This is a genomic window from Microcoleus sp. C2D2 (assembly GCF_036702495.1).
Classification (GTDB): domain Bacteria; phylum Cyanobacteriota; class Cyanobacteriia; order Cyanobacteriales; family Microcoleaceae; genus Microcoleus.
In genome coordinates this window covers 1-42,582 of the sequence record NZ_JAUBTO010000064.1, presented here as the reverse complement: position 1 = coordinate 42,582, position 42,582 = coordinate 1, and the positions used below count along the sequence as shown (strand labels likewise).

The 42,582-nt window shown below is 47.1% G+C and carries 32 protein-coding genes, 1 pseudogene and 1 CRISPR repeat array; of the genes and pseudogenes, 15 read left to right on the top strand and 18 right to left on the bottom strand.

The window, feature by feature from the left end; all coding sequences use genetic code 11:
* Positions 1-434: 434 nt before the first annotated feature.
* The 5 genes from QUB61_RS20645 to QUB61_RS20625 form a co-directional block, all read right to left on the bottom strand.
* Entirely contained in the window at positions 435-1,322 is an 888-nt protein-coding gene (locus QUB61_RS20645; protein ID WP_333124711.1) for an ROK family protein, read from the bottom strand.
* Positions 1,323-1,591: 269 nt separating this feature from the next.
* Complete coding sequence (locus QUB61_RS20640; RefSeq protein WP_333124708.1) at positions 1,592-2,302, bottom strand: tetratricopeptide repeat protein; 711 nt, start codon at positions 2,300-2,302, stop codon at positions 1,592-1,594.
* Between the two features lie 162 nt (positions 2,303-2,464).
* On the bottom strand, positions 2,465-2,641 hold the full coding sequence (locus QUB61_RS20635) for a hypothetical protein (RefSeq protein ID WP_333124705.1): 177 nt from the start codon (positions 2,639-2,641) through the stop codon (positions 2,465-2,467).
* An 8-nt stretch (positions 2,642-2,649) separates the two neighbouring features.
* Positions 2,650-3,873: a murein transglycosylase A gene (locus QUB61_RS20630; RefSeq protein WP_333124702.1), complete on the bottom strand. Its 1,224-nt coding sequence runs from the start codon at positions 3,871-3,873 to the stop codon at positions 2,650-2,652.
* On the bottom strand, positions 3,866-4,123 hold the full coding sequence (locus QUB61_RS20625; protein ID WP_333124700.1) for a hypothetical protein: 258 nt from the start codon (positions 4,121-4,123) through the stop codon (positions 3,866-3,868). Before QUB61_RS20625 ends, QUB61_RS20630 begins: the two co-directional genes overlap by 8 nt.
* Positions 4,124-4,609: 486 nt before the next feature.
* Between QUB61_RS20625 and QUB61_RS20620 the strand changes: the two genes are divergently transcribed.
* Both QUB61_RS20620 and carB read left to right on the top strand, forming a co-directional pair.
* Positions 4,610-5,086: a hypothetical protein gene (locus tag QUB61_RS20620; protein WP_333124698.1), complete on the top strand. Its 477-nt coding sequence runs from the start codon at positions 4,610-4,612 to the stop codon at positions 5,084-5,086.
* Between the two features lie 855 nt (positions 5,087-5,941).
* Positions 5,942-9,253 (top strand): carbamoyl-phosphate synthase large subunit, encoded by a 3,312-nt coding sequence (carB, locus tag QUB61_RS20615; RefSeq protein WP_333124721.1) that lies wholly within the window; start codon positions 5,942-5,944, stop codon positions 9,251-9,253.
* Positions 9,254-9,354: 101 nt separating this feature from the next.
* Here carB and QUB61_RS20610 read toward each other — a convergent pair whose 3' ends face one another.
* A complete protein-coding gene (locus QUB61_RS20610; RefSeq protein ID WP_333124695.1) occupies positions 9,355-9,594 on the bottom strand; it encodes a DUF6737 family protein in 240 nt (79 codons plus the stop codon).
* 56 nt (positions 9,595-9,650) lie between these two features.
* Entirely contained in the window at positions 9,651-10,253 is a 603-nt protein-coding gene (locus tag QUB61_RS20605) for a Uma2 family endonuclease (protein ID WP_333124692.1), read from the bottom strand.
* Between the two features lie 618 nt (positions 10,254-10,871).
* Here QUB61_RS20605 and QUB61_RS20600 point away from each other — a divergent pair.
* The 8 genes from QUB61_RS20600 to QUB61_RS20565 all read left to right on the top strand — a co-directional run bounded on the left by QUB61_RS20600 (position 10,872) and on the right by QUB61_RS20565 (position 20,739).
* The gene (locus QUB61_RS20600; RefSeq protein ID WP_332953856.1) at positions 10,872-11,534 is read left to right on the top strand and encodes a VWA domain-containing protein; all 663 of its coding nucleotides are present in this window, start codon (positions 10,872-10,874) and stop codon (positions 11,532-11,534) included.
* Positions 11,535-11,789: 255 nt separating this feature from the next.
* Positions 11,790-12,563, top strand: coding sequence for a PP2C family serine/threonine-protein phosphatase (locus QUB61_RS20595; protein ID WP_333124689.1), 774 nt, complete (start codon positions 11,790-11,792; stop codon positions 12,561-12,563).
* Positions 12,564-12,601: 38 nt separating this feature from the next.
* A complete protein-coding gene (locus QUB61_RS20590) occupies positions 12,602-13,273 on the top strand; it encodes a hypothetical protein (protein WP_333124686.1) in 672 nt (223 codons plus the stop codon).
* Positions 13,274-13,424: 151 nt separating this feature from the next.
* The gene (locus tag QUB61_RS20585; protein WP_333124683.1) at positions 13,425-14,117 is read left to right on the top strand and encodes a hypothetical protein; all 693 of its coding nucleotides are present in this window, start codon (positions 13,425-13,427) and stop codon (positions 14,115-14,117) included.
* Positions 14,118-14,680: 563 nt separating this feature from the next.
* Positions 14,681-16,432: an NACHT C-terminal helical domain 2-containing protein gene (locus QUB61_RS20580; protein ID WP_333124680.1), complete on the top strand. Its 1,752-nt coding sequence runs from the start codon at positions 14,681-14,683 to the stop codon at positions 16,430-16,432.
* Between the two features lie 771 nt (positions 16,433-17,203).
* Positions 17,204-19,318: a DNA-binding protein gene (locus tag QUB61_RS20575; RefSeq protein ID WP_333124677.1), complete on the top strand. Its 2,115-nt coding sequence runs from the start codon at positions 17,204-17,206 to the stop codon at positions 19,316-19,318.
* A gap of 384 nt (positions 19,319-19,702) precedes the next feature.
* Entirely contained in the window at positions 19,703-20,242 is a 540-nt protein-coding gene (locus tag QUB61_RS20570; RefSeq protein ID WP_333124674.1) for an MgtC/SapB family protein, read from the top strand.
* A 179-nt stretch (positions 20,243-20,421) separates the two neighbouring features.
* Complete coding sequence (locus QUB61_RS20565; protein ID WP_333124671.1) at positions 20,422-20,739, top strand: hypothetical protein; 318 nt, start codon at positions 20,422-20,424, stop codon at positions 20,737-20,739.
* A 176-nt stretch (positions 20,740-20,915) separates the two neighbouring features.
* Positions 20,916-23,498: direct repeats of the CRISPR family, unit length 37 nt; unit sequence ATCGCAATTAACCTAACTCCCTATTAGGGATTGAAAC.
* A gap of 51 nt (positions 23,499-23,549) precedes the next feature.
* On the opposite strand, the gene QUB61_RS20560 is transcribed toward QUB61_RS20565, so the two are convergent.
* Positions 23,550-24,650 (bottom strand): precorrin-8X methylmutase, encoded by a 1,101-nt coding sequence (locus tag QUB61_RS20560; RefSeq protein WP_333124668.1) that lies wholly within the window; start codon positions 24,648-24,650, stop codon positions 23,550-23,552.
* 161 nt (positions 24,651-24,811) lie between these two features.
* On the opposite strand from QUB61_RS20560, the gene QUB61_RS20555 reads away from it, so the two are divergent.
* A complete protein-coding gene (locus tag QUB61_RS20555; protein ID WP_333124665.1) occupies positions 24,812-26,725 on the top strand; it encodes a heavy metal translocating P-type ATPase in 1,914 nt (637 codons plus the stop codon).
* A gap of 316 nt (positions 26,726-27,041) precedes the next feature.
* Positions 27,042-29,108: an elongation factor G gene (locus QUB61_RS20550; protein ID WP_333124717.1), complete on the top strand. Its 2,067-nt coding sequence runs from the start codon at positions 27,042-27,044 to the stop codon at positions 29,106-29,108.
* 236 nt (positions 29,109-29,344) lie between these two features.
* Here the strand turns inward: QUB61_RS20550 and QUB61_RS20545 are convergent, their stop codons facing one another.
* The 5 genes from QUB61_RS20545 to QUB61_RS20525 form a co-directional block, all read right to left on the bottom strand.
* Complete coding sequence (locus tag QUB61_RS20545) at positions 29,345-29,734, bottom strand: HEPN domain-containing protein (RefSeq protein ID WP_333124663.1); 390 nt, start codon at positions 29,732-29,734, stop codon at positions 29,345-29,347.
* Positions 29,731-30,396 carry a hypothetical protein gene (locus QUB61_RS20540; protein ID WP_333124660.1) on the bottom strand — a complete coding sequence of 222 codons (666 nt, stop codon included), beginning with the start codon at positions 30,394-30,396 and terminating at the stop codon, positions 29,731-29,733. Before QUB61_RS20540 ends, QUB61_RS20545 begins: the two co-directional genes overlap by 4 nt.
* Before the next feature lie 20 nt (positions 30,397-30,416).
* Positions 30,417-32,522, bottom strand: a complete 2,106-nt coding sequence (locus QUB61_RS20535; protein ID WP_333190093.1) for a CHAT domain-containing tetratricopeptide repeat protein — start codon at positions 32,520-32,522, stop codon at positions 30,417-30,419.
* Between the two features lie 11 nt (positions 32,523-32,533).
* Positions 32,534-32,965: a hypothetical protein gene (locus tag QUB61_RS20530; RefSeq protein ID WP_333124656.1), complete on the bottom strand. Its 432-nt coding sequence runs from the start codon at positions 32,963-32,965 to the stop codon at positions 32,534-32,536.
* Positions 32,966-33,305: 340 nt separating this feature from the next.
* A complete protein-coding gene (locus QUB61_RS20525) occupies positions 33,306-34,022 on the bottom strand; it encodes a Uma2 family endonuclease (RefSeq protein ID WP_333124653.1) in 717 nt (238 codons plus the stop codon).
* Positions 34,023-34,164: 142 nt separating this feature from the next.
* On the opposite strand from QUB61_RS20525, the gene QUB61_RS20520 reads away from it, so the two are divergent.
* Complete coding sequence (locus QUB61_RS20520; protein ID WP_333124652.1) at positions 34,165-34,341, top strand: hypothetical protein; 177 nt, start codon at positions 34,165-34,167, stop codon at positions 34,339-34,341.
* 18 nt (positions 34,342-34,359) lie between these two features.
* Here the strand turns inward: QUB61_RS20520 and QUB61_RS20515 are convergent, their stop codons facing one another.
* Together QUB61_RS20515 and petP are read right to left on the bottom strand one after the other, a co-directional pair.
* Complete coding sequence (locus tag QUB61_RS20515) at positions 34,360-35,454, bottom strand: Get3/ArsA fold putative tail anchor-mediating ATPase NosAFP (RefSeq protein WP_333124649.1); 1,095 nt, start codon at positions 35,452-35,454, stop codon at positions 34,360-34,362.
* A 241-nt stretch (positions 35,455-35,695) separates the two neighbouring features.
* On the bottom strand, positions 35,696-35,896 hold the full coding sequence (gene petP / locus QUB61_RS20510) for a cytochrome b6f subunit PetP (protein ID WP_333124647.1): 201 nt from the start codon (positions 35,894-35,896) through the stop codon (positions 35,696-35,698).
* Positions 35,897-36,566: 670 nt separating this feature from the next.
* On the opposite strand from petP, the gene QUB61_RS20505 reads away from it, so the two are divergent.
* Entirely contained in the window at positions 36,567-37,673 is a 1,107-nt protein-coding gene (locus QUB61_RS20505) for a FecR domain-containing protein (protein WP_333124644.1), read from the top strand.
* A gap of 235 nt (positions 37,674-37,908) precedes the next feature.
* Positions 37,909-39,723 (top strand): adenylate/guanylate cyclase domain-containing protein, encoded by a 1,815-nt coding sequence (locus QUB61_RS20500; protein ID WP_333124641.1) that lies wholly within the window; start codon positions 37,909-37,911, stop codon positions 39,721-39,723.
* A gap of 633 nt (positions 39,724-40,356) precedes the next feature.
* On the opposite strand, the gene glsA is transcribed toward QUB61_RS20500, so the two are convergent.
* From glsA to QUB61_RS20485, 3 genes and pseudogenes are all read right to left on the bottom strand, one after another.
* On the bottom strand, positions 40,357-41,283 hold the full coding sequence (gene glsA, locus QUB61_RS20495; protein ID WP_333124638.1) for a glutaminase A: 927 nt from the start codon (positions 41,281-41,283) through the stop codon (positions 40,357-40,359).
* A gap of 463 nt (positions 41,284-41,746) precedes the next feature.
* Entirely contained in the window at positions 41,747-42,346 is a 600-nt protein-coding gene (locus QUB61_RS20490; protein ID WP_333124714.1) for an RNA-guided endonuclease TnpB family protein, read from the bottom strand.
* A pseudogene (locus QUB61_RS20485) lies at positions 42,330-42,582 on the bottom strand (hypothetical protein); the annotation flags it as partial. The pseudogene QUB61_RS20485 and the gene QUB61_RS20490, both read right to left, overlap by 17 nt.

Here is a 42,582-nt window from a genome sequence, read left to right as displayed (position 1 = left end):
TCATTAGTCATTAGTCATTAGTCATTAGTCATTAGTCATTAGTCATTAGTCATTAGTCATTAGTCATTAGTCATTAGACCTCTTGCAAAAGTCCTTTTCATAAATTTATTGGACGGGCTCTTCGGCCCGTCCTAGTTATTTTTGCAAGAGGTCTATTAGTTTAGGACTTACGCGCCGAGGGTCAGAAACCGGGTTTTTTTACGAAAAAACTTGGTTCGTACTCGAAGATAAGGTAAAAAACCCGGTTTCTTTGGTATGTGTGCGTCCAGGACTGTAGTTAGAAAAATGAACAATGAAGGATGAAGGATGAAGGGAGGCTATTTTTACTAACTCCTAACATTCATTTTAATTTTTTTTTGTAAGGTGCTTAGGTGGTACCCTAAGTTTAGATAGGAAAAAAGCGCAGTCAAAGGCGCTGCATTTTTAAATTTTAACTATTGAGCAAGCTGCCAAGCTAATTTGGCCGCGCCTACCATGCCTGCTTGATTGCCCAATTCAGCAACCAATAACTGCAAATCTTCGCGAGAACTCGGCAGTACCCGCCGCTCAATTTCTTCTAGAACCTGCGGTAAGAAAAATTCTGCACCTGCACTAATTCCACCGCCGATAATAATAGCTTCCGGCGTCAAAATATAAATTATGCTTGCCAAACCGATACCGAGATAGCGCCCGTATTTTTGCCAGAATTCTAAAGCTTTGGCATCTCCAGACTTAGCTAGATTTGCTAATTCTAGCGGTTCCAAACCCGTTTCTCGGCGAATTGCTTGCACCGAAACATACTGTTCTAAAGAACCGCGATTGCCGCTGTTGCACTCCGGACCGTCTGGATTTATAGCAATCAATCCTAGTTCTCCGGCCGCCCCTCGATGACCTGTAAATAGTTTGCCGTCTAGGATAACTGCACCGCCGACTCCTGTACCTAAAGTTAGTAAGATTAGGTTTTTAAAGTGCCTTCCTGCGCCCAACCAAGCTTCTCCCAATCCGGCACAGTTGGCATCATTTGCTAATATGGTCGGCAGTCCGGTTTTAGCTTCCAACCAGTCAGCGAGGGGGACATTTTGCCAGTTTTTGAGGTTAATTGCTACTCTGGCTATGCGCCCGGCGGCGTCTGCGGGGCCTGGAGTGCCGATGCCGATCGCACTTACAGCATTTTCGACCGGATTCAGTTGTAAAATAGCATCGGTCATTGTCCCTAAAACGGCTTCTGGCGTTGCGGGTTGAGGGGTTGGGACAGTTAAGGATTGGTGACAAATGCCGTCTTCGCTATATCTGCCGAGTTTAATTGCGGTTCCGCCTAAGTCGATGCCGATTACTTGTGTCATGCAATGTGGGTTTTGGATACCAGGATTTGGGATTATATCAATTCCGGTGTTACCGGAATGATGGGGAGTCGTCCGTTGGGAGTCGTCCGTTGGGGAATGTGGAATTATTGACCTTGACTTTATCGTGCCCATACAACCGGAAACGATATGAAGTCCTAAAATTCTTCTTTTAACTGTATGATAATTAGCGAGGGAAACTGCGCTTAATTCTTAATATGATCGTAGCCATCGCCATACCGAGCCCAAAGGCTGGATACAAGCGAGTTCGCCTATTCAATTTGTCCTAACTTACGTTGCGCTGCGTCTCGGTTGTGCAAAGCATCGCGGTAGTCTGGTTTGAGAGCAATTGCCTGGTTATAAGATGCGATCGCCTCTGAAAATCTTCCTAAATTATACTGCTGATTCCCTCTCTCGCACCATGCTTTCGCCTCTACAGCATTAACTTCAGATTCTTCCTCCGAACCCTCAGCGCCGCTGCGGTTCTCTTCCCCAGAAAAACCCAAACCATCCCCAACAAACACCGCCTCAATTACCGTCCCTTTCCCACCATCATCCTCAACCTCCGGCAGCGGAAATCGTGTCAATATCTCCCGCCCAATTTCCCTGGCCACCTCGGACAATTCCCCGCTGCCAATTCTACCTAACAATACCAGCCGCTGCGCCAATTCCTGAAGCGATGCCACCGCATCCGCAGCAGCGACGTCATCATGTTCGCCCTCTAACAATCTTTTCCCAAACCGCCGCAACCAAGCCGCCAATTCACCATCTTTAAGGCGTTTTGCGATTAAGAATCCCGCTACATCCCCTCGACTCCAGCCGGCATTCACCCCTTCCAGGATTTCCATGAATTTCGACTCGTATTCCGCGTCAGTTAGGGTTGGGCGGATGGCGGTATTGGCCGGCGGTGGGGTGGGTGGGGTTGGGTATCCGAATATTCGCTGAAATAGTCGTTTGAAGAATTGCCAAATTTTGTTTAGCATTTGTGAGGTTAAAAGGGTAGGGTATTTTCTATTTTATAGCAATTATCAAAAGTAGGACTACATATAGCAATCCTCGCATCATTTGTGAATTTCTTACTCCCGAACCGCGAGTTCGGGGAGGGTTGGGGTGGGGTAAAAAATTTACGACTCCTGCAAGAATTGCTATATATAGCAACCGCGCCCGACGGTTAGGACATTCTTAATCGCTGAAACCATTGCTATTACTGCCTCTTCCTTCTTCCTTCTTCCGACTTCCATCGGACTTCTGCTATAGATTGTCGGCGATATCTGTAGGGACACGGCACTGCCGTGTCCGGGATTGCGACGCACAGCGAACAATCATTAATCTACTTTAAAAGCGGATAATACAGTTCTCCTGTTGAGTTGATATAACCGGCCCTATCGCCCGCTAAATTACCCGTTCCCATAAATACGTCAACTCTCCCCGCACCTTTGATTGCACCGCCAGTATCCTGATCCAAAACGTACCGATTCACGGCATTTTGTTCGAGTTGTCCCGCCGCATTCGGATAAGGGAGTTTTGTACTAATTAATGCTAGTGCGCCGGGGGGCATTAAGGCTTTGTCCGTGGCGATCGACCTTTCGGCAGTTACTGGCACTCCAATGCTGCCCGTGGGCAGTGCTCCGTTGGTTTCCCGGAAGAATACAAAGCTTTGATTTTTCGGCAAATACTTGTCCATATCTGCGGGAAAGTTGGTGAAATATTCCGTTAGTTTCGGCAAATTTAACTCTTCTAAAGTAAACTTTCCGTCTTTAACTAATTCTCGCCCGACTCCTGTATAACTGTGACTGGTTTTGCCGGCGAAACCGACTGTCATGACGCCGCCATCTGTTAGCTGCAATCTCGCAGAACCTTGGACGTGCACGAGAAATGCTTGGAATCGATCGCGCAACCAAACTAATTCTAATCCTCGCAGCAATCCTTTGCTTGCCTGCAAAGCATCTGCGCCTTCCAAATCTAATCTTGTCGGGTGAGGTTTCGGCCAAGATGCCATGTTTGGCGGCATCCGGTACAGGGGATAACGGTATTCGGAATTCGGCGTGCGAGATGCTGCGTAAGTCGGCTCGAAATAACCTGTAAATGCTACTGTTCCTTTGCCGTCTTTGCCCGTGGATTTGTAAAATACAAACTCGCGCTTGACAGATTCCTGAAGTTGTGCTGGGGTTGTGGAACTGACAACTAATTGGCGGAATCGATCGAGGGAACGCCGAACTCGATCGCGCGTAACTTCTGCTACTGGATAGCGGCTGTAAGCAGTGGCGGCGGCCGATGTATCGAGATAGCGGAGGCTGTTGTCGATCGACTTTAACAGCAATTGGCGATCGCCCGGTTTGCCATTTTCGCCCCAGATTTGAGCGTCAAAGGCGAGATTCTCCGACTCGCCAGCTTGCAATTGATTTAGACTAATTGGTTCCAGCGGCCGGGCTGCAACGGCGGGCACGGAAAAAGCGATCGCCAAAACGCAACAGGCGATGGCTAATAGCTGATAGCGAAAAATCTTGCTCAATTTCCAATCTTCCCTACTCAATTGATAATTTTCCTTATTCATCGAATCGTTCGACGCTAGAAGTAAATATTGGTTCTACGCGAATTGCGATAACGCTGGTAGGCCGAACTACCATGTATTCGCCTTGAATATTTTTGATCGGGACGTTAAGAAATTCTCTTGAATCTTGTTTGGGTACCAGCGTACTGCTGTACCACTTTTGAAAATCTGCCAGCGTTGCGAAACGTACTTCTTCGCGGTGGCCGCCTTCAAGCAGCAGGTGTACGGAATATTCGCTTGGTGTTCTAGGCATAGGAGATGGGGAGAGTTGTTGGAGGACAATTTAAAATCTCAAATCTAAAATTGATGTGGTTGCTCTCAAGCAGCAGGTGCACGGAATATTTGCACTTGAGTTCTAGGCATAAGCTGCTACGCATCTAAATTGAATGCAGAGACGGGCAGGATGCCCGTCCCACAAGAACTGTAGAAAAACTGACTGTCAAATTAGATGCACAACAGCTTATCTCTATTTTTGATTTTTGATTTTAAGCTTTTGGAACGATTCCATATTTTACATCTTCCTCGGCGCATTTCCTCATGTAGTAGGTTGGGTTGAGCCAGAGGGAGAGTGGGAGAGGGGGAGAGGGGGAGAGGGGGGGAGGGGGAGAGGGGGGAGGGGGAGAGGGGGGGAGGGGGAGGGTGGGAGAGACTGGAGATTTGTTGCAGGAAAAACTCAATCTAAAATCTAAAATCTAAAATCTAAAATCGATTGACGGCGGCCCCCATCTGCGGCTACGCTGTGAAAATAAGGCTGCTTTCCTCAAAGAGGAAGCAGCCCGCGTCGCTCAAAAACCTAGTTGCACTGCCCAAAGCTGATACCAACAGCAATGGACAGCTAACCGCCAAACTGAAAGTACCAGTATGGAGGCTAGTTGAGAATTTTAACATTCTCTGTAGCCGCCCTGCTCTGTGTTACCCTGCGGGGCGGCTGGGTTTTTGGGTTTTCCTAGAAAACCAAAAACCAGGAGACCATATTATGTCACAGGAATTCGTGCCTGACGATAACTTTTCCGCGCGTCCAAATGACGCCTCAGCAGTATCGGAACAGGAAGTCGTGCGGATAACGGTTGTCGGTTCCCGCGCCGCCGTCTTAGAAACCATCCACACCTTGTACCGACTGGGATTTGCCCAAGTCGGGGATTGGAGCCCGCCGCAGCGAGGTGCAAAGCCGGGACAAGTGATAAGCGTACTCATTCGCCGATCGCGCAAAGCCTAAAAATAGGATAAATACGGTAAGCTGTCGCGCATTTAAATTGTATATTCAGGGCGGGCGGGACGCCCACCCCACAAGAGTTTGATTGTTCTTTAACATACAATTTAAATGCCGCAACAGCTTAGGGACACGACACCGTGCCTTTGGTCGTGTCAACAAACACGTTAAACCCGGAGTCCGACATGGGTTTCAACTCCTGCCTCAAAACTCAAGTCCTCGCTATGAGGACTCAGAAGAACACTTTTAAACTCATTAGTCCTCTTGAGAGGACTTTAGCTATTAGACAGGGAATTCATTCCCTGGCGGACTGACGGGTGGGTGCGAAGACTGGCCGAGGATGGGCTTAAGTTGACACGATGGAGGACACCGGGCCCGGCCGTGTCCTCCATCGTCGCGTCTACATGGCTGGATCTGTGATTGTCACATCCTGGGAGGGCGATGGCGTCCCGCCCTCGCCCGTGCTACGGGAAAATTCATCATCCAACCCGGTTAATTTTACCCGTTCCCCACAGTCAGGACAAGCCTTTGCCTAAGTCTCTACAATGATTGATGGGGCGGAATACACGGATAGTGTATTTTAGAACACGATTTGACCGCAACACTTAAAATAGTCTGGATTTACCGATCGACTGCACCCTTTTCTCATCAATATTTTTGGTTAGCGGAGGGTGTCTGTGGGCCGGAGTTGGGAGGTTCTGCTTCCAAAATGCTGATAATGGTGCACAATTTCAAATTAACAACAAAACTGGCACTATTTTGAGTAAGCTCTGGGTGGAACAGCTCAGAAAGCCTGTTTCTAAGAGTGATGCAAAGTATCAAATTAATCCTCAACCTTGTCCAATTACCAATTACGAACCTATGCCCCGTCGCCAAGACTTAAAAAAGATTCTTCTCATTGGTTCCGGCCCAATTGTTATCGGTCAAGCGTGCGAATTTGACTATTCAGGGACACAAGCTTGCAAAGCTTTGCGAGAAGAAGGCTTTGAAGTAGTGTTGGTGAATTCCAACCCTGCAACAATTATGACCGATCCGGAAACTGCCGATCGCATTTACATCGAACCTCTAACGCCGGCCATCCTCGAACAAATCATCGCTAAAGAAAGACCTCAAGCAATTTTACCGACAATGGGCGGTCAAACGGCGCTAAATTTAGCAGTGGCAGTCGCTAAAAATGGCGTTTTAGAAAAGTACAACGTCGAGTTGATTGGCGCTAAGTTGCCAGCAATTGAAATGGCAGAAGACAGGCTATTATTTAAGGAAGCGATGGCGCGAATTGGCGTCGCCGTGTGCCCTTCGGGAATTGCCAACACTCTCGACGAAGCCAAAGCAATTGGCCACCAAATCGGCAGTTATCCGTTAATTATTCGTCCTGCTTTTACAATGGGTGGGACGGGAGGCGGCATTTCTTACAATCAAGAAGAGTTTGAAGAAATGGCACAAGGCGGGATAGACGCCAGTCCGGTATCGCAAATTTTGATCGAACAATCTTTGATTGGTTGGAAAGAGTACGAACTGGAAGTGATGCGGGATTTGGCAGATAATGTGGTGATTATTTGTTCGATCGAGAATCTCGACCCGATGGGCGTTCACACCGGCGATTCTATCACCGTCGCCCCGGCGCAAACTCTCACAGACAAAGAATATCAGCGCCTGCGGGATGCTTCGATTAAAATTATCCGCGAAATCGGAGTAGAAACCGGCGGTTCCAACATTCAATTTGCCGTCAATCCAGTCAACGGAGATTTCATCGTTATTGAAATGAACCCTCGGGTTTCCCGTTCCTCCGCCTTGGCCTCGAAAGCAACTGGTTTCCCCATTGCAAAAATGGCGGCCAAATTAGCGGTAGGTTACAGCCTAGACGAAATTTCCAACGATATCACCAAGAAAACTCCGGCGTCTTTTGAGCCGACAATTGACTACGTGGTGACGAAGATTCCCCGATTTGCCTTTGAAAAGTTCCCCGGTTCCGAACCGACTCTGACAACGCAAATGAAGTCAGTTGGGGAGGTAATGGCGATCGGGCGCAGCTTCAACGAATCTTTCCAAAAAGCGCTGCGGGGATTAGAAACCGGCCGCGCGGGTTTCGGGTGCGACAAACCGGAAAAGTTGCCGAGTTTGGAACAAATTCGCGCCGGATTGCGGACCCCAAATCCCGAGCGCATTTTTACAGTCCGCCACGCGATGATGATGGGAATGTCGGTGGAAGATATCTTTGAGTTTACAGCAATTGACCCTTGGTTTTTGGATAAAATGCAGGAATTGCTGGAAACTGAGAAGTTCTTGAAACGAACCAGGTTGCAAGACTTGACAAAAGAGACGATGTTTGAAGTTAAGCAGTTGGGATTTAGCGATCGCCAAATTGCTTACGCCACCAAAACATCGGAAGATCAAGTCCGCGCTTACCGCAAACAGTTAGGCGTAGTGCCGATTTACAAAACAGTCGATACCTGTGCCGCTGAATTTGAAGCGTTTACACCGTATTATTATTCCACCTACGAAGTGGGAGCGGCAATTTGGGACTTGGGCGATGAAGAAAAGAAGGTTTCGCCTGTGGGCCACAGTCTCGCGCCGGAGTCGGAAGTTTTGCCTTCTAGCAAGCGAAAAGTGATGATTTTAGGCGGCGGGCCGAACCGGATCGGACAGGGAATTGAGTTTGATTACTGCTGCTGTCACGCTTCCTATTCCCTAGGAGAAGACGGGTTTGAGACTATTATGGTCAACTCGAACCCCGAGACGGTTTCGACAGATTACGATACGAGCGATCGCCTGTATTTTGAACCGCTGACAAAAGAAGATGTTCTCAACATCATCGAAGCCGAAAATCCCGAGGGAATAATCATTCAGTTTGGCGGACAAACGCCGCTGAAATTGGCTGTTCCTTTACAACAAGCACTCTTAAATCACCCCGACGTACAAACAAAAATCTGGGGAACTTCGCCGGATTCCATTGATACTGCTGAAGACAGGGAGCGATTTGAAAAGATTCTGCGGGAGTTGGATATTCAGCAAGCTGTTAACGGGTTGGCGCGCAGTTTTGAGGATGCTTTAATAGTAGCTCAACGGATCGGTTATCCGGTAGTGGTGCGACCGAGTTACGTGTTGGGCGGGCGAGCAATGGAAATTGTTTATTCCGATACGGAATTGGAACGTTACATGACCTATGCGGTCCTGGTAGAACCGGAGCATCCGATTTTAATTGATAAGTTTTTGGAGAATGCGATCGAGGTGGATGTAGATGCGATCGCCGATGTTACTGGGAATGTGACGATCGGCGGTATTATGGAACACATTGAGGAAGCGGGAATCCACTCCGGCGACTCTGCTTGTTCTATCCCTTACCAAACGCTTTCGGCCTCCGCTTTAGAAACAATCCGCCGCTGGACTGTTGATTTAGCAAAATCTCTGAAAGTGATCGGGTTGATGAACATTCAATTTGCCGTTCAAGGGGAAGAAGTTTTCATTTTGGAAGCTAACCCGCGGGCTTCTCGGACAGTACCTTTCGTGTCCAAGGCGATCGGAGTTCCCTTAGCAAAAATGGCGTCGCGAGTCATGTCCGGCAAAACTCTCAAAGCTTTGGGTTTTACTGAAGAGATTATACCCTCTCATGTTTCGGTAAAAGAAGCAGTATTGCCCTTTGCTAAGTTCCCGGGCGCTGATACCTTGTTAGGGCCAGAAATGCGATCGACTGGCGAAGTAATGGGAATTGACACCGATTTTGGCAAAGCATTTGCCAAAGCTCAACTCGGCGCCGGACAACTGATGCCGCTGTCGGGAACCGTGCTAGTTTCGATGCGCGATCGGGACAAACTACCAGTTGTACCAGTTGTCAAGGAATTCTTAGAAATGGGTTTCAAAGTAGTCGCAACCCACGGGACGCGCAAAGTTTTGCGAGAGCAAGGTTTAGAGGTTGATTTGGAATTGAAACTGCACGAAGGGCGGCCGAATTTGTTGGATTCGATCAAGAATGAGAAAATTCAACTAATTATCACCACACCTTCGGGCGAAGAATCCCGAGCCGACGGCATCTTTATCCGCCGCACAGCTTTGACTTACAAAATCCCGATTATTACGACAATAGCCGGTGCCAAAGCGACAGCAGCGGGAATTCGATCGCTCAAATCCCACCCGATGGAGGTAAAAGCAATTCAAGACTATTACCCGCAAAGCTAGAGCGCGCACCACCCAAACCTAGGGCGTGCAGTGCGCACCTTACCCACAACGTAGGGTGCGCACCGCGCACCGCCCAAACGTAGGGTGCGCACCACAACAACCTAATCTGCATCGGCATCCAAAACCCCGCTCGACTGCATCAACTTCGGCCAAACTAATAAGAAAAATCCCATCCAAGCCAATAAAGGAATCGCCACTAAAACAGTTATCCAAATAGTTTTCAACAAAAACCAACTACCCGAAATCAGACTCGTGCCTGTCAAAAGAATAGACCAAGGCTGACACCACCACGGTTTGTAATTCCAAGGACTAATAGCTTTTTTTTCCGAAACAGATTTCATATTTATTTTCAGTGATTTTTTATAGATAATAGTCTGGCTAGCTGGATTAACCGAATTTAAACATTCATCACCTCTTCTGCTGTCAGCGTTAATTCTGGAAAAGTCTGCGATACAATTCGTTCACTGCCCTTAAACGCAGTTATTTGATAGTTACCCTCTGCATCCAAAAGGTGAACAAATATAGTTGGAACTTTGGGATTTCCCAGGAATTCCCTACTGCCAATTGCTAAGTAATCGACTATCCAATATTCTTTAATGCCCAAACGCCGATACTCGTCCAGTTTGTCTATATAATCGTCCTCCCAATTTGTTGATGTTACTTCCACTGCCAGTTGGATTGGTTCTCGTAAGGCAGAATAAGCAGAACGGTTCGAGCGCCACAAATCGCGATCTATTACGCTGACATCCGGTCTCCGCCCTTGTTCGATTCCGGCTTTAGTTACAGTTCTGATAACGGCGGTATTTTTGACTACATAATTAAAACTTAGTCGCCGGATTTCATCGTTGAAGCGAAATAACATGAAATCAGCAACATCATCATGATTTCTTGTAGAATTAATCTCTACAATTTCTCCGTTTACCAGTTCATAGAGTCCATCTTCTGGACATTCTACAAGGAATTGGTCAAAGGTTAATTTTTGTGTGACTGTTGCAATCATAAAAAAAGTTCGGTAAGTGGGTTCCGAGCGCGACTTTAGTCCTGAGAGGAAAACGACCCGGCGATTTCAATCGCCTTGAATCCCCTTTCGGGGTTGGAGAGGTATGGTTGCCTCTCCCGTGAGGTATGGCTGCCTCAATCTCCCTTTCGGGGTAACGTTCGCTTTGTGCCTTTGTTATAAAGGCTTGTTCGGCTTACAGCACTGTTTCAGGGACTTTAAAACTGTTTAACTGTAAACAACAGAGCCCAAAACTAGCGTCGCATTCACCGGTGTTATGACCTAAATAACGTAGTCAGCTAAGACTTAGGCGGGTCAGTATAGCTTGCTCGATCTCTCTTACAAGCTCAGTGGCTTTAGCCCTGAGTTACTGACAAGATTTACCCGGATTTTCCAGGAACGCTATTTGTCGATCGTACCACGGCCAGCAGCGAATTTCAATTTTTTTGACCGCAGATATCCTATTCTTTAATCGAAAATCGAAAATCGAAAATCGAAAATCGATTGACGTAAATGGTAAAATGCGATCGCCCTAGCAATTTGCACTTAAATTTGTTACTGACTTGATAGAGTAAAGTAACAAACCTAGAAATCGAGCCACTCCCAGGTCAACCCCGAACCATGAGACTAGACGAAGCCGTAGAATTTGCCGAAAACCCAGAGCCGCGCTGTCCCTGCGTCCTCCTGCTGGACACCTCGGGCTCCATGCAAGGCGCACCCATAGATGCCTTGAATGAGGGGCTGGAAATCTTTAGGAATGACCTAATTAAAGACGAACTAGCTAAAAAGCGAGTCGAAGTGGCGATTATTTCATTTGACAATCATATCAAAGTCGTGCAAGACTTCGTGACCGCCGACCAGTTCGAGACGCCACTGCTGACAGCTCAAGGACAAACCCACATGGGCGCAGGCATTCAGCTAGCGCTAGATACCATTGCCGCCCGCAAATCCGAATACCGCAACAACGGCATTACCTATTACCGCCCGTGGGTATTTATGATTACCGACGGCGAACCTCAAGGCGAATCTGACGATGTTGTGGAAATAGCAGCACAGCGGATTAAAGAGGAAGAAACTAACAAGCGCGTGGCATTTTTTGCAGTCGGAGTGGAAGGTGCTAATATCACCCGTCTCGCGCAAATTGTCGAGCGCACGCCTGTAAAATTGAGAGGATTAGACTTTAGAGAGATGTTCATTTGGCTGTCGGCTAGTATGCAGAGAGTTTCTCACTCAAAAATTGACGAACAAGTAGCACTGCCGCCGCCCGGATGGGGAACAGTTTAGTCATTAGTCATTGGTCATTAGTCATTGGTCATTAGTCATTAGTCATTAGTCATTAGTCATTGGTCATTCGTCATTGGTCATTAGTCATTAGTCATTAGTCATTAGTCATTGGTCATTCGTCATTAGTAAAAGTGCCGTGTCCCTACAAGGGCTAGTACCTACGAACGCAGAAAAGTGCTGTAATTAGGGATAAATAAACCCGTCCAGACTTTGCATAGTTGTGAATTTACGAAGTTTTGAGTTAAAGAGTTATTAATGCAGAATTCATCCTTTAATTGGCAAGTTGTAGCGGCATCGGTGATAGGTACGAGCCACGAAAAACGATCGCAGCCCTGTCAAGATGCCCACTGCTGGCGCATCTTGCCGAACGGTGTTTTAGCCGCAGCAGTTGCCGACGGCGCGGGCTCGGCAGCACTCGCAGAAGTAGGGGCGAAAATTGCTGTGGAAGCGGTTGTCGAAACGATTTGCCAGCAACAGGAAAGGCTGCCTCACAATGACGCCGAATGGCAGGTATTCTTGACAGCATCACTGCAAGTCGCGCGGGCGCAGGTGGAAGCAGAAGCGGCAGTGCGGGAAGTGGCTGCGAGAGATTTAGCCTGCACTTTAATTGCTGTTGTTGCTACCCCAGAATTAATCGCAGTTGCTCAAATCGGTGACGGTGCGGCGGTAGCAGGTGACAGTGCAGGAAATGCGATCGCCCTGACTGTACCTCCCTGCGGCGAATACATCAACGAAACCATTTTTTTGATTTCGCCGAATGCGATAGAAACAGCGCAATTTCAGGTACTGCGGGAAAAACTGCGGCACTTGGCCGTGTTTTCCGACGGCTTGCAAATGCTAGCTCTCAAAATCCCGGAAGGCACGCCCCACGGGCCGTTTTTTGCGCCTTTGTTTCGGTTTTCTGGCGAGTGGAAAGAAGAAGAAGATGCGAAACAGCAGTTAGAGTCATTTTTGCGATCGCCCCGCGTTTCCGAACGCACCGATGATGACTTAACATTATTGTTAGCAACTTTTTCGAGCAATGTCTAGTCTGTTCAACTCCACTTACAAAAAGCGGATCAAAAATTATGACAGATCCACCAATTAGTGCCAGAGCTTTGTTGCGAGAAACATTTGCTACTGCGGGACCTCTATACGCTCCCCTGTTGACAATCAACTTTCCCAATTTGATATTGTCCGCGATCAATAGTTGGGACAATCTCGGTTCAGCCGGTGTTGTTTTCTATATTATCTACTCGTTCGTGGCAGTTCCTTTATTGTCGGGAGCCATGATTTTCTACACTTACCGAAGTTTGACTCGAAATCAAGTAACTGTTGGTCAAGCTTTCAATCAAGCAAACAGAAGATTGCTGCACCTTATTTTGGTTTATATTATGTTTGTGGGGCTGGTGTTGGCCGGCTTCATTGCACTAATAATTCCCGGGCTTTATGTATCATATCGCTTAATATTTTCATTGTACGCTACCGTCATTGATAACTCTTCGCCGCTGGACAGTCTTAGCAGCAGTTGGAAATTAACTAAAGGGCGCTGGTGGTTAGTATTTAGATCGACTTTGCCGATCGTTTTTGTGGTTTCCGTGCCAATAGTGTTGATTGTCCTATTAATCAGTTCGACGGGAAATTTGCTAGCATCTAAGCTTGCGGGTAATGTACTCGGATTTTTTACCGTGCCGTTGATGAATGTTTATTTGGTTTTATTGTACCTGCGCCTGCGGGAATCGGCAGCAACTATTCAATAGACATCTCCTAAAAATCAAGTCAAGGGCTGTCAGGATACCTACCCCACAAAAATTGTTAGCGCTGTCTCGCGAGCGGTGAAAATTTGGCGCGGTTCTATAATAAAATCGAGTTGTCAACAATTCTGCTTTAGTTTGTACAGTAGGTCGTCATTTGCAAGCACAAGAGATTAAGGATAAGCTCAACTCCCTAATTAGCGACGCAGATCTAATAGATCCGAGTTTAGCGAGAAGATTGGATGAAATCAATCGCTGGGTTAAAGATGTTAAACCCGGTTCGCTAACTGCTAAAAAATTTGTGATGGCTTTTTTGCTGCAGCTTATCCGAGATTCTCAGGTTTGGCTGGCCGTTCAATCTCTACCTTCAGGAAGAGAACAGCAAGCCGCTTTTGAGTTAATGACGCCCGGGGAAAGGTATTGGTACAGCTATCTATTTCCTAAATGGCTGAACGAAAACGATCGCAAATTTTACATCTGGAAACAAAAACTGAAATCTGGTAAATTCGATCCGGCTGACGATCTCGTCATTCGAGCGATCGCAGCCCGAATTGTCGATCGCCAAGGCACTGTTTTGTATCGATATGTTGCAGATCTTTCTATGGCAACTGATTCGATCGTTAGCAACCGCCAACAGCAGCCCCTCTGCATTCAAGTTACTACTCTTTCGGATGAGTTTTCCGAACAAAAATATCAAAATTGGCAACAAACTCTTCAAGATTGGGGGATTGACAGGGGATTATTTTTAAGTTATGATAAGAACGATGCAAATTTCCTGAATCAGTTAGTTAACATTGCATTATATAATAGTGATAATTTGCCCGCAGGTCGTTACCTCAAGTTCCCGTAAATCAAGCAGATATGCTGCTGAGAATAGTTCGACTGCTCCCAACTCGGTGAAAAAGAAATTTTGACTAACTCACATATTGCACAATTCTCGCGAAGACCAAAAACCTAGCCCAGACAGCTTCCCGCACAAGGGAAGGCGAGCGCAAGATTCTTCCTCTCCTTTTCTGGTTGCGTCCGGGGTCTGCCAGGCGGTGGCAACAGGCATAGGTGTCAATTTAATGTCAAACTTAGTACCGGTCTGCTGTTTGAGTATTAGGCTCTCGATTCCCCGGCACCCCCATTCTCAAAGGGGGGACAGGAGTCTGCTTAAAGTCCCCCGGCTTAAGGGGGATTTAGGGGGATCGAGACTCGGCTATAAACGAGAGATACAAAGGTTTTTAGGCGATTATTGGCACGATGAAGGGCAACAGGTGCGGAGGAAGTCCTGGCTAAGCAACGGGAAGATTTACCACAGCAATCAATCTTGTGAAATAACTAGCAATTCGCTTTAAATTGAATAGAGATTTGATTTAATCGCGGTGAAATTGTTGGAAAGAAAATCAAATTACATCAGAAGCAAATACTATGACAGCACAAGGTACGAGCACCGTTGAAAATAATTTGCAAAAAGTCAGGGAAGAACTGGAAGCCGCCCGAATCATGCAGGATGAATGGATGAATTACGGGGTGGATTTTGTGGATTTGTATGTTGAAGATGCTGGCGGTGATTGGTTGGAAAAGTGGGGAAAATGTGAAGAAGAATTAGAGCTAATAAAAATTAAAAAGGTAGATATTGAAGCAGTCAAAGCAGCGATCGACATTTCCAGCTTTCAGCAGACAAAACTGCTGGAAATCGCCTTGAATTGCCGTTACTATACCAGCGATTACTCGGATCGCCCCGAGGAGTCTCCCCCTTGGCAAGAGGTTAAGTACAAACGGCTGTCACTCTTAGGCGGAGCGATTTTGGGTGCTGTGGTTACCGATTACCTGTACCGCGAATATCCAGAACTAGCTGCAGATGCTATCTCAACCTTAAAAGCTCGTTTAGCAGACCCGAAAAAACTGGCGGAATTTGCACAAAATTTGAAATTAAACGAACTCGGTTGGCGCGTCTGGAATCGGAAACAAACAGACGAAAGCGAGTACAATAGATTGCTTTCGGAGACTTTTGAGGCTTTGTTTGGCGCGATTTACTTGGAGTACGATCGCGATTTTTTTCGAGGGGGAAACTGGCTGATTCAGCACTTGATTGAAGCAACAGTTAGCCAGCATCTAGATCTAACTCAGCGGCGACTAATACGGCCCGAAAACGAGGTAAAACGGCGGGAAATGCTGGGGGCCGATATTCTAGATGCGATCGCGATCGACTATTTGTACAACCGCTTTCCCGAACGCAACGCCAGCCAGCTAACTCGCTGGAAAAATATGTTAGTGGCTAAAGAGATTTTTCCCAAAGACTTTAAGGCCAAATTAGGCAGTCATTACCTGGAATTGCAGAGCAATTTCTCGCGAACCCGCGACTGGTTGGTGGATAACTTTATTAAAAGCGCAGTTGACGAACTCCTAGAGGAAACCCACACTCAACCAGAATATCTGATTGACAGTGCCAACCCTGAATCGCTGCCAGAATTGGTCAGCCGGATTACAGACAAAAAGTGGAAAAATGAATTTGTGAGAGTTGTCAGCATTTTGCAACCTGCTGATGAACTTTTGCTGCTGATGCAAGAAAAATTAGACAGTATGGCTGCTAAAGATGAAACATTGCAGCAGTTGCTAATCTGGGCAAATCATAAGTCTCAGTTAGTGCAAAGGAATTTCAAACAGGCGGAAATTCGCGCTTTTTATGTGGCGTTAGTTTGCGTGCTCGATTTGGCTTTGACTCGCGTCCTCGACCCGAGTCTGAAGTTTGATAGATCGAAAGTTCGCAAGTTGCGGAAGAGTTTGGCAAAGGCTCAAAAAAATGTAGAATTTGCGGATGTTAACGAGTCTATGAAATTGGCTTTTGATAATAATGATGTGGTGGGTATCTTGGTGGGCATTTTGGCGCTGGATATTGAACCCGAACTTAAACAACTGCTGGCACAATTTCAGACTCAGATGCCTGATTTGCAAAACTGGAAAAAGTGGCGCAAAGAATTCGGTGGCTGTTGGCTGGCAAAATTCAAAACTGCGATCGGCTACAATCGAGACTTTCGCCCCCAACAGAAAACTTTGCTGAAACAGTATTACTATGCCCAAAACTTGCTGGTGGAATGCCTCAACAGCAATAATTGTCAGGTGACACCGGCCGTCCGACAAAAAATTGAGGATAAAATGTTGTTATTGTCGGTGGATTAGAACCTGGTTCACATCTAATTTTGATAGCGCGGACGGGCGTCCCGCCCATCCCACTAACTGAGGGACGGGCGGGACGCCCATCCCACTAACAGAAACAGGGCTTGCGCACTCCCACCCAAGAAACCGGGTTTTTTACCGAATCTGCGGGCTGCAACGCGTCTTTTGGTGAAAAACCCGGTTTCGAGGCATCGGTGCCTAAGTCATAAGAAAGTTGACACTCCCCGTGCTAAAGCAGCGGGGATTCTTGGTTCTGGCGACACACCTTAAAACTAGCTATCCTTGCGGCAATACTTAAACCAAATACCCGTTCGATTGAACCAAGTATCGAGCCTAATTTAGTTAGTCCCAGAGGGTTTTATCTCCCCAAGCGTTCGAGAATTACTTCTCTTCCGTATGCCCTACGGTACGGTTTAACTTCCAAAATTTTACTTTTCTGGTTTTGGCTTACGTTAGTTAGCCTAGCTGTTTTTTTCGTGGTTGTCGCCACCCACTAACTATTATTATTTCCCGACCAGTCGTTTGAGCTTGGTGTCTCATGTGTATCGGCGGTTATTCTACCTGTAGTATACTATAATTATACTCTATTTTTAATAAAATACAGTGAAATTTGAAAAATAAATATTAAGTGACTAAACGCTTATAAGGTAGGCAATTAATTAAAGCCGTCCTATAAGGACGGGGCTTTAAACCCAATTTCTTGGTAAGATTTAATGGGCAAGTCAAATTTATTGAGCCATGGCTTCCAAATCCTCTATCCCCTAACGGAATTCTATGCAGTTGCAGCGCCAATTTAGCGGACAACTGATTGCGATCGACACCAAAACCGCGATCGCCAGCGGGGGTGAAGGCCGCATCTACCCGATCGCCCAAGACTCGTCCCTTGTAGCAAAAATCTACCACAGACCGACAGACGAAGACGGCGACAAACTCACTGTCATGTTCAGTATGCCGCCGGATGCGCCGATCGCGGAACCCGGACACGCTTCCATTGCTTGGCCGATCGATTTGCTGCATACTGTGGGCGGGCGAGAAAAAATCGTCGGTTTTGTGATGCCGCGCGTCAACAAAGTGAAGCCGGTACACACTTTCTACACTCCCAAAACCAGGCGCGAACAAAAACCGCTATTTAACTATCTTTACCTCCACCGCACGGCCAGAAATCTCGCCTCGGCTGTAAACGCCCTCCACATCAGGGGTTACGTCATCGGCGACGTGAACGAGTCGAACATTCTCGTCACGGATACGGCGTTGGTAACGCTGGTAGACACGGATTCCTTTCAAGTGCGCGATCCTTATACGGGTTACGTTTATCGGTGTCCCGTGGGGAAACCCGAGTTTACGCCGCCGGAGTTGCAGGGCCAGACTTTCCGCGATATCGATCGAGCTCCAGAGCACGATTTGTTCGGTTTAGCTGTATTAATTTTTCAATTGCTGATGGAAGGTACGCACCCGTTTTCGGGAGTTTATCTCGGTAGCGATGAACCGCCGTCTTTGGAAGCGAGAATTCGATCGGGCCATTTCCCCACAGGTACGAAGCGGATTCCCTACCGCCCGATGCCGGCTGCGCCTCCTTTTGAGATGCTGCATCCGCGACTGCAGCAGATGTTTGTCCGCTGTTTTGAGGAAGGGCACGGCAATCCTTCGGCGCGCCCGGATGCGAAAACTTGGGTGAATGCGATTCGGGAAGCGGAAGATGCTTTGGTAACTTGCAGCAAAAACAGTCAGCATAAATACGGAAATCATCTCAGTCGGTGCCCTTGGTGCGATCGGGCCAAACTCCTGAAAGGGCGCGATCCGTTTCCTTCGCGACAAGCAGTCAGCCACGGATTGCACTTGCAGCCTGCGAAAATCAAGGCTAAAAAGCCCCAACCGCGGCCTGTCGTGAGGGAGCCCGCAGGGCGGAGGCTACAGCCCGCCACGGGGCTGCCGCGCCAACTCGGCCACTACGCAGTGCCTTTGCTACCGATGCCGATGTCTCGGAGTCGGACTCCTGCCCCTCAGGTTCCGGCGGGCAAGTTTGAACGCCTTTTTCAGGATGCTGCTTGGGGAGGTGTGTGGGGCAGTTTGTGTTTGGCGGCGATCGGGGGGATTTATTCGGTAATGGCTGAGGGCGGCGGCGCTATTTTGGGGGCGATTTTTGTTGGTACGATTTGGGGCTGTTTTTTTGGGATGATGTGGGGCATTTTTACTTTGCCGCCGAATCAGATTTGGCGGAAGTGGGGGGGTGTTTTGGTGGGGGCGGTTTGGGGCGCTTTTTTGTTGGCGGCGATCGGCGGTGCGGTGTTTGGGGCGATTAATAGCACTCCGGGAGTGGGGGAGAGGATTTTGGCTGGGGCGGTGGTTGGTGCTGTCTGGGGCTGTGTTTGGGCGAGTTTTCGGCCTCCTCTGGCGCTGCCGGCGGGGAGGGTGTGGGGCCGGCGGGGAGGGTATTTGGGGGCGGTCTGGGGCTCGTTTGTGGGGACTCTGGCCGGTGTTTTTTTGGGGTCTGGGCTGGTGGTTTGGCAGCAGTACAGCGGCCAGATGCGGCCGCTGAATGAGTTTGCGGGTTTGTTGCTGGGTGTGGCGATCGTGGCGGCTGGTGTGGGTGCTATTGGGGGTGTGGTTTCTGGGGGTTTGTTGGGTGTGTGCGGGTTTTCGCCGAAGCTGCCGATTACGTTTCAGCCTTCGGGGGTGAGGGGTGGGGCTTTGGGGGCGATTTGGGGCAGTTTTTTGGGGACTTTGGCGGGTACTGTGTGGGGTGCGGTGGTGTCTGCGATGTTTCCGGCTGTTAGCGCTGGGGTGCCGGTGGAGTTGGGGCCTGTGGCGGGGGCGATCGTGGGGGCTGGTTTGGGGGCGATTTGGGGGGTGGTTTCGGGTACTGTGTGGGGGGCTTTGGGGAAGTGGTGATATCAATTCCGGTTACACCGGAATGATGGGGGGTGGGGAGTCGGGAGTCGGGAGTCGGGGAATCAGGAATTATTGACCTTGACTTTATCGTGCCCATGCAACGGGAAACGATGTGAAGGAAGAAGCAACGATGTAAATTTGCAACCGCAGATATTTCTCTGCAACCTATTAGCCAAGCGCCTGAATAAAGCGTGGGAGTTCCAGCGTTTGACGTTTCCGGGTCGCACATCGAGCCGAACCTCTACTTGAATTTAACTTAGTCTTAACTTAAAATTAACCAGATTCCCTAGTAAATCTAGCGGCTAATCGGAGTTAGATTAAGTCAGCCTGCCACGCCTGGGAATGCGTGCGCGTGAAGAGCCCGTTCTAGTAGGAGTACAGGCAATGAGTTCTATCTTTTTCAGCCCCAACGATTGGCAAACAGTCACCTTTAGGCTGACGGCTGCACTACTCGTAGGCTTCGCGATCGGCATGAACCGCGAGCAGCCAGGTAGACCAGCAGGTTTAAGAACCTTTATGATTGTGAGTCTAGGCGCAGCTATATTTGTAATGATTCCTTTGCAGATGGATGGCGACAGCACCTTTTCCTCTTCCAATGCTTTGAGCCGAACTATCCAAGGAGTTGCCACAGGGGTAGGCTTTCTCGGAGGCGGAATCATTCTGCAACAAACTCAATACCCACTGGGTAAAGCTGAAGTCAAAGGATTAACTTCCGCCGCCACTATTTGGTTGGCTGCCGGATTAGGTGCAGCTGCAGGCTGCGGTTTGTGGGTGATGAGTTTGATAGGAACGCTGTTTGCACTCTTGGTTTTGAGTGGCGTCAAACGGCTTAAGAAGTCTGCCTTGATTCGTCCTTATGCTAAGAGCAAACCAAAAATACGAGTCAAAGATGCAGTCTCAGTGGAAGATCGGCAGCCCCAATAACTGAGCTTGCCTTTCAAAAAGTACAAGATATAGCAATCCTAAATCATTTGTGAATTTCTTACTCCCTCCCCTTGCTAAGGGGAGGGTTGGGGTGGGGTAAAAAATTTACGACTCCTGCAAGGATTGCTATATACTCACCAGGGTCAAAGACAATGGTGAGTAGCTGAGTACCTTCGGGGGTGAGGGGTGGGGCTTTGGGGGCGATTTGGGGCAGTTTTTTGGGGACTTTGGCGGGGGCTGTGTGGGGTGCGGTGGTGTCCGCGATGTTTCCGGCTGTTAGCGCTGGGGTGCCGGTGGAGTTGGGACCTGTGGCGGGGGCGATCGTGGGGGCTGGTGTGGGGGCGATTTGGGGCGTGGTTTCGGGTACTGTTTGGGGGGCTTGGGGCAAGTGGCGATCGGTTGATGTCTGTTTTTGGGTGGAAAATGCGTCTATGAGTAGGTGTAAAAATCGAGGTGTTAAATTGGGGGGCTACAATGTATGTGCTGTAAGGGTTTGAGGCACTTCTACCAATAAAATGGTAGACGCGATCGCTGAAATCAATGCAGGATAAGGGTTTGAGGGCTGTATGAAAATTTTGGTATTGACAAGTGGAAGGCCCAAATGATACTTTTGTTTTACGCAGACGCAACTGAACCTTGAAAACTAAATACAGCAATGCTTCTGGAACGGGCGATCGCAATTAACCTAACTCCCTATTAGGGATTGAAACGCACCATAACACTGCATCTGGTGTCCGTTGTTTATCGCAATTAACCTAACTCCCTATTAGGGATTGAAACGCGGAAAATTTAGAAGAAACGCTGGACTTCAGGACATCGCAATTAACCTAACTCCCTATTAGGGATTGAAACCCACTCCCTAATGCTTTTGGTGGTGATTTTGCGCATCGCAATTAACCTAACTCCCTATTAGGGATTGAAACGAGAACATAAAGCTGCTTTCGGAGTTCACCAGCTTATCGCAATTAACCTAACTCCCTATTAGGGATTGAAACGCGACCGTATCTACAATCTCAGGGACAATTTCAGACTAATCGCAATTAACCTAACTCCCTATTAGGGATTGAAACACACGCGCTAAAAGCATTAAAAATGCTGCAAAAGATCGCAATTAACCTAACTCCCTATTAGGGATTGAAACAAATATTGTTGTTGTGAGCTTATGACTCCTCAAATCGCAATTAACCTAACTCCCTATTAGGGATTGAAACCTAAAAGAGAGAATCCAAAAGTCAATCCGCCCGAAAATCGCAATTAACCTAACTCCCTATTAGGGATTGAAACAATTGTTTTGCCCCCCAACACTGCCCGAAGACCTTATCGCAATTAACCTAACTCCCTATTAGGGATTGAAACGGGCAATTGCTTCTACTAATTGCAGCGTTTTGTTGATCGCAATTAACCTAACTCCCTATTAGGGATTGAAACACAGTTGATGGGAGCAAAAGCTCAGTACCAAACAAATCGCAATTAACCTAACTCCCTATTAGGGATTGAAACATTGGTAGAACGATCCAAGTACCAGCTTGCGCGGCTGCAAATCGCAATTAACCTAACTCCCTATTAGGGATTGAAACGCAAGGATGGCGAGAATTTAGGGTGTTGTGCGAATCGCAATTAACCTAACTCCCTATTAGGGATTGAAACAATTTTCTTGAGGCTGCATATCTAGCATAGTTCGCTAGAATCGCAATTAACCTAACTCCCTATTAGGGATTGAAACAGAAACTGACTTTTTTGTAACCTTGCGGTGACTCATCGCAATTAACCTAACTCCCTATTAGGGATTGAAACGCAACGGGCGCTAGTTCGTGCAGCCCAAATGTTGAATCGCAATTAACCTAACTCCCTATTAGGGATTGAAACAAGCTGGCGCACCTTTATCTTTAATTAAAAGGTTGTATCGCAATTAACCTAACTCCCTATTAGGGATTGAAACTTGTCGATGACTATATTGCCAGAGCCTTTGTTCAATCGCAATTAACCTAACTCCCTATTAGGGATTGAAACTTAAGTACGGAAATTCTCGTAGTCACCGTTACTTTATCGCAATTAACCTAACTCCCTATTAGGGATTGAAACTTTTCAAGTCCCCCTATACAGTAGACGTAATCGAATCGCAATTAACCTAACTCCCTATTAGGGATTGAAACAAACCCGCGATACTGCTTCCATAGGCGAGTGTGTTCGAGCCGCAATTAACCTAACTCCCTATTAGGGATTGAAACGAGTGCGATCCCTTTGACTTCAAATTATCCGAAAAGCCGCAATTAACCTAACTCCCTATTAGGGATTGAAACCGATCCCGGTAACTTGCGACCAAGTATCGCCTCGGGCCGCAATTAACCTAACTCCCTATTAGGGATTGAAACGAAATCCGGCCAGTGGGGCTCGGTTTCGTACAGAAAGCCGCAATTAACCTAACTCCCTATTAGGGATTGAAACCGGGAGTTTGCCGCCAAATATTTCAAGGGCGATCTAGCCGCAATTAACCTAACTCCCTATTAGGGATTGAAACGTAGAATTTGTCGGCTTTGATGATTCTGTTGGGCCGCAATTAACCTAACTCCCTATTAGGGATTGAAACTTGCCAGTGTTTCCAGAACAGACCGCAGGAAGTCTTGCCGCAATTAACCTAACTCCCTATTAGGGATTGAAACTTGTTAAAAGCATCAAGCAGATCTGTAAGCACCTTAATAGCCGCAATTAACCTAACTCCCTATTAGGGATTGAAACCGAAGCTTTCACCTCGGTTGAATCTGGTCGTGGAGTGCCGCAATTAACCTAACTCCCTATTAGGGATTGAAACAAAAGTCAAATTAGGTGGGGCTTGTCCGGCATAAAACAAGCCGCAATTAACCTAACTCCCTATTAGGGATTGAAACAGAGATGCAACAATAAAGCAATATTTGTACCCGGTAGGCCGCAATTAACCTAACTCCCTATTAGGGATTGAAACACGTAGTAAACATAGGCAATGCGGAACCGACGCAAACCGCCGCAATTAACCTAACTCCCTATTAGGGATTGAAACATTTTCTTGAGCCGGGAGCGACCCGGTAATCCGCGGCCGCAATTAACCTAACTCCCTATTAGGGATTGAAACTTGTTTCCAAATATGGGTTATCAGAAGGGTTTAAAGGCCGCAATTAACCTAACTCCCTATTAGGGATTGAAACCTAAATTAGATTCTCCCGGCACTGCTTGAATGCGAGTAAAGCCGCAATTAACCTAACTCCCTATCAGGGATTCAAACCTCTGAAAGAGCAAAATACAAATTAAGCCACAATTAACCTAAATTTCATCTTCACTTAAGATGACAATGACAATTCGGCTTTTCAATCAAAGACTCAACCAAAGCATTCAAAGCAACCGCCGCCAACAACCCGCCGCCAAAAGTTCCCAGAGTCGTAATATAAGCAACGCCCGATCGCACTAACCGCCGTTTCGCCACCGGAGAATGACTAAAACCGATCGGCATTCCAATTACCAAAGCCGGTTCCAGTTGCCCGCTCTCGATCGCCTCGCAAACCGCCATCAGCACAGACGGCGCATATCCTATCACCAATATACATCCTTTTTCCAGTTTCAACAACTTTTCAAACCACTCACCCCGCCGCCAGAATTCCTGTTCCGCTTCCGCCGCAGCATTGATGTGCGGGTCATCAATTAAAGTTGCAATACTTGTTCCCAAATGCGCCAATCTAGTTCGATCCAAAGCAGCAAAAACAGGCGGCACATCAGCCACAATTTGACACTGATTTTTCAAAGCTTCCCGCGCCGATTTAATCGCCGTTGCGCTCAACTTCACAAACGGCAGCAGCGAACAATCTCCGCAGGCTAACACCAGTTTAGAAAGCAAGTCTACCTCAATTTCCGAGCGATCGGCCAAATCCGGCAACAAATGCTGCAACGACTCCCCAAAAACCTCCGGGTGAGTGTGCGCCCCCGCATCCCAACCCTCCCAAAGTTGTTCCAACTCATCCAACCCCCCCTCACTTTCCGCCTGCAACAGCCTTAATTGCGCCAATGCGTCCGCTTGCACCGCTTGACAGGAAATATCCCGCCCCAGCAATCCTTCCAGCGCCGAAGCCGTTTCTCTGAGGCGAACAATTTGCTGAATAACCGACAGATATTGCCGTTGCAGAGTCGCCATCAGCGCGTCAGGGGAAGCATCCGCGTCAGTTTCTAAGAGTTTGCGGATGTGAGACAGTTGAAAGCCTTGCTGCTTGAGTGCCACTATTCTTTGCAGTCTTTGCACGTCGCTGCGGGTGTACAGTCTGTAGTTAGAGGTCGATCGCACCGCCGGAGATAGCAGCCCCAAAGCGTGATAATGTCGCACCATCCGAGGGGTAATTGTGCCTTTTACCGCTTCTGTAAGTTGTTTGATTGTCAGGTATTCTTGCATGGGATTTTTTAACCGCAGATATGGGCGGATAAACGCGGATGGACGCAGATGGGTATGCAGCGTTATTGAGTTTTGTAATTTTTTTTGGTTTTACTCTTGACATTGACATTAATGTCAAGGTTTAGGCTACAGGAGTCATTCTACCAAATCAAGCTTTACAAATGATTTCTAATTCTTTGTCAATTTCTCGCATCTCCCAGTTAGCAGAAGAACATCCAGATGCTGTGACTGCCGCCCTGTGCGGAATTCTAGTAATCTTGGGTTCGCTAGCGCTGCAATTCGGCTGGCTGGGTTTAGCCGTGTTAATTTTGCCCGCAGCTTATGTTATCGGCGGCTATTCCAGCACCCGCGAAGGCTTAACTACGCTTTTTCAAGAACGCGAATTAGATGTAGATTTGTTAATGATTGTCGCTGCTTTGGGCGCGGCCGGTTTGGGGCTGTGGCGGCAAGAATATCATTTAATTGTTGACGGTGCGGTGCTGATTTTAATCTTTGCAATTAGCGGCGCGCTTGAAGGTTATGCTATGCAGCGGACTGAACGCAGCATCCGCAGTTTGATGAGTTTGACTGCGGATACTGCTAGGGTGGTAATGTACGGCGGGGAACGCGAAGTTGCGATCGACAAATTGGAAATTGGCGATTACATTTTAGTCAAGCCCGGAGAAATCATCCCCACTGATGCGATAATTATTGAAGGCTACAGTGCGATCGATCAAGCCTCGATTACCGGCGAGTCGATGCCCGTGGAGAAAACCAGCGGTGATGAAGTCTATGCAGGTACAATTAACGGTGTCGGCGCGCTGAAACTCGAAGTTCATAAAACTCCAGAAAGCAGCTTGATTCAGCGAGTGATTCGGCTGGTTCAAGAAGCGCAAACAGCAGCGCCGCCTTCTCAAATGTTTGTGGAAAAATTCGAGCGCGGATATGCCAAATTAATTGTCGGTTTAGGCTTGCTGCTGGCAACTTTGCCGCCCTTTGTTTTGGGCTGGAATTGGGAAGAGACAATCTATCGGGCGCTGATTTTCCTAGTAGTCGCATCCCCCTGCGCGCTGATGGCTTCGATTATGCCGGCGCTGCTTTCGGGAATTGCTAACGGGGCAAGACAGGGGATTTTGTTTAAAAGTGGCGCGCAATTAGAGATGATTGGTAAAGTCAGGGCGATCGCCTTTGACAAAACCGGGACTCTCACCACGGGAAAACCTGAAGTTATCCAAATTGTACCAGCAGCCGGATATACTGAAACAGAAGTTCTGCAATTGGCTGCCGCCCTAGAAGCTCATTCCGAACACGCGATCGCCTCTTCAATTGTCAGCGCTGCCCAGCAGCAACAGTTACAATTGTCAACCGCTACCGATGTACAAGCAAAAATCGGTCAAGGAATAGTCGGCAAAGTCAACAATCAAATCATTGCCATTGGTAAAGCCGAATTTGTCGAAGCAACTTCCGAATTAGCTCAAATCAGCCAGCAGTTGCAAGCCGAAGGTAAAACAGTTGTTTGGGTGGCAAAAGGCGAGCTGCTTTTGGGAATCATTGCAGTAGCAGATACCCTCCGCCCCGAAGCAGCAGCAACGGTAAAACGCTTGCAAAATTTAGGCGTAGAACATATAATTATGCTAACCGGCGACAACGAGCAAACAGCTCAACACATCGCCCGTCAATTAGGCATCAAAGAAGTGTACGCCGAACTTTTGCCAGAAGACAAAGTGCAGGCAATTAAACAACTGCAAACCCAGTATCAAACGGTAGCAATGGTAGGAGACGGCATCAACGACGCCCCCGCCCTCGCTCAAGCTTCCGTGGGCATTGCGATGGGAATTTCCGGCAGCGATGTTGCTTTAGAAACTGCTGATATCGTATTAATGGCCGATAAGTTAGAGCAACTAGCTAAAGCAATTAGTTTAGGTCGCCGCGCTCAAAAAGTTGTCAAACAAAACATTGTTTTTGCACTCAGTTGCATTGTGCTGTTATTGGCAGCTAATTTTTTCGGAAATATCACCATGCCTTTCGGCGTCATCGGTCACGAAGGCTCTACAGTAATAGTAACCTTAAGCGGTTTGCGCCTCCTGAGAAATTAGACACCAAAAACCGCTAAAATCGAGGCATATCCTCTAGAAATACGTTCTCAGGCTCTTCCTGGGAACGAAAGTCTTATCTGCGTTCATCGGAGTTCATCTGCCTTCATCTGCGGTTAAAAATTCAAAAAAATATTAAGAAAAACTACAATTTGTGTTTGCCTCACTCAAAATACGCTAGCGTCAAAAGTATAGAATCATACCAAAATCTGAAATTGCTCGAAACTGCAATAAAAATTAACCTAGAAAAAGTCTAGAAAATGGTATAGAACAGATTGCACCAAGAGCAATGGAAAACAAGTTTTGTGCTGGAGGCAATATGAACGAAAAAGTCATTGGGGCCACGCGGAACGTTGCAATTGTTGGCCCTTATTTAAGCGGTAAAACCGCACTGCTCGAAAGTTTGCTGTCGGTGACAGGGACAATTACCCGCAAAGGAAACGTCAAAGATGGCAACACAATAGGTGATAGTTCGCCGGAAGCGCGCGATCGCCAAATGAGCGTAGAAGTAAACGCCGCCACCGCTGAATATGAAGGCGTCCGCTTCACATTTCTCGACTGTCCGGGCTCGATAGAATTTGTCCAAGAAACTTACAATGCGCTGATTGGTGTGGATGCGGCGATAATTGTTTGCGAACCCCAAGCCGATCGCACTTTAACCCTCGCACCCCTGTTTAAATTCCTCGACGATTGGGAAATTCCCCACCTAGTTTTCATCAACAAGATCGATCGGGCTTGTACAGACGAAACTACTTGCGGCAGCAACTTCACCGAGGTGATCGAGGCGCTCAAATCCGTTTCCAGCAGACCGATCGTACCTCACCAATATCCGATCGGCAAAAACGAACAAATCATCGGTTTTATCGACTTAGTAACCGAACAAGCTTACCACTACCATCCGGGCGCAGCCGCAGATCCCGTCCCGCTTCCAGAACACCTCAAAGCACAAGAAAGCGCAGCGCGGCAGCAAATGCTCGAAGAATTGGCGAATTTTGACGACCATTTACTCGAAGAATTGCTCGAAGAAATCAATCCCGACGCCGAAGAAATTACCCGCGATTTAAAGATGGAATTAGGCGCAGATTTAATTGTGCCAGTATTCATCGGCATCGCCGAACAAGATTTCGGCGTGCGGCCCCTGCTGGAAGCTTTGCTGAGGGAAGCGCCGACACCGGAAACTACAGCCGATCGCCGCGGCATTATACTAAGTGAAAACAAAGCTCTGGCTCAAATCCTCAAAACCTATTACACACCCCAGGGAGGCAAACTATCGTTAGTGAGAATGTGGCGGGGGACGCTGGCAGACGGAGCAATTTTGAACGGCGTTCGAGTTAACGGTTTGTACCGCTTGACCGGCCAGCAAACGCAAAGTTTGCAGTCTGTCAGCGCCGGGGAAATTGTGGCTTTGGGAAGGCTAGAAGGCGTGAAAACAGGCGATACGCTGGCGCTAGACCGATCGGAAGAATTGCCAAAAGCCGAAATCATCCCGCCTGTATACGCACTGGCGATCGTCCCAGAAAAGCGCAACGATGAAGTTAAGCTGAGCTCGGCTTTAGCTAAATTGCTAGAAGAAGACCCATCTTTAGTCTGGGAACAGCACGGCGACACTCACGAAATTATACTTTGGGGTCAAGGCGAAATCCACCTGAAAGTAGCCTTAGACAGGTTGCGCCGCAAGTATAACTTGCCGATGGTAACTCACTTACCGCAAGTGCCGTACAAAGAAACCATCCGCAAACCAGCATCTTCCATCCACGGGCGCTACAAACACCAAAGCGGCGGGCACGGACAGTTTGGCGACGTGTACCTCGACATTCAACCGCAGCCTCGCGGAGAAGGTTTCACCTTTAGCGACAAAATAGTCGGCGGCGTCGTCCCAAAACAGTACATTCCCGGCGTGGAAGTGGGAGTGCGCGAGTATTTGGACCGCGGCCCGCTGGGTTTCCCCGTGGTAGACGTAGCGGTGACGCTGACGAACGGTTCCTACCATTCTGTGGACAGTTCCGAACAAGCTTTCAAGCAAGCGGCGCGTTTGGCGATGCAGGAGGGAATGGCGAAGTGCGAACCGGCATTGCTGGAGCCGATCGCCAAAGTTGAAATTTGCGCTCCGAACGAGTGTACATCAAAGGTGTTGCAGTTGGTCAGCGGACACCGCGGCCAAATTCTCGGCTACGAAGGTAAAAAAGGCTGGAAGGGATGGGATGCAGTTTCTGCTTATTTGCCGATCGCAGAAATGCAGAATTTGATCGTAGAATTGCGATCGCAGACAATGGGAGTAGGATTTTTTAATTGGGAGTTCGATCGATTGCAAGAAGTGCCGGAACCTTTAGCTAAGCGGGTTTTGCTAACGGCTGGCGGCAATGGAAACGGTAACGGTAAAAGTTAGTTAGCTGTCTTAAAAAACCCGGTTTCTTCAATAAACCGGGTTTTTGCAGGAGTTGCTATTAAAGTTTATTGGGTTCAATTCCCATTTACCTCACATCTTGCACCATTCTCAAGAACAGGCAAGATGCCTGTTCCACAAAGAGTGAATTTTCTTGTGGAACAGGCATCTTGCCTGTTCATAAAAAGCTTTTCATAAAAAGCTTATTGAGAATGGTGCAACATCTCAGATTTAGCGGATTATTGAGGTAACTTACTTAACGCTGAAATAATATTCTGAGCTAGCATTAACGCAGTTGTCGCTTGTGTGGGTAAGTTAAACATAGTATCTTCATAATCAGCGTTATTCCTCATTTTTCTCAATCGACTTAAATCTTTGCCTATCTCTATCATTGTCTGGGATTTTGATGGATTGTGAATAAATTCTTCAGCTACATATTGATGGTCATTGATATCATAAGTTTTATTGCGCGATAGTCTGGGATCTTGTTGAATGTCGCGCAGGTAATTCCGTGCTAGGCAAAACACAGAATAGTAAGCTCTACTTATAGCAGAACGCAATTTTGCTTCTTCAGTGGTTGCAGCTAGCTCTTTTGCTAAATTAAAGTATTCCTCCCAATCGAATTTCATTCCCACCCCAAGTCAATGTTTAGTATATTGTTAGGAATGACAAGACTCGCGTCTAGCCACCAAGTGCGATCGAGTTCTTTTAACTTTGCAAAAGCTTCCTCGACTTCGAGTTTGGTGTAAATGGTAATCCACAGCGATCGCCAATTTGCAATTTCTGGATCGGTTTTCACTTCCAAGCCTAATTTTTCCGTAGGAAATAGCGCTCGAATGCGATCGTAACCTTCCAGAATCAAAGGTGCGATCGCTTCTTGTTCGATGATGATTTGAAAAGTTTCTAGGGGGTTTTCAACCGCGTACAGGCTTTTGATTTTATTAAAAGATGCAATTAAATTGTCAAAGGCTTTAGCTATTTCAGAGGGATTTTCCCTTTCTTCTGGCGGCTGAGGAAAGGAAGGGCTTAAATTTGCAGCATCCGTGCTGTAAATGCTGTCACTTGTCGGCTGGTAGCGTTTGTCTTTTGGTTTTGCTTCGTACTTATCTTGTAAGTCGAGGCGTTCTTTTCTGTAAATTTCGTTCAGAGTGTTGTTTTGTTCGGCTAATTTTTCTAAAGCCAATATCTGACGACTTATATTCTCTTCCAACTCGCCAAGCTGGACAGATGAATCGAGTTTAGCTAAAGCAGCGCCAAGGGCTTGCAGCCTAATAATATCTCTTTCTTTCATAATATTCGATGGTTTGGAAGTTAGGGATTAACTTTACCAGTAATCGTAAAACCTGCCCAGTGGTAGAGATCGGCATAAGGAGGTTTGTCAGATTCAATTTTAGCACCATCTCTGCGGATTCGGTCAGCTTGGTCTCTCAAATCTTGACTGCAACCGGAATTGTCTTTCGTTATTTCAGACAATTCGAGATACCAGTTGGATAGTTCGCTGTAAGTAATAGTTCGGAGCCATTTTTGCGCTTCTTTGAGGGCTAGTGCCGGATGCAACTTATTTTGGCAACGCTGTTCGTTGAGAATTTGATAGAATCGAATCATCATTAAAGCGCTAGATATCTCATCAACTATCCAAAGAGTGCTGAGGGCGTAAACAGCACCCGCAGCTAAAAAGCTGCTGGCTAAACCGACAAATTCATCTATCAGTTCTTCTTGTCCTGTTATGCCGGTTTCGCAAGCGGAAAGGCAGACTAGATAATAGCTTTTCAAATCGAATTTGGCGATTTCTTCTGAAGTTAGAGGCTGTTTGTTTTTCAGGATTAGCGCTGACTGGGACGGCTGTTCTGTGTTGTGGTAGGCGTGACCTGTAAAATGGAATATGTCAGCAGCTTGTTGCAGAGCTTCTTTAAGATTGTGTGTGGTAGCTTGTGAACTGGAGATGGTATTGCAGTTAATGTGAAAATTTGCGATCGCCGGCGCTTCTATTTCAGCAAAAAGTAATGGATCTGGGCTTTCTACCAACAGCAGAGACATTGAAGGTGAGGGTTTTCTGTCTAGTCTGTCTATCCCTGCTTGGATGCTGGGCAGATAAGTGATAGTGAAAAGATTATCGGAGAATAAAAAGTGCAGTGGCAGCAGGTACAAGTCGCGGTGGGGAATTAAGAGTAAGTATTGGATATTGGTGAGGTGCGTACAAATTTCGGGAATTTTGAGGATGTCAGCCAGTTTTTGCAATTGCGCTGTCATTGACTCGCGCCAGGGATGGGATTCTTTGCTTTGCTGTTTGCTGGTAGTTTTGCCGTAATTTTGATAGCTGGTTTTCCACTCTTTCAGCCATTTTTCTAAACTCTGACTGTTGTCCTTTGGGAATAAGTCGCACAGAGGTGTGCAGATGACTTCAAACTTTTCTAGGGTAATGATAAAAGCAGTCAGGGAAACTGGGCTGAGATGCCAGTAAATAATCGCCGTTTCGGTGTTGTTTGCCAGTAAGTCTCGGATTTGGGGATAAGTCGGGCTTTCGGTGCGGCTTTGCCAACCTGCGCGCATCCATTGCAGGCAAAAGTTTTTTCGCAATTCGGCTTTTTGCAGTGCTTTTACCTTGTCGCCAGACTCGACGAGGGTATCGACTTCTAGCTGGTAAAGTCCGGCAAACTTGCGCTGGAGTCGCTGTTTGATTTCCGGGTGAGTTTTATTGTCTAAAATTAATTGTTCTAGCAGGATAGTAGCTTTGTTAAGGTACTCGCTGGTTTTTGTATCTCCCAAGCTGCGGCAGACGGTAATTAAGTCTTGCATTACTTCTAAATAAGTTTCGGGGATGAGGGGTGATTCCAATAATTCGCGGGCTTGTTCGTAGCTGGCTTTGGCTTTGTGGAAAGATTCGCAATAAGTGGCTGTTTGTTTACCGTGTTCGTAATGTGCCTTGCCTTTTCGGTGGTGCAATTTGCCGCAAGCGAGGTGATAGTCGTTGTTGCTGCGCCGATATTTCTCTAAGCCTTCATCCCAGTTTTGAATAGCTTCAATGTAGCACCCGGAGTATAAAAATGCCAAACCTCGATAGTCCCAAGCTTGCCACAATTGATCGTCTTTAATTTCTAAAGCTTTATCGAAGGATGCGATCGCCTCACTGTATCGCTTCAAATGATTTAAGGCAATGCCCTTCCCGTTCCAAGCCCAGTGGAATTTGGGTTTAATTTCTAAGCATTTCTTGAAGGCTGCGATCGCCTCACTGTATCGCCCCAAATAATTTAGGGTAATGCCCTTCCCGTTCCAGGCGCAGTGGAATTTTGGGTCAATTTCTAAGGCTTTATCGTAGGCGGCTATCGCCTCTTCATACTGGCCTAATTTTGCTAGTTCCAATCCTCGATTATTATACCCATTTTTTTCTATTTCTTGATTGTCTGCTGAATAAGTCAAATCTTATCATCCTAAAAGTAAATAACAATATTTGCAACCAATGAATCATCCACAGAATTCGGATTCAAACTCTTCCCAGCCAACAATTGTTTGCCGATATTGCCAGCCACCTCACTGATTTTCCCGCAATTCATTTCACCAAGCCGCACCATTCGCCCACCCAATTCTAAATTCGTTTCCGGGGATACCAGCAACTTTTCTCCAAATTCTTGCAGCCATTTTTCCCACTCAGCATCTTTGATGTTGCAGGCGATTAAAAAGCCTTTAATATCCCCCCGACTCCAGCCTTGTTCAACACCCTCTAACAGTTGTAAAAATTTCTGTTCGTATTCCCCAAAAGTGCGAATCGGAGTTGGCTTTGGCGGTGGGGGTGCTCGTTTGCGGAAATGTCGCTGAAGAAGCCGCCACAGGTTGAGGATTCTTTGCCAAATTTGTCCGAGCATTGGCTGGGTTAGTGATGTGTTGTTGGAGATTGTAGCAGATTTGGCCGTTGAATGTACATTTGGTTCGTAGGGGCGGGTTCACCAACAATATATAACGATGACCAACAATCTATATAAACCCGCCCCCACCCCACGGTAAATCTGAATGTACATTTCCATTTACCGTGGGGAGAGGGCGGGTTTTCGAGATTGTTTGTTTGGGGCGATTATGGTTGGTGAAACCCGCCCCTACGAGATCGTAAATTATACGATCGCGAATCCACGAGACATGATATTAGGGAACTCAATAATTAATTGGTGTATCCGTGTCAAAATCTCTGAGAGTGCTTTCCTTCTCCTATTACAATTGATTGGGGTCGATTCCCATTTCTCGGAGTCTTAATTCTAAAGCTTGCGATCGCGATCGTTCTTGTTCCAGCAAAGTTTCTGCTTCAGTAGCACGTTCCTCTGCTTCCTGTGCCCGTGCTTCCGCCTGCTGCCGCAGTTGAGCGAGTTCGACAAAACTCACAAACGGTTCTCCCGACGGCCCGAACATTTCGAGTCCGGTTTCAGACAATCCAAAGCGCACCCCCAGTCGGGGACTAATCCAACCGTCTATTTGTTCGATCGCCTCTAACTCTTCCTCAACCCGCTGCCATCCTGTCAATTCTAAGGTTTGCGGGTCGTACAAATAGTATTCTTCCACACCGTAACGTTCGTAAAATTTGAACTTTTGAATCATTGCAGCGGGTCGATTTCCCGGCGACCAAATTTCAAACACAACTTGTGGCGGAATATTATCTTCATTCCACTGTTGATAGGAACCACGATAACCTTTTGGTCTACCAAAAACTACCATTACATCTGGAGCTTGGCAAAGTTTATTATTTCCTTCCACAGGATACCAAAGCAAGTCGCCTGCCACGAAAACATTCGGGTCATTCGCAAATAATAGTTCTGAATTTTCCTTAATCCAAACGATTAATCGGAATTGCTCAGTATTATCTGACATGGGTTCGCCGTTGTCATCGGGGTAGATAATATTTGATTTGTCGGGAGATTGCAGTTGTGTAACCATTGCTGTTTCCCCAAATTTGCTGCTAATAATATTGTATTGTAAATGATATCAATTCCGTCCTTCGTAGGGGCGGGTTTCACCAGAAATATTGGCAATCATTCAAAGGATAAATAAACCCGCCCCCGCCCCACGGCCAATCTGAATGTACATTTCGATTGTTCCTTGGGTGGGGGCGGGTTTTCGAGATTGTTTTTTTCCGGCGATTATGGTTGGTGAAACCCGCCCCTACGATCGCACAAATTATACGATCGCGAATCAGCGAGACATGATATTAGAGAACTCGATAATTCATCCGTGTATCCGTGTCAAAATCTCTTAGAGTGCCTTCTTCCTTACCCTAAAAAGAAATAATCAAGTAACCATTCAGGAACTTAGCACCAGTAACAGACTTCCCAGTTAGCGCCGGAGGCAGCAAAATATTGCGCCGCTGATCGCCCGCTTCGATCGTCACTTCCGGCCCCGATTGAATCAATTTAATTTGTTTCTTGTCAAACCCAGGCAAAAACAAACTAACTTGACGCTGTGCAATGTTTATGTTAATCGGTTTAGGAGCTTTTGCCGCGTCAGAAAAATCGGGCAAAGCATCAATTAGCGGCTGCCAATTATTGTCACTGTGCGCCGGAACCGAAACAGCCGTCAAAGGATCGAACTCGGCAGTAATAGCTTCTGTAACAGGTGCTTGATTGACAATGACACCGCCCACAGTCAAACCAACTTGTTGAGAACTTCCCCAAAGATAGCGAGCAGTTGCGATCGCGCTTGCATCCCCACTCGTCACCAAAAAAGCCGCCGTGCGGTTCGGATCTGCCAGCGCTTCCTTACCCTTATCCAAAAGATTATCGACTTGCTTAGTAGATTGAAAAGGATTATCCCCAGACAAATCCACAGTCAACACGGTACTGAAAACCGGCTGAATAAAAGGCGACAAAGCTTTACCCAAATCCGAATCTACCAAAGCTTGACGGAACCTGCGGATGTACCAACTCAAAATTTCCGGCATTCCCAGCATCCGCAGCGTATCCATGCCGCCGGTGCCGTCATAAACAATTACATCGTATTGTTTGCTGTTGTCGTATTCCCGAAGTTCGTTCAACGCCAGCGCGCTGTCCATTCCCGGTAACACCCCTAATTCTTGACCGTAAATCTGCTTGAAAAACGGAGTACGGACATATTGAGCTTCTAGTTGTTTAACTTCGTCCCACCTGCGTTCTAGCAGCGGCGCGCTTTGCACCTGAACTGCTTTGAGGTTGGGGGCGATTTCTTGGGGGTTGAGAGTCAGGGGAACCCCCAGCAGAATACCCAATGCAGGGCCCGGATCTTGGCCCAGCAGCAGAACTCGCTTGCCTTGAGCCGCATATTTTTTAGCTGTTGCGATCGCGATCGTACTGCGGCCAGTGCCGCCTTTGCCCAAAAATGTCAAAATCAAAGCCATTTTCTGTTCTCACTGCCAAAGCTTACTCTTTAACATTTAAGCGCAACCGTCAGCCACAGTGGGGAAGGGGGGAGAGTGGAGGAAGAAGAGAGTCGGTGAGTGGGTGAGTGGGAGAGGGGAAGAATTGGGAAAATTTTTCCTCTTCCTTCTTCCTTCTTCCTGACATCCGTGACATCCGTGACATCCGTTACATCCGCCCTTGCGAATCCGTTGCCGAACTTCCTTCTTCCTTCAACATCTGCTAAACGGGTTCTAGCTCATCTTCAAAGAACCAAGTCGCAAAACCCTCAAACTTGACAACCACGCCTACTCCGCTACCGTCAACCATTCTGAATCCGTCAACAGTGCCTACCGGATTCTCCTTTATCTTGCCCACTATATTTGCAGGTATCCGATCTCTGAGACGGCGCACCTTAACTCTCTGACCTACTTCTATTGCCACTGAAATTGTTCTCCTGCTCTATATAACCTATATACAACCGTCCATTTTACAGTTTGGCGTCTACTTCTCAACAGCCACACCAGCAGGCGATCGCTCGCGATGATTTTCAGAAGGAATTTCGACCCACTTTCCCTAAAAGAGGGTATTCTAGTCGGAGTTGGTCGATCGTCTACCCTGATTCCCTTGGGTTTGCCCGGCTCAGGTTCCACAGCGGCAAGCTCCACTCCCAGAGCCTGGCGCACCACTTAGATTATTATTTTTTTTCGCTTGCAAAAAGAATCTTTTTATTAATTCCCACAACTACAGGATTTATCCCCAATTAGTCATCCTTCCGGCAGAAGCCAAAAGGCATTCAGAAGCAGTAATTAACTTTATGTTTGCTATATATAAATCTTCGCTCTCTAACCTTGACATCGGCGAAAAATCATGCTGCAAAGCACTTTGAGTCTGGTTGGCCAAATTTCCCGAAGGTCAGATTTTAGTAAACAGCCATGTTGTAACAGTTTACTAAAATCTGAAAATAAAAAGAAGATTTAATGCTAAAATTTCATGCTGAGAAAGTCTATTTTTGCTGCTGTATTACGGCATAAAAAGTGGAACGATTGCTTGAGTCAGGGAGTCTAATAGAGGAAATGAAGTCAAGGAACTTCAAGATCACAAAATTGAAATTATGCATAAAAATTTTACCTGCTGGCGATCGACCAAAAATCCGCTCCTAAGTTTGTCCTTAGCGGTGTTCGCCTGTCTGCCGCTCGGTCGTGGGACGATCGCCAGTCCGCTCTCTCCATCCCCCAAACAGCAGTCGAACCCTACTAAAATTGTCTCGGTCGATCGACCGCCAGCATTGCCAACCGACTCAAAATCTCCAAAAAATCAGGCAACAGTGGCGGCGAATTCATCCCCAGCAGAGACGATAAAGGCTCAGGGAACAGGGGGCGGGCGATCGCTCGAAATCCGAGAAATTAAGGGTACAGTCACCTTTAAAGGGCGACCGGCAGTCGTGGGCGATCGGCTCCTGGCCCCCGGAGACGAAATCATCACCGGCCCCGATTCCACAGCCCGTTTAGCCATCGACAACAACACTGGCATCGTCGAACTTGCCGAAAAAACCGCAGTCAGAATATCCGAGTTGTCAAGCAGTGCAGGTGGCGAAAGAGACACAGCCATTTTTGTCAGCAGCGGGCGAGTCAGGTTGTCCGTCGGCAAAACAGCCGCCACAACTCCCGCAGCCAACACCTCAACAATTATCCTGCCGAACCAAATAGTTGCCCTAAGTACATTCAGCGGACTCGGCAAATCCAGTCAAATTGCCCAACAAACAAGTTCTGCCAGAAGTGCCCCAGTCAGAGTTGAAACCCCAGAAGGCGTTGCCGGAGTCCGCGGCACCTCCTTTGGCGTCAGCGTCGGCGCCGGCAAAACCGCAGTCGAAACTATTGAAGGTGCAGTCGCAGTATCCGGCAGCACCAACTCGGAAGTAGTTGTCAACAGCGGCAACGCCACGACAATTTTTCCTCAAACCCCGCCCGTAGCGCCCTTAGCGAGCCCTCGCGCAGCAGAACTCAAAGTCCGCCGTTTGGTGAGAGTCAGCGGCAATATCTATCGCTTCAGCGGTCAAATTAACCCGATCGACATAATTTATGTCAACAACGAAGTGATTAAGATCGATCGAAAGGGCAACTTCCAAATCCAAGGAATTTTACCTCCAAGTCGCCGCCTCAGAATCGTAGTGCGAGGCCCGTCAGTCACAGAACGGCATTACACCCTCGCAGTTCCCTAAACAACCTCTCTAAGAGTCAAGTGCGCGGGCAGTGTCTGAGGAAGTGAGTTAGATCCTAAGTCCTATCTGGGTTGATGATTCTGTGTAGGTGCGAAGCATTTCGCGGTGAATCTCGGTAGTCAAAATAAAGAAATTTTGCGCCAACCCTTCACCCTTACGGTCTTGTAAAACTTCATGGCTCGCACTTTTCTCGAAGGTCTGACCCGAATGTCAATTATTGCGTCAAATTAATGGCATGAAGTTCAAAGAAAGGCTCGATAATCTCAAAAAAAATCAACTGCTCAACCTGCGGCAATATATAATCACAAATCCTCCCTGGATGACAGGCGCCCTAGCAGGTCTAATGTCTGTAGCCATGCTGCAATTGGGAATGTGGAAACCCCTTGAATATTTGGGATACAACACGCTATTTCAAATTCGAGAATCGGGAATTTGGCCAAATCCGGGATGGGATCAGAGAATTGCGGTAATTGCGATCGAACGGCATTCCTTGCAGGAATACGGTCAATTTCCTTGGCCCCGCAACCGCTACGCCGAACTGTTGGCGGCCCTAAAAAAATCTCCCCCCACAGCAGTAGGTTTCGACATTCTTTTCCTCGATCCGAGTCCGAAAGATGATCTTTTAGCCGCTGCAATCGCCGCCAACGGCAAAGTTGTACTCGCGGGCACCATCAAAGAAGAACCCGTAGCATCTTTTAAAGCAGCAGCAGCAGGTGTCGGCCACATCGCCCACGAAGCCGATAGCGACGGTATTAGCCGCGAGTCAAAAATCTTTCTCGACGGGATTCCTAATTTCGGTTTAGCAATGACTCACAGGTACAATGCTGCTAATCCCCAAAATCCAGTATTGCTCCCACAGTCAAAAAATAGGCAGGCAAAAAAAGTCTGGGTTAACTGGCCTGGACCAACAAAAAATCTACCCACCTATGCTTTTGTTGATGTTGTACAAGGTAGAATTCCCGCAGATGCTCTCACCAATAAGTTAGTTTTAGTGGGCATAGTTGCTACAGGTTTTGACCCGATATCTTCACCTTTAGACCGAAATACAGCCGGGGTTTATTTATATGCAGCGTTGATGGACAATTTGCTCAATCAACGCTTGCTGCAGCGGCTGCCGGTACTCGCAGAAATGTTGTTATTGTTCGGGATTGGCCCGCTTACCGGTTGGGTTCTGTGGAACCGAGGTGTTAGAGAGAGAATTGCGATCGCTCTCGGTTTGCCTATACTTTGGATTGGGGCTGCTGCTGTGCTATTTGGCTTCTTTTTTTGGTGGGTTCCGATTGCCGCACCTATCGGCACCCTCATTTTAGCTGGCACTGCTTTGCAACTGCGGGAACAGTACGAAAAGCAACAGTTGATGAGGTTATTTGAAAAGCACGTCGATCCAGAGACTGCTCAGCTTATTTGGCAACGCAAAGCTGAGATATTTGAACAGGGAGAACTCGAACCTCAAGAACTTACAGCAACCGTGCTGTTTATGGATATTCGCAGTTTTACTTCGATTTCGGAAAAAATGCCGCCGCGGGATTTGCTCAACTGGCTCAACAATTATTTGGAAGCGATGACCGACTGTATTATGGATCACGGCGGCGTTGTAGATAAATACATCGGCGATGCCATTATGGCCGTTTTTGGGGTGCCTTTTTGCCATAGCGAATATCCAGAAATTCAAAAAGATGCTTTGAATGCAGTTGCGGCTTGCATCGCCATGCACGAAAAGCTGCACGAACTTAACCAGCAGCTTAGAATTGACCGCAAACCTTTAATTAAGTTTGGCATTGGTTTGCATACCGGACAGTTAGTTGCTGGCACTGTCGGCGGTTCCCGGCGTTTGAATTATTCTGTGATCGGCGATGCTGTCAACGTTGCTGCTAGATTGGAGGCGATGAATAAGGAAATTGTTTCTGACAGTCCTTTTAATTTGTTGGTGACGGGGAGGACTTTTGCTTACGTGCGCGATCGCTACGAAGGTCAAAAAGTAGGATCGATTCAATTGCGCGGTAAAAAAGAAGAGACTGTGGTTTATGCTATTTTGGGCGAAAAGCCTTAGTCATCGGTCATTAGTCATCAGTCATTAGTCATTAGTCATTAGTCATTAGTCATCAGTCATTAGTCATTAGTCATTAGTCATTAGTCAACAGTCAACAGCCAACAGTCAACTATAATTCGGGTGTAACCGGAATTGATATCATCTCAAAAACCCACCGCAGCCCAAGGGTAAATCGAAATATACATTTTTTGTATTCGCTCACCCGTCCAGGTTGATATAGATTATTAGCGGTGTGGGGGCGGGTTTATTAAGCTTGTTTGTACTGATGAGATATTGTTGTAAGCTGTTGCGGGATTTAAATTGTATGTCAAAAAACAATAAAACTCTTGTGGCGTGGGCGTCCCGCCCGCGGAGAATATGCAATTTAAATGCGCGACAGCTTAAAACCCGCCCCTACGGAATTATATCGAAATATACATTTTTTGTATTCGCTCACCCGTCAAGGTTGATGTAGGTTATTAGCGGTGTGGGGGCGGGTTTATTAAGCTTGTTTGTAATGATGAGATATTGTCGTAAAACCCGCCCCTACGGAATTATATCGTTTCCCAATTCCCAATTCCCAATTCCCAATTCCCAATTCCCAATTCCCAATACTTCGGGGAAATTCAAGGGGGAATTTAACTGCAATCGTGTCTAATCAAATACGCTCAGCCGCAAAGCTTTAGCTATTTGTTCTAACAGAAATAAGCCTGCGACAGAATTTCCCTCTTTATCCAGGGGCGGACTGTAAAAGCCGATCGCACCCTGGCCCGGAATTACCGAAAGCATTGCCCCGCTAACTCCCGACTTGGCAGGCAGTCCCACCCGCACCGCAAAGCGGCCGGATGCTTCATACAAACCGCAAGTTGCCATCAGTGCTTTGACAGTGCGGCAGTTTTCCCAGATTGCTCGATCGCCACTATTTACCAAAACCATTCCCAGCTTAGCTAAATCCTCCACAGTTCCCGACAAACAACAGAGGCGATTGTAAGTTTCTAAAGCAATTTCAGAGTTTTGAATATAACCCGAGTCTACCATTTTTAAGGCGAGATTCCAATTATTTTCATTCGGCATTGAATTCACTGAATTGAGCATTAACTCGTCAACGAATAACTGACTTTTTGCCTGTTGATTCAGCCAAGTTCGCAAGTTTTGACAGCGCGCCACAGCATTTTGACCGGGAATCAAAGACGCTAGGGCGATCGCCCCGCTATTAATCATCGGGTTTCTCGGCTTTCCTCGGTCTATTTCGAGTTGAGTTAAGGAATTGAAAGGCAGCTCCGAAGGCTCGCAGCCAACGCACTCAAATACCCTTTTTTCGCCCAATTCGCACAGCAAATAAAGCAGCACAAAGGGCTTGACTGCGCTCATCAGCGAGAATGTTTGAGCAATGCTACCACAGCTCAAAAATTGACCGTCAATTGCCCGAATTTGCACGGCAAACCCTTGTCTGTCGGCTCGCGCAAGGAGAGGTATGTACCCGGCAATTTGACCGGATTTACTGCGATTAATTGCCTCTTTTGCCCAAGCTTCCAGTTGTTCGGGTTGCAGGCCAGATAGTTTGCTGGTGGATGTTTTCACTCTCGATTATTTAGATCCTTTGAGATTTTAGATTGGCAGTCCTGGCGCGATATTGAGTCAGAAACCCAGTTGATTAACCGAATGGCGTCACTTGGGCCCGATCGCTGGAATAAACCGGGTTTCTTCGATGAGAGTAAGTGCGATCGATCTTCAGGCTGTTGACATTTTGGCCCGCCGGGAGCCAATAAATTTATTGACAATCTTTCCTAAAAAAACCTGTACTTTGCATAAAAATCTGCCTTTCACCCAGATACATAATTAGCAGATTCAAGGCAATGCCGCTACCCAAAACAAACGATTGCTAGGTGGAAAATGCCTTCAGGTTCTTATATTTAAGCCGTTACATAAGACCTACTCACAACTACTCATAACTAGACAAATCTACTCAGTAGTATTGTGAAACTTACTTCCTGCTTCATTCTGGCGGTGTCGGCACTAACCAGTCCACAGGCACGAGCCCCCTCTAACTGACGGTTTTTGACAAATTAATCGCTGCATTTAAATCACGGTCAATAACAAAACCGCAATGACCGCATTCAAACAGTCGCTCAGAAAGTCCGAGTGTTTCTTTTTTGGTGGAGCAATTAGAGCAAGTTTTGCTGGATGGAAACCATCGGTCAACTACTACAAGTTTTGAGCCATACAACTTGCACTTGTAGGTCAATTGGCGTCGGAATTCAAAGAAACCCATATCAGCAATAGAGGCAGCCAGTTTATGCAACGCCATCATCCCGGACACATTGAGGTCTTCGATTACTACTGTGCCGTGGTTTTTGGCAAGCAATGCCGTTAACTTGTGCAACGTATTTTTGTGAATGTTAGCTATTTTTATGTGCAATCTCGCTATCTTAAGCTGTGCCTTTTTCCCATTGCGTGAGCCGATAGTTTTCTGGCGATTGAGCCACTGCATTCTTGACAACTTGGCTGCGTACTTTTTGTAGGATTTTGCTCCGACAATCACTTCACCTGTTAAAAGAGTAGCTAATGCTTTAATGCCGAGGTCAACTCCCACAATACTTGTTTGGCATGACTCTTGCTGTTCTACGTCAAATCTGAAACTGATAAACCACCTGTCCGCACTCCGGGATATTGTACAAGACGCAAGTTAATACTTGTGGCAACCTTTCGTAAGTCTTGAAAATGCCAATTACAGGAACTTGGATTTTGTTGTTACCCAAAATTTTAACTGTTCCTTCTAACGTGAAAGAGTCGCGCTGCCCTCTTTTCTTAAATCTCGGTACTCCCGCAGTCTTGTTAAAGCACCGCTTCCTTGCTTGGCGCAAAGCCATTAATGCCTGT

What these genes read in the sequence shown, in the direction of transcription:
- QUB61_RS20545 (WP_333124663.1), bottom strand. Translation starts at nt 29,734, where the DNA reads ATGAAATTCGATTGGGAGGAATACTTTAATTTAGCAAAAGAGCTAGCT.
- QUB61_RS20555 (WP_333124665.1), top strand. Translation starts at nt 24,812, where the DNA reads ATGATTTCTAATTCTTTGTCAATTTCTCGCATCTCCCAGTTAGCAGAA.
- QUB61_RS20505 (WP_333124644.1), top strand. Translation starts at nt 36,567, where the DNA reads ATGCATAAAAATTTTACCTGCTGGCGATCGACCAAAAATCCGCTCCTA.
- QUB61_RS20610 (WP_333124695.1), bottom strand. Translation starts at nt 9,594, where the DNA reads ATGAAATCTGTTTCGGAAAAAAAAGCTATTAGTCCTTGGAATTACAAA.
- QUB61_RS20625 (WP_333124700.1), bottom strand. Translation starts at nt 4,123, where the DNA reads ATGCCTAGAACACCAAGCGAATATTCCGTACACCTGCTGCTTGAAGGC.
- QUB61_RS20560 (WP_333124668.1), bottom strand. Translation starts at nt 24,650, where the DNA reads ATGCAAGAATACCTGACAATCAAACAACTTACAGAAGCGGTAAAAGGC.
- QUB61_RS20530 (WP_333124656.1), bottom strand. Translation starts at nt 32,965, where the DNA reads ATGCTCGGACAAATTTGGCAAAGAATCCTCAACCTGTGGCGGCTTCTT.
- QUB61_RS20500 (WP_333124641.1), top strand. Translation starts at nt 37,909, where the DNA reads ATGAAGTTCAAAGAAAGGCTCGATAATCTCAAAAAAAATCAACTGCTC.
- QUB61_RS20595 (WP_333124689.1), top strand. Translation starts at nt 11,790, where the DNA reads ATGCAGAATTCATCCTTTAATTGGCAAGTTGTAGCGGCATCGGTGATA.
- QUB61_RS20525 (WP_333124653.1), bottom strand. Translation starts at nt 34,022, where the DNA reads ATGGTTACACAACTGCAATCTCCCGACAAATCAAATATTATCTACCCC.
- QUB61_RS20540 (WP_333124660.1), bottom strand. Translation starts at nt 30,396, where the DNA reads ATGAAAGAAAGAGATATTATTAGGCTGCAAGCCCTTGGCGCTGCTTTA.
- QUB61_RS20600 (WP_332953856.1), top strand. Translation starts at nt 10,872, where the DNA reads ATGAGACTAGACGAAGCCGTAGAATTTGCCGAAAACCCAGAGCCGCGC.
- QUB61_RS20640 (WP_333124708.1), bottom strand. Translation starts at nt 2,302, where the DNA reads ATGCTAAACAAAATTTGGCAATTCTTCAAACGACTATTTCAGCGAATA.
- QUB61_RS20605 (WP_333124692.1), bottom strand. Translation starts at nt 10,253, where the DNA reads ATGATTGCAACAGTCACACAAAAATTAACCTTTGACCAATTCCTTGTA.
- carB (WP_333124721.1), top strand. Translation starts at nt 5,942, where the DNA reads ATGCCCCGTCGCCAAGACTTAAAAAAGATTCTTCTCATTGGTTCCGGC.
- QUB61_RS20645 (WP_333124711.1), bottom strand. Translation starts at nt 1,322, where the DNA reads ATGACACAAGTAATCGGCATCGACTTAGGCGGAACCGCAATTAAACTC.
- QUB61_RS20630 (WP_333124702.1), bottom strand. Translation starts at nt 3,873, where the DNA reads ATGAATAAGGAAAATTATCAATTGAGTAGGGAAGATTGGAAATTGAGC.
- QUB61_RS20570 (WP_333124674.1), top strand. Translation starts at nt 19,703, where the DNA reads ATGAGTTCTATCTTTTTCAGCCCCAACGATTGGCAAACAGTCACCTTT.
- QUB61_RS20550 (WP_333124717.1), top strand. Translation starts at nt 27,042, where the DNA reads ATGAACGAAAAAGTCATTGGGGCCACGCGGAACGTTGCAATTGTTGGC.
- QUB61_RS20515 (WP_333124649.1), bottom strand. Translation starts at nt 35,454, where the DNA reads ATGGCTTTGATTTTGACATTTTTGGGCAAAGGCGGCACTGGCCGCAGT.
- QUB61_RS20590 (WP_333124686.1), top strand. Translation starts at nt 12,602, where the DNA reads ATGACAGATCCACCAATTAGTGCCAGAGCTTTGTTGCGAGAAACATTT.
- QUB61_RS20580 (WP_333124680.1), top strand. Translation starts at nt 14,681, where the DNA reads ATGACAGCACAAGGTACGAGCACCGTTGAAAATAATTTGCAAAAAGTC.
- QUB61_RS20520 (WP_333124652.1), top strand. Translation starts at nt 34,165, where the DNA reads ATGTACATTTCGATTGTTCCTTGGGTGGGGGCGGGTTTTCGAGATTGT.
- QUB61_RS20575 (WP_333124677.1), top strand. Translation starts at nt 17,204, where the DNA reads ATGCAGTTGCAGCGCCAATTTAGCGGACAACTGATTGCGATCGACACC.